This window comes from Paenibacillus qinlingensis (assembly GCF_031455095.1).
GTDB lineage: Bacteria > Bacillota > Bacilli > Paenibacillales > NBRC-103111 > Paenibacillus_E > Paenibacillus_E qinlingensis_A.
Map to the genome: position 1 here is coordinate 1 of NZ_JAVDSB010000027.1, position 56,335 is coordinate 56,335.

At 43.7% G+C, this 56,335-nt stretch carries 72 protein-coding genes, 1 rRNA gene and 1 other annotated feature (1 of these 74 cut by a window edge); of the genes, 3 read left to right on the forward strand and 70 right to left on the reverse strand.

All coding sequences use genetic code 11. The features are described 5' to 3' along the window. The 3 genes from J2736_RS32240 to J2736_RS32250 form a co-directional block, all read right to left on the reverse strand. Positions 1-59 (reverse strand): 16S ribosomal RNA (locus tag J2736_RS32240); the annotation flags it as partial. A gap of 294 nt (positions 60-353) precedes the next feature. Then, positions 354-584, reverse strand: coding sequence for a hypothetical protein (locus tag J2736_RS32245; RefSeq protein ID WP_056618222.1), 231 nt, complete (start codon positions 582-584; stop codon positions 354-356). 150 nt (positions 585-734) lie between these two features. Continuing rightward, positions 735-1,346: a stage II sporulation protein M gene (locus J2736_RS32250; protein WP_310502653.1), complete on the reverse strand. Its 612-nt coding sequence runs from the start codon at positions 1,344-1,346 to the stop codon at positions 735-737. 117 nt (positions 1,347-1,463) lie between these two features. On the opposite strand from J2736_RS32250, the gene pdaB reads away from it, so the two are divergent. Then, complete coding sequence (pdaB, locus tag J2736_RS32255) at positions 1,464-2,246, forward strand: polysaccharide deacetylase family sporulation protein PdaB (protein ID WP_310502654.1); 783 nt, start codon at positions 1,464-1,466, stop codon at positions 2,244-2,246. Between the two features lie 36 nt (positions 2,247-2,282). On the opposite strand, the gene J2736_RS32260 is transcribed toward pdaB, so the two are convergent. Beyond that, positions 2,283-2,879 carry a KinB-signaling pathway activation protein gene (locus J2736_RS32260; RefSeq protein ID WP_310502655.1) on the reverse strand — a complete coding sequence of 199 codons (597 nt, stop codon included), beginning with the start codon at positions 2,877-2,879 and terminating at the stop codon, positions 2,283-2,285. A gap of 139 nt (positions 2,880-3,018) precedes the next feature. Between J2736_RS32260 and gerD the strand changes: the two genes are divergently transcribed. Next, positions 3,019-3,801: a spore germination lipoprotein GerD gene (gene gerD, locus J2736_RS32265; RefSeq protein ID WP_310502656.1), complete on the forward strand. Its 783-nt coding sequence runs from the start codon at positions 3,019-3,021 to the stop codon at positions 3,799-3,801. 48 nt (positions 3,802-3,849) lie between these two features. Here the strand turns inward: gerD and J2736_RS32270 are convergent, their stop codons facing one another. The 62 genes from J2736_RS32270 to J2736_RS32575 all read right to left on the reverse strand — a co-directional run bounded on the left by J2736_RS32270 (position 3,850) and on the right by J2736_RS32575 (position 49,920). Continuing rightward, the gene (locus J2736_RS32270; RefSeq protein WP_310502657.1) at positions 3,850-4,938 is read right to left on the reverse strand and encodes a P-loop NTPase; all 1,089 of its coding nucleotides are present in this window, start codon (positions 4,936-4,938) and stop codon (positions 3,850-3,852) included. A 54-nt stretch (positions 4,939-4,992) separates the two neighbouring features. Further along, positions 4,993-5,754, reverse strand: a complete 762-nt coding sequence (cwlD, locus tag J2736_RS32275; protein WP_310502658.1) for an N-acetylmuramoyl-L-alanine amidase CwlD — start codon at positions 5,752-5,754, stop codon at positions 4,993-4,995. A 91-nt stretch (positions 5,755-5,845) separates the two neighbouring features. Further along, entirely contained in the window at positions 5,846-6,538 is a 693-nt protein-coding gene (locus J2736_RS32280) for a phosphoadenylyl-sulfate reductase (protein ID WP_310502659.1), read from the reverse strand. Positions 6,539-6,754: 216 nt separating this feature from the next. Next, complete coding sequence (gene rpsI, locus J2736_RS32285) at positions 6,755-7,147, reverse strand: 30S ribosomal protein S9 (RefSeq protein WP_057313444.1); 393 nt, start codon at positions 7,145-7,147, stop codon at positions 6,755-6,757. Positions 7,148-7,165: 18 nt separating this feature from the next. Continuing rightward, complete coding sequence (rplM, locus tag J2736_RS32290) at positions 7,166-7,603, reverse strand: 50S ribosomal protein L13 (protein ID WP_310502660.1); 438 nt, start codon at positions 7,601-7,603, stop codon at positions 7,166-7,168. 175 nt (positions 7,604-7,778) lie between these two features. Continuing rightward, positions 7,779-8,540 carry a tRNA pseudouridine(38-40) synthase TruA gene (truA, locus tag J2736_RS32295; protein ID WP_310502661.1) on the reverse strand — a complete coding sequence of 254 codons (762 nt, stop codon included), beginning with the start codon at positions 8,538-8,540 and terminating at the stop codon, positions 7,779-7,781. Between the two features lie 140 nt (positions 8,541-8,680). Then, positions 8,681-9,046, reverse strand: coding sequence for a 50S ribosomal protein L17 (gene rplQ, locus J2736_RS32300; protein ID WP_057304263.1), 366 nt, complete (start codon positions 9,044-9,046; stop codon positions 8,681-8,683). Between the two features lie 24 nt (positions 9,047-9,070). Continuing rightward, positions 9,071-10,015 (reverse strand): DNA-directed RNA polymerase subunit alpha, encoded by a 945-nt coding sequence (locus J2736_RS32305; RefSeq protein WP_056618255.1) that lies wholly within the window; start codon positions 10,013-10,015, stop codon positions 9,071-9,073. Between the two features lie 125 nt (positions 10,016-10,140). Next, the gene (gene rpsK / locus J2736_RS32310) at positions 10,141-10,536 is read right to left on the reverse strand and encodes a 30S ribosomal protein S11 (protein WP_028557470.1); all 396 of its coding nucleotides are present in this window, start codon (positions 10,534-10,536) and stop codon (positions 10,141-10,143) included. Between the two features lie 18 nt (positions 10,537-10,554). Beyond that, complete coding sequence (rpsM, locus tag J2736_RS32315) at positions 10,555-10,923, reverse strand: 30S ribosomal protein S13 (protein ID WP_028557471.1); 369 nt, start codon at positions 10,921-10,923, stop codon at positions 10,555-10,557. Positions 10,924-10,942: 19 nt separating this feature from the next. After that, positions 10,943-11,056, reverse strand: coding sequence for a 50S ribosomal protein L36 (gene rpmJ / locus J2736_RS32320; protein ID WP_171632730.1), 114 nt, complete (start codon positions 11,054-11,056; stop codon positions 10,943-10,945). 103 nt (positions 11,057-11,159) lie between these two features. After that, positions 11,160-11,378 carry a translation initiation factor IF-1 gene (gene infA, locus J2736_RS32325; protein ID WP_009676800.1) on the reverse strand — a complete coding sequence of 73 codons (219 nt, stop codon included), beginning with the start codon at positions 11,376-11,378 and terminating at the stop codon, positions 11,160-11,162. A gap of 2 nt (positions 11,379-11,380) precedes the next feature. Next, complete coding sequence (locus J2736_RS32330; protein ID WP_310502662.1) at positions 11,381-11,686, reverse strand: KOW domain-containing RNA-binding protein; 306 nt, start codon at positions 11,684-11,686, stop codon at positions 11,381-11,383. 9 nt (positions 11,687-11,695) lie between these two features. Further along, entirely contained in the window at positions 11,696-12,448 is a 753-nt protein-coding gene (gene map / locus J2736_RS32335; RefSeq protein ID WP_310502663.1) for a type I methionyl aminopeptidase, read from the reverse strand. Beyond that, the gene (locus J2736_RS32340; protein WP_310502664.1) at positions 12,448-13,098 is read right to left on the reverse strand and encodes an adenylate kinase; all 651 of its coding nucleotides are present in this window, start codon (positions 13,096-13,098) and stop codon (positions 12,448-12,450) included. The genes map and J2736_RS32340 overlap by 1 nt, the downstream gene beginning before the upstream one ends. Before the next feature lie 86 nt (positions 13,099-13,184). After that, positions 13,185-14,489: a preprotein translocase subunit SecY gene (gene secY / locus J2736_RS32345; RefSeq protein WP_310502665.1), complete on the reverse strand. Its 1,305-nt coding sequence runs from the start codon at positions 14,487-14,489 to the stop codon at positions 13,185-13,187. After that, positions 14,489-14,929 carry a 50S ribosomal protein L15 gene (rplO, locus tag J2736_RS32350; protein WP_310502666.1) on the reverse strand — a complete coding sequence of 147 codons (441 nt, stop codon included), beginning with the start codon at positions 14,927-14,929 and terminating at the stop codon, positions 14,489-14,491. The genes secY and rplO overlap by 1 nt, the downstream gene beginning before the upstream one ends. A 36-nt stretch (positions 14,930-14,965) precedes the next feature. Further along, positions 14,966-15,154, reverse strand: coding sequence for a 50S ribosomal protein L30 (gene rpmD, locus J2736_RS32355; RefSeq protein WP_310502667.1), 189 nt, complete (start codon positions 15,152-15,154; stop codon positions 14,966-14,968). 11 nt (positions 15,155-15,165) lie between these two features. Beyond that, complete coding sequence (rpsE, locus tag J2736_RS32360; RefSeq protein ID WP_056618277.1) at positions 15,166-15,663, reverse strand: 30S ribosomal protein S5; 498 nt, start codon at positions 15,661-15,663, stop codon at positions 15,166-15,168. A gap of 27 nt (positions 15,664-15,690) precedes the next feature. Then, on the reverse strand, positions 15,691-16,059 hold the full coding sequence (rplR, locus tag J2736_RS32365; protein ID WP_057313450.1) for a 50S ribosomal protein L18: 369 nt from the start codon (positions 16,057-16,059) through the stop codon (positions 15,691-15,693). 101 nt (positions 16,060-16,160) lie between these two features. Next, complete coding sequence (rplF, locus tag J2736_RS32370; protein ID WP_310502668.1) at positions 16,161-16,703, reverse strand: 50S ribosomal protein L6; 543 nt, start codon at positions 16,701-16,703, stop codon at positions 16,161-16,163. Between the two features lie 29 nt (positions 16,704-16,732). Beyond that, positions 16,733-17,131 (reverse strand): 30S ribosomal protein S8, encoded by a 399-nt coding sequence (gene rpsH, locus J2736_RS32375; RefSeq protein WP_028557481.1) that lies wholly within the window; start codon positions 17,129-17,131, stop codon positions 16,733-16,735. Between the two features lie 33 nt (positions 17,132-17,164). Then, positions 17,165-17,350: a type Z 30S ribosomal protein S14 gene (locus J2736_RS32380; RefSeq protein WP_028557482.1), complete on the reverse strand. Its 186-nt coding sequence runs from the start codon at positions 17,348-17,350 to the stop codon at positions 17,165-17,167. Between the two features lie 36 nt (positions 17,351-17,386). Then, positions 17,387-17,929 carry a 50S ribosomal protein L5 gene (rplE, locus tag J2736_RS32385; RefSeq protein ID WP_056618284.1) on the reverse strand — a complete coding sequence of 181 codons (543 nt, stop codon included), beginning with the start codon at positions 17,927-17,929 and terminating at the stop codon, positions 17,387-17,389. A 33-nt stretch (positions 17,930-17,962) separates the two neighbouring features. Next, complete coding sequence (gene rplX / locus J2736_RS32390; RefSeq protein WP_081787661.1) at positions 17,963-18,316, reverse strand: 50S ribosomal protein L24; 354 nt, start codon at positions 18,314-18,316, stop codon at positions 17,963-17,965. Positions 18,317-18,371: 55 nt separating this feature from the next. Further along, positions 18,372-18,740 carry a 50S ribosomal protein L14 gene (rplN, locus tag J2736_RS32395; RefSeq protein ID WP_028557485.1) on the reverse strand — a complete coding sequence of 123 codons (369 nt, stop codon included), beginning with the start codon at positions 18,738-18,740 and terminating at the stop codon, positions 18,372-18,374. A 35-nt stretch (positions 18,741-18,775) separates the two neighbouring features. Further along, entirely contained in the window at positions 18,776-19,039 is a 264-nt protein-coding gene (gene rpsQ / locus J2736_RS32400) for a 30S ribosomal protein S17 (RefSeq protein ID WP_028557486.1), read from the reverse strand. A gap of 27 nt (positions 19,040-19,066) precedes the next feature. Then, entirely contained in the window at positions 19,067-19,264 is a 198-nt protein-coding gene (gene rpmC, locus J2736_RS32405; protein WP_028557487.1) for a 50S ribosomal protein L29, read from the reverse strand. Next, positions 19,254-19,688, reverse strand: coding sequence for a 50S ribosomal protein L16 (gene rplP, locus J2736_RS32410; protein WP_028557488.1), 435 nt, complete (start codon positions 19,686-19,688; stop codon positions 19,254-19,256). The genes rpmC and rplP overlap by 11 nt, the downstream gene beginning before the upstream one ends. A gap of 3 nt (positions 19,689-19,691) precedes the next feature. Continuing rightward, complete coding sequence (rpsC, locus tag J2736_RS32415) at positions 19,692-20,354, reverse strand: 30S ribosomal protein S3 (protein ID WP_028557489.1); 663 nt, start codon at positions 20,352-20,354, stop codon at positions 19,692-19,694. A gap of 13 nt (positions 20,355-20,367) precedes the next feature. After that, positions 20,368-20,700 carry a 50S ribosomal protein L22 gene (gene rplV / locus J2736_RS32420; protein WP_028557490.1) on the reverse strand — a complete coding sequence of 111 codons (333 nt, stop codon included), beginning with the start codon at positions 20,698-20,700 and terminating at the stop codon, positions 20,368-20,370. 29 nt (positions 20,701-20,729) lie between these two features. Continuing rightward, positions 20,730-21,008: a 30S ribosomal protein S19 gene (gene rpsS, locus J2736_RS32425; RefSeq protein ID WP_068661880.1), complete on the reverse strand. Its 279-nt coding sequence runs from the start codon at positions 21,006-21,008 to the stop codon at positions 20,730-20,732. 48 nt (positions 21,009-21,056) lie between these two features. Beyond that, the gene (gene rplB / locus J2736_RS32430; RefSeq protein WP_068661879.1) at positions 21,057-21,887 is read right to left on the reverse strand and encodes a 50S ribosomal protein L2; all 831 of its coding nucleotides are present in this window, start codon (positions 21,885-21,887) and stop codon (positions 21,057-21,059) included. A gap of 29 nt (positions 21,888-21,916) precedes the next feature. Then, positions 21,917-22,207 carry a 50S ribosomal protein L23 gene (rplW, locus tag J2736_RS32435; protein WP_056618288.1) on the reverse strand — a complete coding sequence of 97 codons (291 nt, stop codon included), beginning with the start codon at positions 22,205-22,207 and terminating at the stop codon, positions 21,917-21,919. Next, the gene (gene rplD / locus J2736_RS32440; protein WP_028557494.1) at positions 22,204-22,830 is read right to left on the reverse strand and encodes a 50S ribosomal protein L4; all 627 of its coding nucleotides are present in this window, start codon (positions 22,828-22,830) and stop codon (positions 22,204-22,206) included. The genes rplW and rplD overlap by 4 nt, the downstream gene beginning before the upstream one ends. 16 nt (positions 22,831-22,846) lie before the next feature. Continuing rightward, the gene (gene rplC, locus J2736_RS32445; RefSeq protein ID WP_057313454.1) at positions 22,847-23,470 is read right to left on the reverse strand and encodes a 50S ribosomal protein L3; all 624 of its coding nucleotides are present in this window, start codon (positions 23,468-23,470) and stop codon (positions 22,847-22,849) included. Between the two features lie 42 nt (positions 23,471-23,512). Then, positions 23,513-23,821 (reverse strand): 30S ribosomal protein S10, encoded by a 309-nt coding sequence (rpsJ, locus tag J2736_RS32450; protein WP_028557496.1) that lies wholly within the window; start codon positions 23,819-23,821, stop codon positions 23,513-23,515. 410 nt (positions 23,822-24,231) lie between these two features. After that, positions 24,232-25,422: an elongation factor Tu gene (gene tuf, locus J2736_RS32455; RefSeq protein WP_310502669.1), complete on the reverse strand. Its 1,191-nt coding sequence runs from the start codon at positions 25,420-25,422 to the stop codon at positions 24,232-24,234. Between the two features lie 39 nt (positions 25,423-25,461). After that, entirely contained in the window at positions 25,462-27,537 is a 2,076-nt protein-coding gene (gene fusA / locus J2736_RS32460) for an elongation factor G (RefSeq protein ID WP_310502670.1), read from the reverse strand. Between the two features lie 39 nt (positions 27,538-27,576). Further along, a complete protein-coding gene (rpsG, locus tag J2736_RS32465) occupies positions 27,577-28,047 on the reverse strand; it encodes a 30S ribosomal protein S7 (protein ID WP_028557499.1) in 471 nt (156 codons plus the stop codon). Positions 28,048-28,091: 44 nt separating this feature from the next. Continuing rightward, complete coding sequence (gene rpsL / locus J2736_RS32470; RefSeq protein WP_189018538.1) at positions 28,092-28,511, reverse strand: 30S ribosomal protein S12; 420 nt, start codon at positions 28,509-28,511, stop codon at positions 28,092-28,094. 162 nt (positions 28,512-28,673) lie between these two features. Continuing rightward, positions 28,674-28,925, reverse strand: coding sequence for a ribosomal L7Ae/L30e/S12e/Gadd45 family protein (locus tag J2736_RS32475; RefSeq protein WP_310502671.1), 252 nt, complete (start codon positions 28,923-28,925; stop codon positions 28,674-28,676). A 180-nt stretch (positions 28,926-29,105) separates the two neighbouring features. Further along, positions 29,106-32,726: a DNA-directed RNA polymerase subunit beta' gene (rpoC, locus tag J2736_RS32480; RefSeq protein ID WP_310502672.1), complete on the reverse strand. Its 3,621-nt coding sequence runs from the start codon at positions 32,724-32,726 to the stop codon at positions 29,106-29,108. A gap of 69 nt (positions 32,727-32,795) precedes the next feature. Continuing rightward, on the reverse strand, positions 32,796-36,335 hold the full coding sequence (gene rpoB / locus J2736_RS32485) for a DNA-directed RNA polymerase subunit beta (protein ID WP_310502673.1): 3,540 nt from the start codon (positions 36,333-36,335) through the stop codon (positions 32,796-32,798). Positions 36,336-36,690: 355 nt separating this feature from the next. Beyond that, entirely contained in the window at positions 36,691-37,287 is a 597-nt protein-coding gene (locus J2736_RS32490; protein WP_310502674.1) for a class I SAM-dependent methyltransferase, read from the reverse strand. A 147-nt stretch (positions 37,288-37,434) separates the two neighbouring features. Continuing rightward, complete coding sequence (gene rplL, locus J2736_RS32495) at positions 37,435-37,800, reverse strand: 50S ribosomal protein L7/L12 (RefSeq protein ID WP_057313458.1); 366 nt, start codon at positions 37,798-37,800, stop codon at positions 37,435-37,437. A gap of 65 nt (positions 37,801-37,865) precedes the next feature. After that, a complete protein-coding gene (gene rplJ / locus J2736_RS32500; RefSeq protein WP_310502675.1) occupies positions 37,866-38,375 on the reverse strand; it encodes a 50S ribosomal protein L10 in 510 nt (169 codons plus the stop codon). Positions 38,376-38,443: 68 nt separating this feature from the next. Further along, positions 38,444-38,597 (reverse strand) — a sequence feature (ribosomal protein L10 leader region). A gap of 54 nt (positions 38,598-38,651) precedes the next feature. Then, complete coding sequence (gene rplA, locus J2736_RS32505; RefSeq protein WP_028557507.1) at positions 38,652-39,344, reverse strand: 50S ribosomal protein L1; 693 nt, start codon at positions 39,342-39,344, stop codon at positions 38,652-38,654. A 116-nt stretch (positions 39,345-39,460) separates the two neighbouring features. Then, positions 39,461-39,886, reverse strand: a complete 426-nt coding sequence (rplK, locus tag J2736_RS32510) for a 50S ribosomal protein L11 (protein ID WP_028557508.1) — start codon at positions 39,884-39,886, stop codon at positions 39,461-39,463. Positions 39,887-40,020: 134 nt separating this feature from the next. Further along, positions 40,021-40,554 carry a transcription termination/antitermination protein NusG gene (nusG, locus tag J2736_RS32515; RefSeq protein WP_028557509.1) on the reverse strand — a complete coding sequence of 178 codons (534 nt, stop codon included), beginning with the start codon at positions 40,552-40,554 and terminating at the stop codon, positions 40,021-40,023. Between the two features lie 24 nt (positions 40,555-40,578). Beyond that, positions 40,579-40,791, reverse strand: coding sequence for a preprotein translocase subunit SecE (gene secE, locus J2736_RS32520; protein WP_047683213.1), 213 nt, complete (start codon positions 40,789-40,791; stop codon positions 40,579-40,581). Between the two features lie 19 nt (positions 40,792-40,810). Further along, a complete protein-coding gene (rpmG, locus tag J2736_RS32525) occupies positions 40,811-40,960 on the reverse strand; it encodes a 50S ribosomal protein L33 (protein ID WP_079418041.1) in 150 nt (49 codons plus the stop codon). Positions 40,961-41,183: 223 nt separating this feature from the next. Beyond that, the gene (sigH, locus tag J2736_RS32530; RefSeq protein WP_028557511.1) at positions 41,184-41,828 is read right to left on the reverse strand and encodes an RNA polymerase sporulation sigma factor SigH; all 645 of its coding nucleotides are present in this window, start codon (positions 41,826-41,828) and stop codon (positions 41,184-41,186) included. 118 nt (positions 41,829-41,946) lie between these two features. Beyond that, on the reverse strand, positions 41,947-42,459 hold the full coding sequence (locus J2736_RS32535) for an NYN domain-containing protein (RefSeq protein ID WP_310502676.1): 513 nt from the start codon (positions 42,457-42,459) through the stop codon (positions 41,947-41,949). 5 nt (positions 42,460-42,464) lie between these two features. Next, positions 42,465-43,205, reverse strand: a complete 741-nt coding sequence (gene rlmB, locus J2736_RS32540; RefSeq protein ID WP_310502677.1) for a 23S rRNA (guanosine(2251)-2'-O)-methyltransferase RlmB — start codon at positions 43,203-43,205, stop codon at positions 42,465-42,467. A gap of 33 nt (positions 43,206-43,238) precedes the next feature. Further along, positions 43,239-43,673: a Mini-ribonuclease 3 gene (locus tag J2736_RS32545; RefSeq protein WP_310502678.1), complete on the reverse strand. Its 435-nt coding sequence runs from the start codon at positions 43,671-43,673 to the stop codon at positions 43,239-43,241. Beyond that, positions 43,670-45,070, reverse strand: a complete 1,401-nt coding sequence (cysS, locus tag J2736_RS32550; protein ID WP_310502679.1) for a cysteine--tRNA ligase — start codon at positions 45,068-45,070, stop codon at positions 43,670-43,672. Before cysS ends, J2736_RS32545 begins: the two co-directional genes overlap by 4 nt. Next, positions 45,067-45,723: a serine O-acetyltransferase gene (gene cysE, locus J2736_RS32555; RefSeq protein ID WP_310502680.1), complete on the reverse strand. Its 657-nt coding sequence runs from the start codon at positions 45,721-45,723 to the stop codon at positions 45,067-45,069. Before cysE ends, cysS begins: the two co-directional genes overlap by 4 nt. A 341-nt stretch (positions 45,724-46,064) precedes the next feature. After that, the gene (gltX, locus tag J2736_RS32560) at positions 46,065-47,522 is read right to left on the reverse strand and encodes a glutamate--tRNA ligase (RefSeq protein WP_310502681.1); all 1,458 of its coding nucleotides are present in this window, start codon (positions 47,520-47,522) and stop codon (positions 46,065-46,067) included. A 39-nt stretch (positions 47,523-47,561) separates the two neighbouring features. Next, positions 47,562-48,047, reverse strand: coding sequence for a 2-C-methyl-D-erythritol 2,4-cyclodiphosphate synthase (gene ispF, locus J2736_RS32565; RefSeq protein ID WP_310502682.1), 486 nt, complete (start codon positions 48,045-48,047; stop codon positions 47,562-47,564). Continuing rightward, positions 48,044-48,751, reverse strand: coding sequence for a 2-C-methyl-D-erythritol 4-phosphate cytidylyltransferase (gene ispD, locus J2736_RS32570; RefSeq protein ID WP_310502683.1), 708 nt, complete (start codon positions 48,749-48,751; stop codon positions 48,044-48,046). The genes ispF and ispD overlap by 4 nt, the downstream gene beginning before the upstream one ends. 101 nt (positions 48,752-48,852) lie before the next feature. Next, positions 48,853-49,920 carry a PIN/TRAM domain-containing protein gene (locus J2736_RS32575; RefSeq protein ID WP_397342145.1) on the reverse strand — a complete coding sequence of 356 codons (1,068 nt, stop codon included), beginning with the start codon at positions 49,918-49,920 and terminating at the stop codon, positions 48,853-48,855. A 153-nt stretch (positions 49,921-50,073) separates the two neighbouring features. Between J2736_RS32575 and J2736_RS32580 the strand changes: the two genes are divergently transcribed. Beyond that, positions 50,074-50,469 (forward strand): nucleoside triphosphate pyrophosphohydrolase family protein, encoded by a 396-nt coding sequence (locus J2736_RS32580; protein WP_065858819.1) that lies wholly within the window; start codon positions 50,074-50,076, stop codon positions 50,467-50,469. Between the two features lie 79 nt (positions 50,470-50,548). Here J2736_RS32580 and pssA read toward each other — a convergent pair whose 3' ends face one another. From pssA to clpC, 4 genes are all read right to left on the reverse strand, one after another. Beyond that, positions 50,549-51,307 carry a CDP-diacylglycerol--serine O-phosphatidyltransferase gene (pssA, locus tag J2736_RS32585; protein WP_310502685.1) on the reverse strand — a complete coding sequence of 253 codons (759 nt, stop codon included), beginning with the start codon at positions 51,305-51,307 and terminating at the stop codon, positions 50,549-50,551. An 85-nt stretch (positions 51,308-51,392) separates the two neighbouring features. After that, positions 51,393-52,472 carry a DNA integrity scanning diadenylate cyclase DisA gene (gene disA, locus J2736_RS32590; RefSeq protein ID WP_310502686.1) on the reverse strand — a complete coding sequence of 360 codons (1,080 nt, stop codon included), beginning with the start codon at positions 52,470-52,472 and terminating at the stop codon, positions 51,393-51,395. Positions 52,473-52,511: 39 nt separating this feature from the next. Continuing rightward, entirely contained in the window at positions 52,512-53,879 is a 1,368-nt protein-coding gene (gene radA, locus J2736_RS32595) for a DNA repair protein RadA (protein ID WP_310502687.1), read from the reverse strand. 214 nt (positions 53,880-54,093) lie between these two features. After that, on the reverse strand, positions 54,094-56,335 hold the 3' portion of the coding sequence (clpC, locus tag J2736_RS32600) for an ATP-dependent protease ATP-binding subunit ClpC (protein WP_310502688.1). Its footprint extends 203 nt past the window's final position; only the last 2,242 of its 2,445 coding nucleotides appear in the window; the start codon falls outside the window, past its right edge; the stop codon is at positions 54,094-54,096.

The following is a 56,335-nucleotide window of genomic DNA, read 5'->3' on the forward strand; positions in this document are numbered from 1 at the left end:
TGCATGTATTAGGCACGCCGCCAGCGTTCGTCCTGAGCCAGGATCAAACTCTCCATAATAGAAAGATGACTTGCTCATTTGAAGCTAGCGAGATTAATAATCTCATTTATAGTCGATTACTCGACTGTGCTTACTCACTCGTTGTTCAGTTTTCAAAGATCAATTTCTTTCATTTTTTCGTCATCCGTTTCAGCGGCGACTTTTTAAATATATCACAGTACCACCGATGATTGCAAGTCTTTTTTTCTTAAGATTTTTGAGAACATCTAACTAGATAAGACTCACTCGCTTCGTTTCGAAGTGACGAGTTATAAAATAACATAGATAGAGAGGGTAAGTCAAGCACTTACCCCCTATTTTTTTTGAGCTTGGTAATTACGGTTTCTGGCATACTTCGATATTTCCTTCGGAGTAGCTAAACGGGCATACATCCGAAAGATAACCTTATATCTAGATTCTATAGCTCCCTTTATCTCTTGATCAATTCTCTTGTCATTGAGATCGAATAGCATTTCGTCTAGTTCTTTACGTAATACATAATCTAATTCTCTGCATTCTCTCTCATTGAACAAAAATCCGAGCATACATCCATCCAAACCCCTCTCGACTGTAGAGATTCATGGCACTAACAGTTTGTTAGACAGATCAGGAAGGGCTTTCCTGCCCTTCTTCATTTCCGCCTTATTGTTATGCTCAGATTTTGCCAGTTTTATGACAATGAGATTGAAAATATTTTACAAATGCACCAACCAGTAGGTAAGCGTACTTTCAATAATAGCTGCAATAAACAACAAGACAACAATTCCAACGCTAAGCGGTTTGGTTAATTGGAGGACTCTCTTCATTTCAAGTCGAGCACTTCGTTTCTCTGCAGGCACAAGCAGTTGTACTCCCATTTTCCAAACTAACATTCCTAATTTCAATCCATATGCACAGGCAAGTAGTATAACAGGGATTTCAATGATACCGTGTGGCAGTATCCCCTTCACAACTATGGCTAATGTACTTTCATTCGTCTGCAAAGACAGTACATAACCTAGAATCATCCCATTTGCAATCAGCATAAAGAGAGGAAGTATACCTAGGAATAATCCACAAAAAACAATAAGTACGGATTTAATTGCGTTGTTTAAAAAGATAAAAATAAACAGCCAAACTTGCGGATTCTCTTTGCCGCTTATTGATTTAATCATGGGTTGGAGTCCTTCTAACTGCTTTTCCAAGAAGTGTGAAAACTGCTCAGAGTTTGCCCACCCCATATAGAAACTAAAACCAAACACAAGCACTACTACAATAAAATAATGGTTCATTTCTTTGAAATGTCTAAGCAAAACCTGAAAATTCATTCTCTAATTCCTCCAATTTCGGAAGCATAAGTACCCTGTGTACGAGCATACATTATTTACTAAAGGTAATACAAGCTCTCTAATAATTGCTTAACATAAAGGAGGTACAAGCTATTCATGAACTACTTTTTTGTAATCAACGCACGCAAATTCAAACAATACTTGTTCATCGCTCTTGCCATTATCTTCTCCGCGGCTATTATCTATTCCGAACAGAGTAATGTATCTGTCTTCATGAACTCTGAGCCTTCAGCCATTTACAGTGTACAAACCGAGAAGAAAGTTATCGCCCTTACTTTTGATATTTCCTGGGGGGACACACGCGCTGAACCCATCTTGAAAATCCTAAAAGACAACGGCATCAAAGATGCAACTTTCTTCTTATCTTCCCCTTGGAGCAAGAGCCATCCCGACATTGTTTCCCACATTAAGAGCTATGGATTTGAAATTGGCAGCCACGGGAATAAATTCGACAACTACAGCTCACTCAGTGACGAAGAAATCCGAAACGAGATCTCAACAGCACATGGCATTTTAACTGAATTAGTCGGAAAAGAACCGAATCTCATTCGTTTACCTAATGGTGATTTTGACAAACGTGTACTACGAATCGCTGATGATCTTGGCTACTCCGTTATTCAATGGGATACGGACTCACAGGATTGGCTCAATAAAGGTGTCGATACCATTGTGAACCGAGTTGTCAGCAAAGCGCACCCTGGAGATATCGTCCTCCTACATGCTAGTGACTCCTCTCAACAAACACATGAGGCTTTACCAATAATCATCCAGCAGCTTCGAGCAAAAGGCTATCAATTCGTGAGCGTTAGCGAACTTATTAAACAGACTCAAGTCGATACAACCCCCGTTGAGGATCAAGCCATGAAACAAATCCATTAAATATGACAAATAGACAAGAAAAAAGAGCTAATTTAATTAGCTCTTTTTGTTATCCAATATCTTATGTAGCGTCAGAATTTGCCATGCATTACAAACGAATAAAGGTGCCAACATAAATAGACTTGATGCTGCGTTATCCAGTTTTAAAGCGGGTACAGCCTCAAGAATAGTTACTGCAGTCATGAAAAATAAAGTAGGAATGAATGCATTCTTATTTGTCATTTTGACCTTCCAATAGCTAACTGCTAAAGAAATCGCAAGTACGCATACAGGCAAAATGAAGTATCCTAGTAATGATTCCGAGCTGTTAAAATTCGTCTTTCTCAAGTACACAAGGTCGAATAGTACTACGATGACAACGGTAAGCTGTATAAGATCCCAAACTGTTTTGGAACGTATAATACCTACAGCAATGAACCTAACAATTAAATAAGCGAAGAAGCCCATTTGACTTAACACGCTTATGGTAGCCCCACCAAGAATCATATTAACCAGGTTAAATCCAACGGCTGATAATCCCATGACAGAAAATTCTTTGTCTGAAAATTGAAGAATAAGTCCAATCACAGTGGATACAACCACACCTAATACTAGTGTTGTCCAAAACAAGTGAAACCATTTACGTAACGTCACGTTTAATTACCTCCACAAATCAACTCTAATTGTTAATTGTACCAACCTTTACGATAAAAAGCCAATAATGTCCCCTTATATTCTGACCCTAACCACACATACTAACACCATTAAAGTTAAGGGAAGGGAGCATGTAGTTATGTTAAAGACAAGACTTAGAAAGCTTCAGGTCCTACCGGTCATATCAATGGCTTTTCTCCTGGCTTCATGTGGCACCGATAATTCTTCACAAGGACAATCCCAAGCAAATACGTACAAAGAACAGAAGACAATGATACTAGATATCCTTAAATCAGACGATGGTAAAAAAGCCATCAGCGCCGCTAATCGAAGTATAATGAATGGTGATGTGGGGACGAATAGCATTGGGGGACAGTCCCAAATCAAACTCCTCTCTGCAAATGAATCACTCCAGCTGCAAATGGCTGTTAAGGATGTACTGACAGCAAAGGAAAATAATATGTTTTTGACTGACATGATGAAGGATCCTAAGTTCGCAGGCGACTTCGCTATGGCCATTCAAAAGGAAACGAAACAAATGTTCAAGGAATTACTGAAGGATCCTACTTACCAGAAATCATTAATTGATGTCATGAAAAATCCGGACTACGAAAAGATGGTTCTTGATGTCATGAAAACAGCACCGTACCGTCAGCAAATGATGACCGTCATGGAAGAATCCATTCAGAGTCCACTCTTCCGGGCACAATTGGTTGAATTACTCAAGTCTGCAATTGCCCAACAGAGCAAACCCGATCAAATGCCTTCAGCAAAAAGCACAGAGAAGAGTGAAGATAAATCGAAAGAAGAAGGGGATAAGAAGGAAGAAGGAGGAGATGAAAAGAAGAAGGATGACTCCTCTGGGGATTCCGAGAAGCAAGGTGAAGAGAAGAAAGATGGCGGATCCGATTCAGGTTCGTAAATTAAAAGGAAGAGGTTGCAGATTTCCTCTGCTTCCTCTTCCTTTTCACTATTTTTCTAGCTTTGTAATGATTCTATCTGCGACTTCCAAATAGATTTGTCCAGCTTTGGATTCTGCTTTATACACAGATGGCGAGTAATCAATTTCGGATATGTGGTTATCCGGAGCTCCTAATGGAATTTGCGCTAACAGCTCACTGTGTAGATCTTCTGCAAGCTTAGCTCCTCCACCTTTACCAAAAATGTAATCAACGCTGCCATCCTTACTTTCATAATAGGACATGTTTTCAACAATACCTAGAATTTCATGGTTTGTTTGAATAGCCATAGCACCTGCTCTAGCAGCTACAAATGCAGCTGTGGCATGCGGTGTCGTAACAATGACTTCTTTACTTTGTGGGATTAGCTGATGTACATCTAACGCAACATCCCCAGTACCCGGAGGAAGGTCTAGTAGGATGTACTCCACATCCCCCCAATTAACTTCATTGAAGAAATTGCGCAGCATTTTACCGAGCATTGGTCCACGCCATACAACAGGTGCATTATCTTGAACAAAGAACCCCATTGATATTACTTTTACCCCGAATTTCTCTACAGGAATAATCACATTCTCAACAAGTTGCGGCTGCTCTTCAATCCCCATCATATCCGGAATACTAAAGCCATAGATGTCAGCGTCGATAATCCCTACCTTTTTCCCCTTACGAGCTAAAGCAACTGCTAGATTCACCGTGACGGTTGATTTGCCGACGCCACCTTTACCGCTCGCAACTGCGATAAACTCAACCGTAGAGGATTGTGCAAGAATCGGTTGCTGGATTGGAGGTTGAACAGGCTTCGGCGGTGTTGCTTGACCCGAGTGTTCAGAACCTTCCAAACGACTCCGCTCATGGTCAGTCATTAGTCTAAACCTGATATGGACTTGTGGTACTCCTATATTAGCTAACGATTGTTGAATGAATGCTTTGGCATGCTCCTTAAACCCTTCGTCCTCTGTAACGACGATTAGACTTAAAGATACCGCATCTTCCTTCACCATTACATCACGAATCAAATTTAATTCTACTACACTCTTTTTGAACTGAGGTTCTATTAGCGTATTCAACGCTTCTAGGATTTGATCTTTATGTACCATAGCCACATCACACCTTTATTGGGACATTGTCTTCGCGGCTTTAATTATAACACACTATGAAGCAGAACCCACTTTTTCCCCCGCAAAATATCTCAAGATCCCTTGATACACGGATGCAGCCAGCATCTTTTGATAATTGTCATCTGCTAGTAGTTTGGCCTCTTCGGGGTTAGAAAGGAAACCAACCTCTACGAGTGCACTTGGGACTTTTAATGTTTTCAACAAATACACCGTCTTATCAGCTAACTTGGCAACACGATCGGTATTTTCTAGATTACGTCTAAGTTCCGCTTGAATTAATGCCGCTAAGTTCGGATTGTCTGGATTATTTAAATAATAGAACGTTTGTGCGCCTCTCCACTTTTCAGATGGTATACTGTTTAAATGAATGCTCAAAAACATATCAACATTATTGTTTTGGATCAAGTCAGCACGATTATGCAAATCTTGCGTCTTACGTTTGCTGTAGCCTTTTGTGCCCGACTCAGCGAGGTCAGTATCCGTTTCTCTCGTCAAAACAACGATGGCCCCAGCTTGTTGCAAATAATCACGCAACCGCAGGGTAATGGCCAAGTTGATATCCTTTTCAATGATACCATCCTTACTCTCAGCCCCGCCATCAGGCCCCCCATGACCAGCGTCTAGCGCAATTGTCTTACCCGATAAAGGGAGTGTCCAATCCGACCATGTTTTCGTTGCAGGGAGCTCGTACGCATAAATAAAGACAACCAATGCAACTAACATTGCAGAAAGCAATAGTTTCATACTACTGTGAAAGGTCAGCCATACCACTAACCTTTTCTTCCTTTTGCGCATAAAAAAACCACCTCTGTTCCCCTATAGACTCTGTAACATCTATATGGGACAGGGTGGACAAATATACCAGACTTACTACTTAACTCTCCACTTACTTATGAAGACCACATTCTGTTTTCTCACTACTTGCCCAACGTCCAGCACGTGGATCTTCACCTTCAGCAACTTGGCGCGTACAATGAGTGCACCCAATACTCGGATAGTTGCGATCATGAAGTGGGTTATAGATCACATCATTATCACGGATATATTGCCATACATCTTCCGATGTCCAGTTAGCTAGAGGATTAAATTTGATTAGACCAAATTTAACATCGTACTCCACTTTCTTAGCATTAGCACGCGTAGGTGCTTGATCGCGGCGAATTCCCGTAATCCAAGCATCATAGTTTCTAAGAATATCTGTTAAAGGATCAACTTTACGGATATTGCAGCATTTATTAGCATCACTCTTCCATAGTTCGTCACCATGTTCCGCCGCTTGCTCTTCAAGCGTAAGTTTCGGCAAAACTTGAACAAACTTCGTACCATAGTGCTTTTCAAGACGCTCTTTTGTCTCGTATGTTTCGTCGAAGTGAACGTTTGTATCTAAATAAAAAATATCAACGTTAGGGTTAATTTTTTGCAGCATATCGACAAGCACAACGTCTTCAGCGCCAAAACTACATGCTAATGTCAAACTTCCGAATGTATCTACTGCAAGTTTCAACAGCGCCTCAGGCGACTGATCTTCGAATTCTTCCGCTGCTTTCGTTACAAATGCTTCTTTTTCAAATAGATTCATTGTACGATTCCTCCAATAGTCGATAATCCCGACTGCTATTGTGTGATTTATCTTTAATTATATCCGACTTCTGTAAGTAGTCAATGACTTATTACCATTTTGGTATTAACTTTATTATTAGAGGACGAAATCGGGATATATGGAGGTATAAAAAAAGAAAAACCTTTCGCAGCATAAGCCGAAAAGGTTTTTCTTGCGTGCCAAAGGCACAAGATCTTAACGTTTGGAGAATTGAGGAGCACGACGTGCTGCTTTCAATCCGTATTTTTTACGCTCTTTCATACGGGAATCACGTGTTAAGAATCCTGCTTTTTTCAAGGATCCACGGTATTCAGGATCAGCTTTCAACAACGCACGGGAGATCCCGTGACGAATTGCGCCAGCTTGTCCGCTGATTCCGCCGCCATTTGCTAGAACTAGAACATCGTATTGACCGATTGTTTCAGTAAGAGCAAGTGGTTGTTTAACAATTAGTTTCAACGTTTCAAGACCAAAATACTCATCTAGATCACGTTTGTTGATAATGATGCGTCCTTCACCCGGTACTAAGCGCACGCGCGCTACCGAATGCTTACGACGACCCGTTCCATAATATTGAACTTGTGCCACGAAACGTTCCTCCTTATATTAACCGCGAAGATTCCAAACTTCTGGTTGTTGTGCTGTGTGCGGGTGCTCTGCTCCACCGTAGACTTTAAGCTTAGTTTTCAAGCTGTCGCCTAGACGGTTCTTAGGAAGCATACCATGAACTGCGAATTCGATCATACGATCAGGCTTAGTGTTAAGTAGATCCTGAGCGGAAGTCACTTTCAAACCACCTTGGTACATCGAGTGACGGTAGTACATTTTGTTTTGCATTTTCTTACCAGTAAGCTTAATTTGGGAAGCATTGATAACAACAACGAAATCACCAGTATCTACGTGTGGAGTGAACTCCGGTTTGTGCTTACCGCGGATAATGCTAGCAACTTCACTTGCAAGACGGCCAAGTGTTTGGCCTGCAGCGTCAACAATGTACCATTTACGCTCAACTTCATTTGGCTTAGCCATATATGTGGTGCGCATGCTTAATCCTCCTAAAAATATATCTGAAATACATAAGTTATAGTTGTGTTAATTAACATAAGCGATGGATTGTTATGGTCATTTGTGATCAGGGGCTGTGGGGTAGCCGATCACGAAACGCCAAGTTATATTCTACACGATAACGTCCTAAGAATCAAGTGCTGATGTCAACTTTTTAATAGTCAACTTTCCATAGGGTCAAACCCATAGCTTCGGCAGTAGGGCCCGCCTGAGAGCGATCTCTGGCCTCGAGAACACGTTGCATATCGCTAGATGGTCTCTTACCCTCACCGATCTGAATCAACGTCCCTACGATGATCCTCACCATGTTATAAAGAAAGCCGTTGCCTGTTATAATCAACCGAATACGATCTACTTTACCTGTCTCCACCAACTCGTCGGATTCCGTCACCATACGAACCTCATACAAGGTTCTCACTTTGATTTCCTTATCCGTTCTCACTGTGCAAAACGAAGTAAAATCATGCTCACCTAGCAGGCAAGGGAGCGCCTCTCTCATGGCTTCCACATTTAGATGTGTGGGGTGATGATACTCGAAGTTGCGGTGAAAGACATCAGGGAAGCGCGCCGAACGAATCGTATAACAATAGGTTTTACGTTTCGCGGCTTTGCGAGAGTGAAAAGTAGGGGGAACTTCTTCCGCTGTATGTGCGACGATGTCCCTGGGAAGTCTAGCATTTAGAGCTAAGCACCATCGTTGCACTGGAATCTTAGAACTCGTTGTAAAGTTAATAACTTGCGCTTTCGCATGAACACCGGCGTCTGTACGCCCTGATGAAATGACTTTCACCGTCTCACCTGTCAACAAGAAGACAGCCTGCTCTAACCGATATTGAATCGTGTCTGATTTCGGCTGTATCTGGAAGCCAGAATAAGATGTGCCATCGTAACTTATGGTAAAGCGTAGATTTCTCAAGGCTTGTTCCTCCATGAGACATCCTTTCTACCTAGTTCAAGTTGCTTCCGCAACTCTTTTCACTAGAATGCAATCCAAGACTGCAAAAAAAGGGCTTCACCAGAATCTAGTGATTCCGTCCACCCTTTCCCATCCGTCTTCTATGCGCGATCTACTAGCTCTAGGTAAACCATTGGTGCTGCGTCACCGCGGCGTGGTCCCAGTTTAAGGATACGTGTGTATCCGCCTGGACGCTCGGAGTAGCGAGTAGCCAAATCAGAGAATAGTTTTTGAATCGCATCTTGATTTTCGTTAGCAGCTTCTCTGCGAACAAAAGCAGCAACCTGACGGCGTGCGTGAAGATCTCCGCGTTTCGCAAGAGTAATTAACTTCTCAGCGATTGAACGAATTTCTTTAGCTTTTGCTTCTGTTGTTTGAATGCGCTCATGTATGAACAGATCCGTTACCAGATCACGAAATAATGCTTTACGATTACTGGAATCGCGGTTCAATTTTCTGTAGTTCATTGAGTTAACCTCCTTCTGACAAGACTATTCCTCAGTACGTAGACCCAAACCAAGCTCTTCGAGCTTCTCTTGAACTTCTTCAAGTGATTTGCGACCTAAGTTCCGAACTTTCATCATGTCTTCTTCTGTTTTGGTAATCAGCTCTTGTACGGTATTAATCCCTGCACGTTTGAGACAGTTGTAAGAGCGAACGGAAAGATCTAGTTCTTCGATCGTCATCTCAAGAACTTTTTCTTTCTTATCTTCTTCTTTTTCAACCATAATCTCAGCGTCTTTTGCTTCATCCGTCAAACCGACGAACAAGAGCAAATGTTCAGTTAAGATTTTCGCGCCCAAGCTTACTGCTTCTTCTGGTCGAATACTTCCATCGGTCCACACTTCGAGAGTCAACTTATCATAGTTAGTCACTTGACCGACGCGAGTATTCTCAATTGCGTAGTTTACCCGAGTAATAGGCGTGTAGATTGAATCAATTGGAATGACACCAATTGGTTGTTCTTCATGCTTATTTTTGTCTGACTGGACGTAACCGCGCCCTCTGCCCGCATGAATCCTCATGTGAAGACGTGCATCTGGAGACAAGGTAGCGATGTGAAGATCCGGATTAAGGATTTCCACGTCACTATCACCACGGATATCAGCCGCAGTAATGTTACCTTCTCCTTCTGCATCAATTTCTAGCACTTTCTCCTCATCGGAGTGAATCTTCAACGACAAGCCTTTGAGATTAAGGATAATTTCCGTAACATCCTCAAGCACGCCAGGAATCGTTGAAAATTCGTGCAAAACGCCATCGATTTGGACAGAGGTTACTGCTGCCCCCGGCAAGGAGGACAGTAAGATACGACGTAGTGAGTTTCCTAAGGTTGTACCGTAGCCACGCTCCAAAGGCTCAATGATAAATCTACCATAAGCGCCATCTTCACTTAATGCTACAGTTTCTATTTTTGGCTTTTCGATCTCGATCATGAAATGTACCCTCCATTCAATACGTCGGTTCCCTCTGGATACTTCGTTGATAATTTCATAGTACGCCTATCCTTCAATCCATTATTCACGGATTTGGAATAATTATACTACAAAGTGATCCTGAATTATACGCGACGACGTTTTGGAGGACGGCAGCCATTATGAGGAACCGGCGTCACGTCTTTAATCAGGTTTACTTCAAGACCAGCTGCTTGCAAAGAGCGGATTGCAGCTTCGCGGCCAGCGCCTGGACCTTTAACCATAACTTCAACAGTTTTCAAGCCGTGCTCCATTGCTGCTTTAGCTGCTTTTTCAGCTGCCATTTGTGCTGCGAAAGGAGTACTTTTACGGGAACCTTTGAATCCAAGGTTTCCTGAACTTGCCCAAGAAATTGCGTTACCATGCGGATCCGTGATCGTTACGATCGTGTTGTTAAATGTGGAACGGATGTGTGCAACACCGCTCTCAATATTTTTCCGGTCACGACGTTTCGTACGGACGACTTTTTTAGGTTTTGCCATTAGCTCTAACCCCCTTTATTATTTCTTCTTATTAGCTACTGTACGACGAGGACCTTTACGTGTACGAGCATTAGTTTTAGTACGTTGACCACGAACAGGAAGACCACGGCGGTGACGAAGACCACGGTAGGATCCGATTTCGATTAGACGTTTGATGTTAAGGGAAATTTCACGGCGAAGATCGCCTTCTACTTTAAGGGTTTTGTCAATTACATCACGGATTTTGCTCACTTCATCTTCAGTCAAGTCGCGAACGCGAGTACTCGCATCGATACCTGTGGAAGCAATGATTTTCTGAGCAGTTGTAGTGCCGATACCGAAAATGTAAGTCAACGCGATTACAACTCGTTTGTCACGAGGTAAGTCAACTCCAGCTAAACGTGCCATCTACAGAATGCACCTCCTTTTAACCTTGTTTTTGTTTGTGCTTAGGTGTTTCACAAATTACCATTACTTTGCCCTTACGGCGAATAACTTTACATTTCTCACAAATCGGTTTTACTGACGGTCTTACTTTCATTTTAAGCCCTCCTTTTCATCGTAAGCAACCATGTTGCGTTTTCGTTAGAAAACTTGCTTCGTAAGCATACGTCTTGAGAGAGTATTACTTCTAAGCCGAACATTTATTTGAAACGGTAGGTTATACGGCCTCTCGTCAAATCATAAGGCGATAATTCTACGGTAACCTTATCTCCAGGCAAAATGCGGATAAAGTGCATTCTGATCTTTCCTGAAACATGGGCTAGGATTTTATGACCATTTTCCAATTCAACTTTAAACATTGCATTCGGAAGAGGTTCAATCACTGTACCTTCTACTTCAATTACATCTTCTTTGGCCACAGTCATTCTCCTTTCTCTTGTGCTTCAACTTGCATAAGCTCAACGAATTTGGCGATTGCAAAGCGCAATTTTCCATTAGTCACACGACCTGTATCCCTAATGCTTGACGCTACTTCACTGCTAATCGTTTCTTGTAAATGAAGATGGTTCAGGTTCTTCTTCTTCGGTTGATCGAATTTGCGATTAACGCCGTCGGCAAGCCAGACAAAGCGATCATCAACAAGACCAATCACGACCGCATATTCTCCGGGATCTCTACCGCGAAGCACCTTTACGATTTGACCCACTTGCGGAATCTTACTATCCACTCAATTCACCTACGATCTAGGCAAAGTTAATATTTCATAACCAGCTGCCGTTATAGCAACCGTATGTTCGAAATGAGCACATAGGGTACGATCCGAAGTGACGACAGTCCAATCGTCTTCGAGTGTTTGGACAAATCTTTCGCCAACAACCACCATGGGTTCAATGGCTAGGACCATGCCTGGTTTGAGCCTGGGACCTTTGTCAGGAATACCATAGTTCGGAATTTGAGGTTCTTCGTGAAGATCCGTTCCAATACCATGACCGACATACTCTATAACCACGGAGAAGCCTGCGTCTTCAATACAAGTTTGGATTGCATGCGACAACGTGTAGAGTCTAGCATCCGGTTTAGCTTCTGCTATGCCACGATAGAGTGATTCTTCTGTTACTTTCAGCAAACGCTGAGCAGTTTCAGAAATTTCACCGACAGGATATGTCCAAGCAGAATCTCCATGATAACCTTTATATTGAGCACCAATATCAATACTGATAATGTCGCCCTCAACGAGCTTTCTTGGACCAGGAATACCATGAACTAATTCTTCGTTGACTGAAGCACATATGCTTCCAGGAAAACCATTGTAACCTTTGAAAGATGGAATTGCTCCCTGACTGCGAATGAATTCCTCTGCGATCTGATCAAGTTCTTTCGTTGTAATGTTCGGACTAATCGCCCTTGCCAATAAGCGGTGCGTTTCGGCTACGATACGACCAGCTTCTCGCATTAGGTCTAGTTCAACCTCGGACTTACAAATGATCATTACGCTAGACCTCGTAGCAGTGAGCTAATTTGTTCAGTTACCGCATGAATGTCTTGTTCCCCGTTAACCTCACGCAATAATTCCCTCTTTTGGTAGTAATCCAGAAGCGGAGCCGTTTTGTTGATATATTCATCCAAACGTGTTCCGACTTTCTCTTCCGTATCATCAGATCGTTGGTACAACTCACCGGAACATTTATCGCATACGCCTTCTTGCTGAGGTGGGTTGAAGATGACATGATACGTAGAACCACAGGATTTACAAATTCTTCGGCCAGTTAGTCGTGCTAACAGATAACTGCGATCAACAGCTAGATTGATAACAATCTCAATCTTCTTACCAAGCGAATCTACGATTTCAGACAATGCATCTGCTTGAGCTACCGTACGCGGAAACCCATCAAGCAAAAATCCTTTATCGCAATCCGGCTGAGCAATACGCTCTTTCACAATACCGTTCGTAATTTCATCAGGAACTAAAAGGCCCTTATCAACATATCCTTTTGCTTCGATACCCATTGGAGTACCTTGGCTCATAGCTGCGCGGAACGCGTCGCCTGTCGAAATATGTGGAATTTGAAACTCGGAAACGATTTTCTCTGCTTGCGTACCTTTGCCTGCACCAGGAGGCCCCATAAATATTACGTTCACAATTAAAACCTCCCCATCGCACTCGGCATTACGAACAGCACAATAGGTGCCGATGTCGCAGAACTTGCCCCATCAGAACCTATTAGCTATTTATTGATGAACCCTTTGTAATGACGCTTAATCAATTGGCTCTCGATTTGCTTCATTGTCTCAAGACCAACGCCTACTACGATAAGTAAAGATGTACCACCTATTTGAACCGAACTAGGCAATCCAGCAAGTCCTCCAAACAACATTGGAAGAATAGAAATTGCTGAGAGAAACAGAGCTCCAGAAAGAGTAATTCTAGTCATTACGCGTGTCAGATAAGTTGAAGTTGTTTTACCTGGTCTGATACCTGGTATGTAACCGCCATTCTTCTTCATCTGATCAGCCATTTGAACTGGATTAATTTGTACGAAGGTGTAGAAGTAGGTGAAACCAATAATCAGCAGTACATAAAGTACAATCGCTAATGGTGCAGTTTGGTTAATACTCAAGTTGTTAATAATCCATTCTGCAACTACATTTCCTCTCCAGTAACTTGCAATGGTTGGAGGAAACATCAATAGGGACAATGCGAAGATTACAGGGATAACACCAGCAGCATTCACTTTAAGTGGAATGTGTGTTGTTTGCCCACCATACATTTTACGGCCAACTACTCGCTTCGCATATTGTACAGGTATCTTGCGGACACCTTGTTGTACGAATATAACGCCAGCAATAATCAGGATAACAACTAATGCAATAATGATAAGTTTTACAATGTTCAGGAACAACGCTCCATCGGTTGCAAAGAGTGACTTGTAGATTTGTTGAATGCTTGTTGGAATCGCAGAGACGATCCCAGCAAAGATGATTATGGAAATACCGTTACCGATTCCGTACTCCGTGATTTGCTCACCTAGCCACATCAAGAAAGCTGTACCAGCGGTCAATACGATAGCGATTAAAGCGAAAGTTGTAAAGCCGGAATCAATTACTAAACCACTGTATAGGCGGTTAAAGCCGATTGATAAACCGAAAGCTTGAATCAACCCTAGAACAATCGTACCGTAACGAGTCACCTGCGTCATTTTCTTTCTTCCGACATCTCCTTCTTTCGCCCATTGCGCAAAACGCGGGATGACATCCATGGACAAAAGCTGAACAATGATCGAAGCCGTGATATAAGGCATAATTCCCATCGCGAAGATGGAGAATTGGAAGAGCGCGCCGCCGGAGAACGTGTTAAGCAAACCAAAGACATCGCTCTGATTCGCTTGATCTTGAAGTTTCAAAACATCTGTATTAATGTTTGGAACCGGGATAAACGCTCCCAAACGGTAGACGATTAGCAAGATAAGCGTGAAGAGAATCCTTCTGCGTAAATCTTCTACTTTGAAGATGTTGGCTATGGTATTGAACATTAAATCACCTCGGTTTGACCGCCGGCAGCTTGGATTTTCTCAATCGCTGATTGAGAGAACTTGTTCGCTTTAACGGTTAATTTTACTGTGATTTCACCGTTTCCTAAAATCTTAATACCGTCTTTAGGAGCTTTAACAATACCAGTCTCCATTAATACTTCTGGAGTTACTTCAGTACCAGCTGCGAAGTTGTTCAAATCTTCAAGATTAACGATCGCGTACTCCGTACGGAAACGGTTCGTGAATCCACGTTTAGGTAAACGACGGTACAATGGGTTTTGTCCACCTTCAAATCCAGGACGAACGCCTCCACCGGAACGTGCGTTTTGACCTTTATGTCCGCGAGATGATGTTTTACCCATACCACTACTTGTTCCACGTCCAACACGTTTAGGTGATTTACGAGCGCCAGTAGCAGAGCTTAGCTCATGTAACTTCATCGTTGCACACCTCCTCTAGATCTTAAATTCTTATTTCTATGCTTCGATTTCTTTAACTTCTACCAAATGGCTCACTTGATTAACCATACCTCTGATAGCTGCATTATCTTGGTGAAGAACAGTTTGGTTCAACTTACGAAGACCAAGCGTTTTCACAGTAATGCGTTGCGTTTCAGGGCGGCCGATCAAGCTGCGTTTTAGGGTAACTTGTAATTGTTTAGCCATGTTTACCCCTCCTAACCTAATAGCTCTTGAACAGTTTTACCGCGAAGCTTTGCAACTTCTTCCGCTTTTTTCAAGCGGCTCAAGCCTTCAAGCGTAGCGTTAACCATGTTCATGGAGTTCGATGAACCTAGGGATTTTGTCAAGATATCGCCTACACCAGCAAGTTCAAGTACTGCACGAACTGGTCCGCCTGCGATAACACCTGTACCTTGGGATGCTGGTTTCAATAGAACGCGTCCCGCGCCAAATTTACCAGTAACAAGGTGAGGAATCGAAGTGCCTACGATAGGAACATGGATCAAGTTCTTTTTCGCATCTTCAATGCCTTTACGGATTGCATCTGGAACTTCGGAAGCTTTACCGATTCCTGCACCAACCCAGCCATTGCCATCGCCAACGACAACAAGTGCGCTGAAGCTGAAACGACGTCCGCCTTTTACTACTTTAGCTACGCGATTAATATTTACGACTTTTTCTGTTAGCTCTAAAGTATTAGGATCTACACGCAAGTCTTTTACCTCCTTATTAATGTATTTCTAGAATTCAAGTCCAGCTTCACGAGCTGCATCAGCCAATGCTTGAACACGTCCATGATAAAGGTATCCACCGCGGTCGAAAACCACTTGAACTACACCTTTTTCTTTCGCACGTGCTGCAATCAATGCGCCAACTTTACGAGCAGCTTCAACGTTTCCACCGTTACCTACTTCACTTTTAAGCTCTTTATCTTGAGTTGATGCAGCAACGATAGTTGCACCTGTTGTATCGTCGATAAGTTGAGCATACATATGTTTGGAAGAACGGAAAATGTTCAAGCGTGGGCGAAGAGTTGTACCTTCAATTTTCTTACGAACACGAAGGTGTCTTTTCAGACGAGCTTTGTTTTTATCGCTTTTAGTAATCATCTATACTTACACTCCTTTCATCATCTTATGATGCGAGGCTTATGCTTTCGCAGAAAGTTTTCATTCGAAAACTCTTAGCTATTACCCGCGATCTTACGATCTTATTTCTTCTTACCAGCTTTACCTTCTTTACGAAGAATGCGTTCGCCTTCGTACTTGATACCTTTACCTTTATACGGCTCTGGTTCACGTACGGAACGAACTTTCGCTGCCATTGCGCCAACTAGCTCTTTATCAATACCTTTAACGATGATTTTCGTGTTCGTAGGAACATCGAACTCAATACCGTTCTCAGGATTGATCTCAACTGGATGGGAGTACCCAACGTTAAGAACTAATTTGTCACCGCTTTTGTTTGCACGGTAACCAACGCCTACTAGATCCAACGATTTCGTGAACCCTTCCGTAACACCACTTACCATGTTGGCAACAACACTACGTGTTGTACCATGCAGGGAACGGTGGAGTTTGTTATCGGAAGGACGCTCAACGGAAATCTCGTTATCTAGAACGTTAACTTTCATATCAGTATGAAGTACACGGGATAGGGAACCTTTAGGTCCGCTAATCGTGATTTGAGTATTGTCTAGTGTTACATTTACACCACTTGGAATGGTGATTGGCTTACGACCAATACGAGACATGTTTGCACCTCCATTCAATTACAATTGTATTACCAAACGTAGCAGATAACCTCTCCGCCAGCTTTGGATTGACGAGCATCTTTATCCGTCATAACTCCTTGAGACGTGGAGATGATGGCAATCCCTAATCCGCCCAGAACACGAGGGACTTCTTGTGATTTAGTGTAAACGCGTAGACCTGGTTTCGAAATTCTTTTCAAACCAGAGATAACACGCTCATTGTTTGAACCATATTTCAGGAACAAACGAATGATACCTTGTTTGCTATCTTGAACGTACTCAGCATCACGGATAAACCCTTCTTTTTTAAGGATTTCAGCGATTTCCCTCTTCACTTTTGAAGCTGGGATTTCAACTGTCTCATGACGTACGATGTTCGCATTACGAATGCGTGTTAGCATATCTGCAATTGGATCTGACATGACCATTTTGTGTAAACCTCCTTCCCGAAAATAGGGTGATTACCAGCTTGCTTTTTTCACGCCTGGAATCTGACCCAAGTGTGCTAATTCGCGGAAACAAATCCGACAAATTTTGAACTTGCGAAGCACTGAATGCGGACGACCGCAGCGCTCACAACGTGTGTATGCTTGCACTTTAAACTTCGGGGTACGTTGCTGTTTGACTTTCATCGAAGTTTTTGCCACTTAATATAACACCTCCTGATAGGTACAACTGGTAACCTATTTTACGAAAGGCGCCCCGAGTTGTGTTAAAAGCTCGCGAGCTTCCTCATCGGACTTAGCCGTCGTTACGATAACAATATCCATACCACGAACTTTATCGATTTTATCATACTCAATTTCAGGGAAAATGAGTTGTTCTTTCAAACCAAGTGTGTAGTTACCGCGACCATCAAATGCTTTGTTGGAAATACCGCGGAAGTCACGTACACGTGGAAGTGATACGTTAAATAATTTATCCAAGAAGTGGTACATACGCTCGCCACGAAGAGTTACTTTCGCACCAATCGGCATGTTTTCACGAAGTTTAAAACCCGCGATCGCTTTTTTGGATTTTGTTACAACTGGCTTCTGACCAGAGATTTTTTGAAGATCTTCAACTGCAGTATCAAGTACTTTGGAGTTCGAAACAGCTTCACCAACACCCATGTTGATGACAACTTTCTCGATTTTAGGCACTTGCATAACTGTTGTGTAGTTGAACTTTTGAATTAATGCTGGTGTAATTTCGTTCAAGTAACGATCTTTCAATCTTACTGCCATGATCTAGTTTCCTCCTTTCCATACATGTGTGTATTAGTCGATAACTTCGCCGGATTTTTTCGCGATACGAACTTTCGTTCCGTTATCCAATACTTTGTATCCTACGCGAGTAGGTTTGCCGCTCTTAGGATCAATCAGCATCACGTTAGAAACGTGGATCGCAGCTTCTTGATTCAAGATACCGCCTTGTGGGTTAAGTTGGGATGGTTTCGCATGTTTCTTAACCATGTTTACACCTTCAACAAGAACACGATTTTGACGTGGGTAAGCAGCGATAACGCGGCCTTTCTTACCTTTGTCTTTGCCAGTGATAACGAAAACAGTATCGTCTTTTTTCACGTGCAATTTATTGTTATGAGACTCAAGTCTCTTTTTAAGTCTTGGCATTAGCTTCTACACCTCCTGGGGTTCTCCGGTTCGGAAAACAACATCGTAACACGTCTTAGATAACTTCTGGAGCCAAGGATACGATCTTCATGAAGTCTCTATCGCGAAGTTCGCGAGCAACTGGTCCGAAGATACGAGTACCACGTGGGCTCTTGTCTTCCTTCACGATAACAGCTGCATTCTCATCAAATGAGATATATGAACCGTCTTTACGGCGAGCACCGCTCTTCGTACGAACGATAACTGCTTTAACAACGTCACCTTTTTTGACAACGCCACCTGGTGTTGCTTCTTTTACTGAACATACGATCAAATCACCAATGTGACCAACGCGACGACCAGTACCACCCAAAACGCGGATACACATTAATTGTTTCGCACCTGAGTTGTCAGCGACAGCCAAACGAGTAAATGGTTGAATCATCGTATTCCCTCCTTTCGGGGTTCATATCTAGAATATTAGATAACAACTGCCACTTCAAGAATTTCAACCAGTCTCCAGCTTTTATCTTTGGACAACGGTCTAGTTTCACTGATTTTCACAGTGTCACCAATCTTAGCTTGGTTGTTTTCATCATGTGCTTTGAATTTTTTTGTTGATTTAATTCTTTTGTGGTAGAGTTCATGTTTTTTGTAAGTTTCAACAGCAACAACAATGGTTTTATCCATTTTATCGCTGACAACTTTACCGATCAGAACTTTACGATCGTTACGTTCAGTCATCTAAGGAACACTCCCTTCTAGATTTGGTTACCCAATACCCAGTTCTCTTTCACGCAAAATAGTCTTGGCACGAGCGATCTCTTTACGCAAATCACGAATCTGAGTCGGGTTGTCCAATTGACCAGTAGCTAGTTGAAAACGGAGGTTAAAGAGTTCTTCTTTAAAACCATTAACTTTTTGCTCGATTTCAGCAGTGGTTAAGTTCCGGAATTCACTACCCTTCATTTGCTTCACCGCCTACTTCTTCTCTTTTCACGAACTTCGTTTTGATTGGAAGCTTGTGAGCCGCAAGACGCATTGCTTCACGAGCAACCTCTTCGCTTACACCTGCTAGTTCAAACAAAATTTTGCCCGGTTTTACAACAGCAACCCATTTTTCCACGCTACCTTTACCACTACCCATACGAACTTCAAGCGGCTTTTGTGTAACTGGTTTTGCTGGGAAAATTTTAATCCATACTTTACCGCCACGTTTGATGTAACGTGTCATGGCAATACGAGCTGCTTCGATTTGACGGTTGGAAACCCAAGCCGGTTCAACTGCTTGCAGACCATATTCGCCAAAAGCAACTTCCGTTCCGCCTTTAGCGCGACCTTTCATGTTACCGCGGTGTTCTTTACGGTGTTTTACACGTTTAGGTACTAACATGATTTAATTTCCTCCTTCCGGCTGAGCCTTTTTCTTAGCTGTCGGAAGCACTTCTCCACGATAAATCCATACTTTTACACCAATACGTCCATAAGTAGTAGCTGCTTCAGCTGTACCATAGTCAATATCCGCACGAAGTGTATGAAGTGGAACAGTTCCTTCGCTATATCCTTCCGTACGAGCAATCTCAGCACCGCCAAGACGTCCGCTAGTTGCAACTTTGATACCTTTTGCTCCGGATCTCATCGTTCTTTGCATAGCTTGCTTCATAGCACGACGGAATGAAACACGACGTTCCAATTGAAGTGCAACAGCTTCAGCTACTAGGATAGCGTCAAGATCTGGGTGTTTGATTTCAGAAATGTTGATATGAACTTTTTTGTTCGACATAGCTGCGATGTAGTTACGAATAACTTCAACTTCAGCTCCGCCTTTACCAATAACCATTCCTGGCTTAGCAGTATGAATCGTTACGTTAACACGGTTAGCCGCGCGCTCGATATCGATATGGGAAACTGCAGAATCTTTAAGTTTATTCTTTAAGTATTCGCGGATTTTGACGTCTTCAAGCAGCAGAGTTCCGAAATCTTTTTCTGCAAACCATTTGGACTCCCAATCACGAATGACACCAATTCTAAAACCTATCGGGTGTACTTTCTGACCCACACGTTACCCCTCCTTATTTTTCAGATACCACGATTGTGATGTGGCTGGTACGTTTTTTGATCGCGCTAGCGCGGCCCATTGCACGTTGTTGGAATCTTTTCATTGTTGGCCCTTGATTTACGAAAGTCTCGGAAACAACAAGTTTGTTCGGATCTAGTGAATAGTTATGCTCTGCATTGGCAATTGCGGAATTTAATAGTTTCTCCAGAATTGGAGAAGCTGCCTTTGGTGTATGACGCAAAATTGCGATCGCTTCACCTACCGCTTTTCCCCGAATCAAGTCAACAACTAGCTTTGCTTTACGAGGAGCAATCCGAGCGTGGTTCAATATTGCTTTAGCTTGCATGGTAGTACCTCCTCTCGGTTAAAAATGAATTAACGTTTTCCGGTTTTCTTATCGTCATCGTGACCTTTGTACGTACGTGTTGGAGCAAATTCACCAAGCTTATGCCCAACCATATCTTCCGTTACGTATACTGGCACGTGTTTTCTTCCGTCATATACTCCGAAAGTGTGACCAACGAATTGCGGGTAAATTGTAGAACGACGGGACCACGTTTTTACAACAACTTTCTTTTCCGCAGTATTCAAGTCTTCTACTTTTTTCAGTAAGTGTCCATCAATAAAAGGACCCTTCTTTAAGCTGCGACCCATGGGTGTTCCTCCCTTCCTTGAACCTCAAGAGAATTCATATATCCTAGATTACTTCGTACGACGACGTACAATGTATTTATCGGATGCTTTACCTTTTTTACGAGTTTTGAAACCAAGCGTCGGTTTACCCCATGGTGACATAGGTGATTTACGTCCGATTGGTGCGCGTCCTTCACCACCACCGTGTGGGTGATCATTCGGGTTCATAACAACCCCACGAACTTGTGGACGATTGCCTTTCCAACGATTACGTCCTGCTTTACCGATTTTCACTAGTTCGTGATCTTCGTTACCAACAGAACCGATTGTTGCGCGGCAAACTTTTAGAACTTTACGAACTTCACCAGAAGATAGGCGAATTGTTACATATGATTCTTCTTTACCAAGCAATTGAGCTTCTGTACCAGCAGCGCGCACTAATTGTGCACCTTTACCAGGTTTCAACTCAATGTTGTGGATAACTGTACCAACTGGAATGTTTTCCAATGGAAGTGCGTTACCTACTTTGATATCAGCTTGTGGTCCAGAAACGATACGATCATCCACTTTAAGACCTTTAGGAGCGATGATGTATGTTTTTTCGCCATCAGCATAATGAATCAATGCGATGTTCGCGGAACGGTTAGGATCGTACTCAACTGTAGCAACGCGTCCTGGTATTCCATCTTTAGTACGTTTGAAATCGATGATACGGTATTTACGTTTGTGTCCACCACCATGGTGACGAACCGTAATTTTACCTTGGTTATTACGACCAGCATGCTTGAACAAAGGAGCAAGCAATGATTTCTCGGGTGTTGATGTTGTGATTTCTTCAAAAGTAGAAACCGACATCGCACGACGAGCTGGTGAGGTTGGTTTGTATTTTTTAATTGGCACTCTGTTTCCTCCTTACTTTGAGAAGTGGATTATACTGTTTCAAAGAATTCCAATTCTTTGCTTTCTGCGCTCAAGGACACGATAGCTTTCTTCCAGATGGAAGTATAACCAGAGTGTTTGCCATAGCGTTTAGGCTTAGCTGGCATTCTCAATGTGTTTACATTTGTAACTTTTACTTTGAAAATAGCTTCGATAGCTTGTTTAATTTCTGTTTTGTTAGCGCGAAGATCCACTTCGAAAACATACTTTTTGTTAGCCATTAGGTCGCTTGTACGCTCAGTGATGATCGGGCGCTTGATAATGTCGCGTGGATTTTTCATTGTGCAAGCACCTCCTCAACTTTCTGTACAGCCTCTTGCGTTAAGATCAATTTGTCATAAAGCATGACATCAAGAACGTTAACTCCATCAGCAGCAACAAATTTCACACCTGGGATATTACGAGCAGATAAAGCTACATTGGAGTCGTTAGGAACGCCTACAACTAGTACTTTAGTATCTACTTTCAGGTTGTTCAGAATTGCAACGAATTCTTTCGTTTTCGGAGCATTCATTTGTAGTTGATCCAGAACGATCAAGTTGTTATCGATAAGTTTCGAGGACAAAGCGGATTTGATCGCTAAGCGACGAACTTTTCTTGGTAATTTGAAACCATAGCTACGAGGAGTTGGTCCGAATACGGTACCGCCGCCTTTCCACTGTGGAGCACGAATACTACCTTGACGAGCACGACCTGTTCCTTTTTGTTTCCAAGGTTTACGACCACCGCCGCGAACTTCTGAACGACCTTTTGTTTTGTGTGTTCCTTGACGCACAGCTGCTTGTTGCAAAAGAACAGCTTCGTGAATCGCATGAACGTGAGGTTCAATTCCGAAAACAACATCAGACAGTTCAACTTCTCCTACCTGAGCACCTGTTACATTATATAAAGCTACTTTTGGCATCTGTCTTCCTCCTTTCTTACTTTTTCACAGCAGACTTCACGCTAACATAGCTGTTTTTAGGACCCGGAATGGAACCTTTAACTAGCAATACGTTACGATCAGCATCTACTTTAATGATTTGAAGATTTTGAAGTGTTACCGTTTCATTACCCATATGTCCTGGCAATTTCTTACCTTTAGGAACACGGTTTGCTTGAATGGAACCCATGGAACCTGGTCCGCGGTGATAACGTGATCCGTGTGCCATTGGCCCAGTGGATTGGTTATGTCTTTTGATGTTACCTTGGAAACCTTTACCTTTGGAAGTACCCGTTACATCAACGAATTCGCCCTCTGTGAACAGATCTGCTTTCAGTTCTTGACCAACTTCATAGTCACCCAACTGAATGCCACGAATTTCTTTAACGTAGCGCTTAGGCGTTGCCCCTGCTTTTTTCGCATGGCCAAGCTCTGGTTTAATGATACGACTAGCTTTCACATCATCAAAACCGATTTGGATCGATTCATAACCATCGTTATCCACATCTTTCTTTTGCAGTACCACACATGGTCCTGCTTGAATGACAGTTACCGGAACAACATTACCCTCCGGAGTAAACAACTGTGTCATCCCAAGTTTTTTCCCTAAGATACCTTTCATCGTTGACACCTCATTTCCTTCCATTGTTAACTCTATAGTTGTTTACAGTTTGATCTCGATGTCAACGCCAGACGGTAAGTCTAGACGCATTAGAGCATCAACTGTTTGTGGTGTTGGATTCACAATATCGATTAGACGCTTATGCGTACGCATCTCGAATTGCTCACGCGAATCCTTGTACTTGTGCACCGCACGAAGAATCGTGATGATTTGCTTCTCTGTCGGAAGCGGAATCGGACCGGATACACCTGCACCGGAACGCTTGGCAGTTTCCACGATTTTCTCAGCTGATTGATCAATAATTCTGTGATCATAAGCCTTCAAACGGATACGAATTTTTTGCTTTGCCATTTAAAAGTCCCTCCTTCTATCGCCCAATTTATTATCGGACATACTCCGCGAAAATTCTCCAACAGCCATCCCCATGGCAAAGGGGCCTGGTGTGTCGGCAACCTTTCGCATCATCGCAACGTCACAGACCAACGTTTAATATTATATAAAATTATAAAACGAAAAGCAAGTGAAATTTTAGGCATATACACAAATTTATTTACACGCGATTTTCTCTTCTATATAAGTAACCATCCGTTGTCGTTTTCTGAATCCGTTTCTACATTATAATAAAAGATTATTATTAAAACCACTGCATTCTGTTTCCAATCGAAGTTAGCCGTATAGCTGTACAAACTTAGCAGCGGATATTAATAAAACAAAAAACATCCACCGATAAATCGGTGGATGTTCGATCTCTCAAAGAGAGATTACTTTTGAATTGTAGCAACCGCGCCCGCACCAACTGTACGTCCGCCTTCACGAATCGCGAAGCGTGTTCCTTCTTCGATTGCGATTGGGTTGATAAGTTCTACAGTAACTGTGATGTTATCACCTGGCATAACCATCTCAGTACCTTCTGGAAGGGAGATGATACCCGTTACGTCAGTTGTACGGAAGTAGAACTGTGGACGGTAACCAGTGAAGAAAGGCTTATGACGGCCACCCTCTTCTTTAGTTAGAACGTAGATTTGAGCTGTAAAGTTCGTGTGTGGTTTAACTGAACCCGGTTTCGCAAGAACTTGTCCACGCTCGATATCTTTACGATCAACACCACGAAGCAATGCTCCGATGTTATCGCCAGCTTGAGCGGAATCAAGCAATTTACGGAACATCTCTACGCCTGTTACAACGCATTTACGAGTTTCTTCCGCGATACCAACGATTTCAACTTCTTCTTGAACTTTAACAGTTCCACGCTCTACACGGCCAGTAGCAACTGTTCCACGACCAGTGATTGAGAATACATCCTCAACTGGCATAAGGAAAGGCTTATCTGTTTGACGCTCAGGTTGTGGGATGTAAGTATCAACTTGCTCGAATAGCTCGATGATTTTGTCAGCCCAAGGACCATCTGGGTTTTGAAGAGCTTCACGAGCTGCTCCACGGATGATTGGAGTATCATCGCCTGGGAACTCATATTCGTTAAGAAGGTCGCGAACTTCCATCTCAACCAATTCAAGCAACTCTTCGTCTTCAACCATGTCACATTTGTTAAGGAATACCACGATGTAAGGTACGCCTACTTGACGGGAAAGAAGAATGTGCTCACGCGTTTGTGGCATAGGGCCATCAGCTGCGGATACAACTAGGATAGCGCCGTCCATTTGAGCAGCACCTGTGATCATGTTTTTAACATAGTCAGCATGTCCTGGGCAATCTACGTGTGCGTAGTGACGGTTAGGAGTTTCGTACTCAACGTGAGCTGTGGAAATTGTGATACCGCGCTCGCGCTCTTCTGGTGCTTTATCGATTTGGTCGAATGCTACTGCAGCTCCACCGTATCTTTTGGACAATACTGTTGTGATAGCAGCTGTCAAAGTTGTTTTACCATGATCGACGTGACCAATAGTTCCGATGTTAACATGCGGTTTGTTACGTTCAAATTTAGCCTTTGCCATTTTAAACGATTCCTCCTTAGAATAACTAATATTTTTATATTAAGCGCCTTTGCCTTTTGCAATAATTTCTTCTGCAATGGACTTAGGTACTTCTTCATAATGCGAAAGTTCCATAGAGTAAACACCACGGCCTTGTGTTCTTGAACGAAGTGTTGTGGAATATCCAAACATCTCGGACAAAGGCACTTTAGCACGGATGACTTGTGCTCCATGACGGCTATCCATACCTTCGATACGTCCACGACGGGAGTTAAGGTCACCCATAACATCGCCCATGTACTCTTCTGGTACAGTAACTTCAACCTTCATGATTGGCTCAAGAAGAACCGGTTTACATTTTTCCTTAGCTGCTTTAAGTGCCATGGAACCCGCGATTTTGAACGCCATTTCATTGGAGTCAACATCATGGTACGATCCATCAACAACTGTAGCTTTGATATCCACAAGCGGGAATCCTGCGATTACACCATTCTTCATGGACTCTTCGATACCAGCTTGAATAGGTGCGATATATTCTCTTGGAATAGATCCGCCCACAACTTTGTTTTCGAAGACAAAACCTACGCCAGCTTCTTGCGGTTCGAACTCAACCCAACAATGACCGTATTGACCACGACCACCGGATTGACGAACGAATTTACCTTCAACTTTAGCTGCTGCACGGAATGTTTCACGGTAAGCAACCTGTGGTTTACCAACATTGGTTTCTACTTTGAACTCACGAAGCATACGGTCAACGAGGATCTCAAGGTGAAGCTCACCCATACCTGCGATGATCGTTTGTCCTGTTTCTTCGTCTGTGGAAGCACGGAAAGTCGGATCTTCTTCTGCAAGTTTTTGCAATGCGATACCCATTTTATCTTGGTCGGCTTTCGTCTTCGGTTCAACAGCAAGCTGGATAACCGGTTCAGGGAAGACCATTTTCTCAAGAATAACTGGGTGTTTCTCATCACAAAGTGTATCACCAGTTGTTGTATCTTTCAATCCAACAGCCGCGGCGATGTCACCAGCGTATACAATGCTGATCTCTTGACGGCTGTTCGCATGCATTTGCAGGATACGACCAACACGCTCACGTTTTCCTTTTGTCGCATTAGAGACATAGGAACCGGAGTTCAAGGTACCAGAGTAAACACGGAAGAAAGTAAGACGACCAACGAAAGGATCTGTCATGATTTTGAACGCAAGTGCTGAGAACGGTTGATCGTCAGCAGACTTACGAATCACTTCAGTACCATCGTCAAGTACACCTTTAATATCAGGTACATCAAGTGGTGAAGGAAGGTAGTTAATAACCGCATCCAACATCAATTGTACACCTTTGTTTCTGTAAGAAGACCCTACGATAACTGGGAAGATTTTCACTTCACAGACACCTTTACGTAGAGCTGCTTTGATCTCATCAACAGTTAGTTCTTCACCCTCGAGGTACTTCATTGTAAGCTCTTCATCAAGCTCAGCAACTTTCTCGATTAGTTCTAAACGCAGTTCTGCAACTTGATCTTTGAACTCAGCAGGAATTTCAACTTTCTCGATATCCTTACCAAGATCGTCTTTGTACATATATGCAACTTCATCAACTAAATCGATGATACCTTTGAAATCATTCTCAGCACCGATCGGAAGTTGAATAGCAACTGCATTTGCACCAAGTTTTTGACGCATGGATTCAACTACTTGCAGGAAGTCTGCACCGATGATATCCATTTTGTTTACGTAAGCAATACGTGGAACATTGTATTTATCAGCTTGTCTCCAAACTGTTTCGGATTGAGGCTCAACGCCCTCTTTCGCACTAAATACACCAACTGCTCCATCTAACACACGAAGGGAACGCTCTACCTCAACGGTAAAGTCAACGTGCCCTGGGGTATCAATAATATTGATGCGGTGACCTTCCCATTGCGCAGTTGTAGCGGCGGAAGTAATCGTGATTCCGCGCTCTTGTTCCTGCTCCATCCAGTCCATCGTAGCTGCACCTTCGTGCACCTCTCCGATTTTATGAACTTTACCAGTGTAGTACAAAATACGCTCTGTTGTTGTCGTTTTACCAGCATCGATATGAGCCATGATCCCGATATTACGTGTGTTCTTTAAGGAGAACTCTCTAGCCATAGGTCGTTATGTCTCCTTTCTCTTAATTATATTTGAATTCTACCAACGGTAGTGAGCGAAAGCTTTGTTAGCTTCAGCCATTTTGTGTGTATCTTCACGTTTCTTAACGGAAGAACCCGTGCTATTGCTAGCATCAATAATTTCATAAGCCAATCTTTCTTCCATCGTCTTCTCACCGCGAAGACGGGAATAGTTAACCAACCAACGCAAACCTAATGTCGAACGACGGTCAGGTCTAACTTCGATAGGCACTTGATAGTTTGCTCCACCAACACGGCGAGCTTTAACTTCTAGTACTGGCATAATGTTTTTGATAGCAGCTTCAAACACTTCCATCGGCTCTTTACCTGTACGATCTTTCACGAGGTTAAAAGCGTTGTATAGAATCGTTTGTGCTACCCCTCTTTTTCCATCAACCATAATGCGGTTAATAAGACGAGTAACTAGTTTGCTATTATAAATAGGATCTGGCAATACGTCTCTGCGAGTAACTGGACCTTTACGAGGCATAGTTATCCCCCTTTCTTATAAGAATCATTCCTGATTATTATCTCTTATTTTTTAACTTTCGGACGTTTCGTACCGTATTTGGAACGGGATTGCTTACGGTTGTTAACACCGGAAGTATCAAGAGCTCCACGTACGATGTGATAACGTACCCCTGGAAGATCTTTAATTCTACCACCACGGATCAATACAACGCTGTGTTCTTGCAGGTTGTGACCGATACCTGGGATGTAAGCTGTCACCTCTACGCGGTTCGTTAAACGAACACGTGCGTATTTACGAAGTGCGGAGTTAGGCTTCTTAGGAGTCATAGTACCTACACGCGTGCAGACACCACGTTTTTGAGGAGCGCTCAAATCCGTTGCTTCTCTTTTCAAAGCGTTAAAACCTTTTTGCAAAGCTGGTGATTTGGACTTCTCCACCTTCGCTTGACGACCTTTACGTACTAGTTGGTTAATTGTTGGCATATCGCCACCTCCTCCCTACATTCATAACATGATGTGCTTCTTGCAAGCCCACAGATCCAGGCGAGTCATAAATGAGCAAAGAGAAAGTCTTTGTTATGGATAGCTGTCAAAGTCACTAGTACTTACGCTAGCTTGTTCCACCAACAAAAACGTCTTTAGCACTTATTCATTTACAACAGCTGCTACCGCAGCTCCAACTTCAATTCCACATGCTTTACCTAGCATCTTCATAGAATCTACGTAGGTTACAGGCACACCCTTCTGCGTACAGAGAGCTACCAGATTTATCGTCAATCGCGGATCTGCATCTTTAGAAACAAAAACTTCTATCGCCTTACCTTGCTCGACTGTTTTTGTAACTTTCTTCGTGCCTACACATCTATTCTTGGCCTGTTTGACTATTTCATAAGACATTAGGCACCCCCTTCAAAGAAAGGAAAGAATATCGACTTAGGCACACTTCGATATATTAGCATTTTGATCAGCTAGTGTCAAGGGTTAGTTTGACTTGTTCCTCAAAAACATTTGCCCTTAACCATTAAAAAGAGGCAGCCACCTCCATAAACACGTGGCTACCTCTTTTAGTATATAGAATTACTCTACAGCAACTGTTTCTTTTTCCAAATCTTCATCTAGAACAACAACTTCGTTAGGGTTTGTGATTCGAATATTACGGTATCTCGGCATTCCTGTTCCTGCAGGGATCAGCTTACCGATGATAACATTCTCTTTCAAACCTAGCAATTGGTCGACTTTCCCCTTGATTGCTGCATCTGTCAAGACACGTGTAGTCTCTTGGAAAGAAGCCGCAGACAAGAAGGAATCTGTTTCTAGGGAAGCTTTCGTGATACCGAGCAAGATTGGACGAGCAACTGCAGGCTCATTTCCAGCGAACAAAGCAACTTTATTCGCAGCTTCGTACTCGTGAATATCAACAAATGAACCAGGTAGAAGCGTCGTATCACCAGCATCTACGATGCGGATTTTACGTAACATTTGACGAACCATAACTTCAATATGTTTATCGTTAATTTCTACCCCTTGGTTACGATATACACGTTGTACTTCTTGAAGAATATAGTTCTGAACGCCGCGGATACCTTTGATGCGAAGCATTTCTTTCGGATCGATAGATCCGTCCGTCAACTCGTCACCAGCTTCAACTTGTTGATTCAACGAAACACGTACGCGGGAACCGTAAGGAACTGCATACACTTTGGATTCCGCTTCACCTTGAACTTCGATTTCACGACGATCCTTAGCTTCACGAATTTCCTTCACGACACCGTCGATTTCAGAAATGATCGCTTGACCTTTCGGATTACGTGCTTCAAAGAGCTCTTGAATACGCGGCAAACCTTGAGTGATATCGTCTCCGGCAACACCACCGGTATGGAACGTACGCATCGTCAACTGTGTTCCTGGCTCACCAATGGATTGCGCGGCGATAATACCAACTGCCTCACCAACCTCAACGAATTGACCAGTAGCCAAGTTACGACCATAACATTTTTTACAAACACCATGATTGGTGCGGCAGCTAAGTACAGAACGAATTTGAAGTTTCTCGATACCTGCTTCAATAATACGATCTGCAATACCTGATTCGATAAGCTCATTACGTTGTACGATAACTTCACCAGTTTGTGGATGACGAAGCGTTTCGTAAGCGTAGCGTCCTTCAATACGATCGTAAAGATCCTCAATGACCTCTTTACCGTCTTGAATTTTGCTAACCATGAAGCCCTTATCTGTTCCACAATCGTCTTCACGAACGATAACGTCTTGTGCAACGTCAACGAGACGACGAGTCAAGTAACCGGAATCCGCTGTACGAAGTGCTGTATCGGCAAGACCTTTACGCGCTCCGTGCGTGGAAATAAAGTATTCCAAGATTGTCAGACCTTCACGGAAGTTCGATTTAATCGGCAACTCCATAATTTTACCGGATGGATTCGCCATCAAACCACGCATACCGCCAAGCTGTGTAATCTGAGATTTGTTACCCCGTGCTTTGGATTCAACCATCATGGAAATAGAGTTGTATTTATCTAGGGATTTCATCAAAATTTCAGTGATTTCGTCCTTAGCTTTACTCCAGATCGCAATAACGCGGTCGTAACGCTCTTCATCCGTAATCAAACCACGACGGTATTGGTTCGTAACTACGCGTACTTTCTCTTCACATTCCTTAAGGATTGCTACTTTTTCAGTTGGAACAACAACGTCAGAGACTGCTACGGTAATACCAGCTTTCGTAGAATACGTGAATCCAAGCTCTTTAATTTTATCAAGAATCATCGACGTTTGCGTCGTGTGGTACTTACGGAAGCACTCGGCAATAATTGACCCTAAATATTCTTTACCTACCGCTTTGTTCTCATCGCGTTCCAACATGATAGCTTTCAGATCTGCACCTTTTTCAAAAACGAAATGCGCATCTGGAATACCATTCAAGAGGTTCGTTTTGGTCGGCTCATTGATGAATGGGAAATCAGCTGGATAGATTTCGTTCATAATGATTTTACCGATTGTCGTGATCAACATAGCGTTTTGTTGTTTCTCAGTGAAACTTGTTTTATTCAATGCTCTAGCAGGGATCGCAACACGAGCGTGTAGTGCCATTTTGCCCGATTGGTAGGAAGAAACTGCTTCATGAACGGTTCTAATGATAGAACCAGCACCTTTAGCGAATTTGTTGTCCGTTGTTAAGTAGAAACTCCCCAGAACCATATCCTGTGAAGGTGTAACAACCGGCTTACCGTCTTTCGGATTCAAAATGTTACCTGATGCTAGCATGAGCAAACGAGCTTCAGCTTGTGCTTCTGAGGACAATGGAACGTGAACGGCCATTTGGTCACCATCGAAGTCAGCGTTGTAAGCTGTACATACGAGCGGATGAAGTTTAATAGCGCGACCTTCAACCAGAATCGGTTCAAAAGCTTGAATACCCAATCTATGCAGCGTAGGTGCACGGTTCAGAAGTACCGGGTGCTCCTTAATAACTTCTTCTAGTACATCCCATACATCAGGACTTACGCGCTCAACTTTACGTTTCGCACTCTTGATGTTGTGAGCCAAACCTTTATTTACAAGCTCTTTCATTACGAAAGGCTTGAACAGTTCAAGCGCCATTTCCTTCGGAAGACCACATTGGTACATCTTCAGGTTAGGTCCTACTACGATAACGGAACGACCAGAGTAGTCTACACGTTTACCTAGTAAGTTTTGACGGAAACGACCTTGTTTACCTTTCAGCATATGGCTGAGGGATTTCAAAGGACGGTTACCCGGACCAGTTACTGGACGGCCGCGACGACCGTTATCGATCAAGGCATCAACCGCTTCTTGAAGCATCCGTTTTTCATTTTGAACAATGATATCCGGTGCGCCTAGGTCGAGCAATCTCTTAAGACGGTTGTTACGGTTGATAACGCGGCGATAGAGGTCATTCAAATCGGATGTCGCAAAACGACCACCATCAAGCTGTACCATCGGGCGAAGCTCAGGCGGGATAACTGGCAGTACATCCAGTACCATCCAACCAGGCAAGTTCTTCGAGTTACGGAATGCTTCCATAACTTCCAAACGCTTAATCGCACGGTTACGGCGTTGACCTTGTGCTGTTTTGAGTTCTTCTTTGAGTGTATCCACTTCACGTTCGATATCAATATCGATGAGAAGCTTTTTGACAGCTTCCGCACCCATGCCTGCTTGGAAAGCATAACCGTACTTCTCGCGATAGCTACGGTATTCTTTCTCAGACAAGAGTTGTTTCTTCTCAAGAGGTGTATCACCTGGATCCGTTACTACGTAGGATGCGAAGTAGATAATCTCTTCCAAAGATCTTGGAGACATATCTAGTGCAAGACCCATACGGCTAGGAATCCCTTTAAAGTACCAGATGTGTGAAACAGGAGCAGCAAGTTCAATGTGCCCCATGCGTTCACGACGTACTTTTTGACGGGTTACTTCAACGCCACAGCGGTCACAAACAACGCCTTTATAACGAACGCGTTTGTACTTACCGCAATGACATTCCCAATCTTTCGTAGGTCCGAAGATCTTTTCACAGAAAAGACCTTCTTTCTCAGGTTTTAAGGTTCTGTAGTTAATCGTTTCCGGCTTCTTTACTTCCCCACGGGACCAAGAGCGAATTTTATCGGGTGATGCCAAGCCGATTTTCATAAACTCGAAGTTGTTAACGTCCATCAAGGAGCAACCCTCCTTTAAGAAATTTAAACCCACTTTACAGTGAATCGTTCTCGTTCTAAAGCTATGTTACTATTCGTTGACCCCAAGCTCGGTGCCCTCGATGTTTAGGTTTAATTTATCGCTTGTCACTTCGTCGTCGTCGTCAGCTTCACGCATTTCAATCTCTTCTTCGTCGCCAGATAGGATTTTAACATCCATACCTAAACTTTGAAGCTCTTTGATCAAAACTTTGAAGGATTCCGGAACGCCAGGTTCTGGAACGTTCTCGCCTTTGACAATGGATTCGTATGTTTTCACACGGCCCACAACGTCATCTGACTTAACGGTAAGAATTTCTTGCAATGTATAAGCAGCCCCATAAGCCTCGAGTGCCCATACCTCCATCTCCCCGAAACGTTGTCCACCGAACTGCGCTTTACCACCCAGCGGCTGCTGAGTAACTAGAGAGTAAGGTCCTGTGGAACGGGCATGGATTTTATCGTCAACCATGTGTGCTAGTTTAATCATGTACATAACGCCAACGGTTACTTCACGCTCGAAGGACTCTCCTGTACGACCATCGTACAGAATTGTTTTACCGCTACGTTGCATACCTGCTTCTTCCATCGCATCAAATACGTCATACTCACGTGCTCCGTCAAATACCGGTGTTGCAGCGTGGATACCGAGATACTTGGAAGCCATACCCAAGTGAACTTCAAGCACTTGACCGATGTTCATACGGGATGGAACCCCTAGTGGGTTAAGAACGACTTCAACCGGCGTACCATCTGGAAGGAAAGGCATATCTTCTTCAGGGAGAATACGTGCTACTACCCCTTTGTTACCGTGACGTCCCGCCATTTTGTCACCCTCGGAAATTTTCCGTTTTTGAGCGATATAGACACGAACGAGTTGGTTCACACCAGGAGGCAGCTCATCGCCGTTCTCACGCGTAAATACTTTCACATCAACAACGATACCATCTGTACCATGCGGTACGCGCAGGGACGTGTCACGAACCTCACGAGCCTTCTCACCGAAGATGGCGTGCAGCAATCTTTCTTCCGCTGTCAATTCTGTTACACCTTTCGGTGTTACTTTACCAACAAGGATGTCGCCAGCGCCGATTTCAGCACCAACACGGATGATTCCGCGCTCATCAAGATTCTTAAGTGCGTCTTCCCCTACGTTCGGGATGTCGCGAGTAATTTCTTCTGGTCCAAGCTTCGTATCACGAGCCTCGGACTCGTATTCCTCGATATGGATTGAAGTGTACACATCTTCTTTAACTAGCTTTTGGGATAACAAGATCGCATCCTCATAGTTGTAACCTTCCCAAGTCATGAAAGCTACGACTACGTTGCGCCCAAGCGCCAATTCGCCTTGTTCTGTTGATGGTCCATCTGCAAGAATATCGCCTGCTTTAATCAATTGACCCTTTTTAACAATCGGACGTTGATTAATACAAGTACCTTGGTTAGAACGCATAAATTTGTGAAGCTTATATTTAACGATGTTGCCGCTAACTAGTTTGCCATCCACCATTTCTTGGCGGCGCAACCAAATTTCGTTCGCAGCAGCCTTCTCAATAATTCCATCAAATTTGGAGACAATACATACTCCTGAGTCCTTAGCAACCTTGTGCTCCATTCCCGTACCTACAAGCGGAGCTTTAGGGATAAGAAGTGGAACAGCTTGACGCTGCATGTTGGAACCCATCAATGCACGGTTGGAGTCATCATTTTCAAGGAACGGGATCAACGCTGTCGCAACAGAAACAACTTGTTTCGGAGAAACGTCCATGTAATCGACACGTTCAACCGGAAGTGTTAAGTTGTCATCTTTGTAACGAACGATAATCGCATCTTCGACGAATTTGTTCTCTTCCGTCAACTTCGCATTCGCTTGTGCGATAACATAGTTATCTTCTTCATCCGCTGTCAGGTACGCGATTTGATCTGTAACCAAACCTGTCTTTGGATCTACCCAACGGTAAGGTGCTTCAATGAAGCCGTACTCGTTAATACGGGCAAACGTGGACAAGGAGTTGATCAAACCAATGTTCGGTCCCTCAGGGGTCTCAATAGGACACATACGGCCATAGTGAGAGTGATGCACGTCACGAACTTCCATCCCTGCGCGCTCTCTCGTCAAACCGCCGGGCCCGAGTGCAGATAGACGTCTCTTATGCGTCAACTCAGCAAGCGGATTCGTTTGGTCCATAAATTGAGATAGCTGGGAGCTACCAAAGAACTCTTTGATCGACGCGATAACAGGACGAATATTGATCAATGCTTGCGGCGTGATCACGTTAGCGTCTTGAATCGACATACGTTCACGAACAACACGTTCCATACGGGAAAGACCGATACGGAATTGGTTTTGAAGCAATTCACCTACAGAACGAAGTCTACGGTTACCAAGATGGTCGATATCATCCGTATTTCCAATACCATGCAGTAAGTTAATAAAGTAGTTAATGGAGGAAATGATATCGGCAGGCGTGATGTTCTTGACAGCTTTATCAATAACACCGTTAGAAATAACCTTAACTACCTTGCCTTCTTCTGTTGGTGAGTAAACGTTAATGCACTGAACAGGAATTGTATCCGCGCCAGTAACACCCTTTGGAATCGTAAACTCTTTATATCCCGCACCTTTTTCAATAAAAGGAAGGATTTCATCAAGCACACGACGATCCAACAATTGCCCAGCTTCAGCAATGATTTCTCCCGTTTCGGAATCTACCAAAGTTTCAGCCAAACGTTGATTGAACAAGCGGTTTTTGATGTGTAATTTTTTATTAATTTTGTAGCGACCTACGTTAGCTAAATCGTAACGCTTCGGATCAAAGAAACGAGCAACGATCAAGCTTCTTGCATTATCAAGTGTAGGCGGCTCACCTGGACGAAGACGCTCATAGATTTCAATTAACGCTTTTTCCGTAGAATCCGTGTTATCTTTATCTAGCGTGTTACGAATATATTCGTTATCGCCAAGTAGATCTAGAATCTCAGCATCCGTACCAAAACCTAATGAACGAAGCAATACAGTAACCGGAATTTTACGTGTACGATCAATACGAACGTAGATGATATCTTTCGCATCTGTCTCAAGTTCCAGCCATGCTCCACGGTTCGGAATCACTGTTGCCGTGTAAGTTTTTTTGCCGTTTTTATCCACTTTCGTGCTATAATAAACACTGGGAGAACGAACGAGCTGGGAGACGATTACACGCTCCGCACCGTTAATAATGAACGTTCCCGTATCAGTCATAATAGGGAAATCCCCCATGAACACTTCTTGTTCCTTGACCTCACCGGTTTCCTTATTAATCAAACGGACTTTGACTCTTAACGGCGCCGCATATGTTACGTCGCGTTCTTTGGATTCATCAACCGAATACTTAGGATCGCCTAAGCTATAGTCAATAAACTCCAGTACTAGGTTCCCTGTAAAATCCTGAATCGGGGAGATATCCTGAAACATCTCACGAAGTCCCTCTTCCAAAAACCACTCATACGATTTTTGCTGGATTTCAATCAGGTTTGGAATGCCCAGAACCTCATTAATTCGTGCATAAGTCCTGCGTTTACGTCGTCCAAATTGAACAAGATGTCCCGCCAACTTTCATTCACCCCTCAACTCTACTCAATAAATAAAAAGAAAGAAGAAAAACTTCGACCGACGTACACTCAGGACGCCTCCGTTAGTGGAGCCCGTCCGAATTAAGCGACTGTATGGATGAAGGTTTTTTTCTGTATTCAATAAGACTTTATCAAGAATTTCTTCCCATCCTGTTAGAATTTCCCAAAATTCAAACATTATACGTTACTCGTTCGAATTTTATTCATATTGGCCGAAAAAAAGACTTGACATTTTTACCAACTAAAGACATGTGTCCCATCTTAATACTGACATTTTTTAATAATATCACATTTGAAATGTCAAGTCAAACAAATTCCCACGTATATTCCCAAACTTATTTCGTTGCCTTGAGAATTCGGTAACCTTTATCCTTCGAGACCTCGACCACTTCGTTATACATGGACTCCAGTTTCTTCACGGCTGATGGCGATCCTTGCTTCTTCTGTATAACAACCCACAGGGAGCCTCCGTCTTTCAAACAATCGTGCGCCTGTTCGAAAATCCGATGAACCGTTTCTTTCCCAGCGCGAATCGGCGGATTAGTTAACACAGCGTCGAACTTTTGATCTTTTACACGTTCCAACAAATCGCTTTGTAGAATCGTGACATTCGTAATGCCGTTTCGCCGCGCATTTTCTGCCGAAAGTTCAAGGGCTCTTTCATTAATGTCGACCATTGTCACATGACCTTTCGGGCACATCACCGCTGCACTTAACCCCATTGGTCCGTAGCCACAGCCAACATCTAGAACACTCGCATCATCCGATAACACCATTGTTTCTATTAAATGCTTACTCCCGTAATCAACACCTTTTTTCGAAAACACACCCGCATCCGTTAAAAACGTATATGTCTTACCGCGAAGTATTTCCTTCGTTGTATGAACATCACTTTTTACGGTTGGTCGTTGTGTGTAATAATGCTCTGACACGATTGAATTCCCTCCTTTTTTACCTATAGGAAAATCCAATAACCACGTGCGTTCCTAAGGCTTTCCTAAGGGTAAAAACTTAGGTACTATAATGTTGAAAAAAACCTCTTGAAGTCAAGCTTCAAGAGGTTTCCTAAGAAAAAAAAATTACTTAACTTCTACGGAAGCGCCAGCTTCAGTAAGCTTAGCTTTAACAGCGTCTGCTTCTTCTTGGCTAACTTTTTCTTTAACTGCTTTTGGAGCTCCATCAACAAGGTCTTTCGCTTCTTTCAGGCCAAGACCTGTGATTTCGCGAACTACTTTAATTACGTTGATTTTGGATGCGCCAGCGCTTGTCAAGATTACGTCAAACTCAGTTTGAGCTTCTTCAACTGCTACTGCTGCGCCACCGCCAGCTGCTACTGGAGCTGCTGCTGTTACGCCAAACTCTTCTTCAATTGCTTTAACCAGGTCGTTCAATTCCAAGATTGTCATGCCTTTGATTGCTTCTAGGATCGTTGCATTTGTGCTCATGGTTAAACCTCCATTATCATTAATAAATTAGTTTTTTTGTTTGTAAAACGTTTCGTACTTGAAAATTAAGCTTGACCTTCAGCTTCTTTTTTCTCTGCAACTGCTTTAACAGCAAGAGCAAAGTTACGAACTGGAGCTTGAAGAACGCTAAGCAACATGGAGAGAAGACCATCTCTGGATGGAAGTTCTGCAAGTGCTTTGATTTGATCGTATCCAACTACGCGGCCTTCGACCACGCCACCTTTTACGCTCAATTTATCATTCTTTTTCGCAAATTCAGTCAAGATTTTCGCTGGAGCAACTAGATCGTCTTTGCTGAAAGCAATAGCAGTTGGACCTGTTAGGTACTCATCCAATGCGCTTAGTTCAGCATTCGCCGATGCGCGTCTAGCCAACGAGTTCTTGAGAACTACGAATTCAATACCAGCTTCGCGCAGGCTTTTACGTAGCTGTGTTACTTGAGCTACGTTCAAACCGCGGTAGTCCGCTATGATTGTAGAAGCACTAGCTTTAAACTTCTCAGTCACTTCAGCTACTGCTAGTTCTTTCTCTGCAAGAATTTTCGCGTTTGCCATAGTACACCTCACTTCTTATGCATTTATCTTTCAAGATCGCAAACAGTAGGAGCAATAGCATTTCTTATCTATGAATAAGAAATGCCTTCGTAGACGCTACGAAGGCATGATGTGTTCACTTTTTCCCTGATGTACAAAGAAATCGTTATATATATCATAACACCTCGGTAGGAAATTAAGCTTTGAAGCACCTACTGTCTACGGTTTGCATATTCATTTTTAGGACCTTTGATAGAGTATCACGCCCAGCAACCGAAGTCAACTGGTAGCTTTTACTTATCTGAAGGATGACAGGTTCACACGTACGCTTGGACCCATTGTGGAAGATACAGCAATGTTCTTAAGGTAAACACCTTTAGCCGCTGCTGGTTTCGCACGAACAAGTGCATCAACCAATGCTTTGAAGTTTTCGTTCAACTTGTCTGCATCGAAAGATACTTTACCAAGTGGAGCATGGATTTGACCCGCTTTATCAAGACGGTATTCGATTTTACCAGCTTTGATCTCTTGAACAGCTTTGGTAACGTCGAAAGTAACTGTTCCTGCTTTAGGGTTTGGCATTAAACCTTTACCCCCGAGGATACGACCCAGTTTACCAACTTCGCTCATCATGTCCGGAGTAGCTACGCAAACATCGAACTCGAACCAACCTTGTTGAATTTTGTTGATCATGTCTGCATCACCAACAAAATCTGCACCAGCTGCTTCAGCCTCTTTTGCTTTCTCGCCTTTTGCAAATACGAGAACGCGTTTTGTTTTACCAGTACCGTGTGGAAGTACAACGACACCACGAACAGCCTGATCTTGTTTTCTTGGGTCTACACCCAGACGAACTGCAACATCTACAGTTTCATCAAATTTAGCAGGAGCTGTTTTCTTAACAAGCTCGATTGCTTCTGACGGATCATACAAAGTTTCAGCATTTACAAGCTGAGCTACTTCGCGGTATTTTTTACCGTGTTTAGGCATAATATTTATCCTCCTTAGTGGTATTAGCGGATAATCCTCCCACCGAGCGACCTCCATGTTTTCGTAGAAAACACTTCTGTAGGCTTCGAGCTTACACAGTCGCATTCCTTGCGGAATTAATCTTCGATGACGATTCCCATGCTGCGAGCAGTACCCTCAACCATACGCATTGCAGCCTCAACGGATGCAGCATTTAGGTCAGGCATTTTTTGTTCAGCGATTTCGCGAACTTTAGCGCGTTTCACAGTTGCAACTTTCTTCTTGTTCGGTTCGCCTGATCCTTTTTCGATACCAGCAACGACGCGAAGTAGAACTGCAGCCGGAGGCGTTTTAGTGATAAATGTAAAGGAACGGTCCTCGAATACTGTGATTTCAACCGGAATGATTAGACCAACTTGATCAGCAGTACGAGCGTTAAACTCTTTACAGAAAGCCATGATGTTCACACCTGCTTGACCCAATGCTGGACCGATCGGTGGTGCTGGATTTGCTTTCGCAGCTTGAACTTGAAGCTTCACGATTTTAATAACCTTTTTTGCCATGATAGACACCTCCTTGCAGTAATATAGGAGTCTTCGACGAATCAAAGCCTCGCTATTCAAAGATCTAAGCGATCCCACTAACGTAGGTCTATCCCAAGGAATAGACCTGGTAGAGCCTTTTGGTTGTCACGTTCTTAGAGTTTCTCAACTTGGTCGAAATCGAGCTCAAGCGGTGTTTCTCTTCCGAACATGTTGACATGCACCTTCAGTTTCCCCTTATCGGCAATAATCTCTTCGACAGAGCCAACAAAGTTTGCAAATGGACCAACCTTAACGCGTACAGTCTCTTTGAGTTCGAAGTCAATAACTTCCTTCGGCTCTTCCATTCCCATATGCTTAAGAATTGATTCAACTTCTTCAGGTAACAATGCAGTTGGTTTAGAGCCGGATCCTGTAGAACCTACGAATCCAGTCACTCCTGGCGTATTACGTACTACGTACCAAGAGTCGTCCGTTTGAATCATTTCCACAAGAACATACCCTGGATAAACTTTACGCATGACAACTTTCTTCTTGCCATCCTTGTTCACCAGTTCTTCTTCCATAGGCACAAGCACACGGAAGATCTTGTCCGTCATTTCCATAGACTCAACGCGCTTCTCTAAGTTGGCTTTCACTTTGTTCTCATACCCTGAATAGGTATGTACGACGTACCATCTTTTTTCCATGAATAAATTCACCTATAGTCCTGTTTATTTAAAAACAAGGCGCAGCAACTCAGAAATTCCTAGATCCAGCACAAAAAAATAAATAGCAACAAAAGTTACTGTACCTATAACGACAAGCGTATAAGTAGTCATCTCTTTGCGACTTGGCCACTTGACCTTTTTGAGTTCTGACCAACTGTCGGTGAAGAAGGAAAAAGTGGATCCGAAGCTTTGTCTCATTCTAGCCAAGAACGCCACAAACTACACCTCCAAAGAACTACCTAGTCTCGCGATGAGCAGTATGTTCATTGCAAAATTTGCAATATTTCTTCAACTCAATACGGTCGGGATTGTTGCGCTTATTTTTAGTGGATGCATAGTTTCTTTGTTTGCAATTTGTGCACGCTAATGTGATGATGACCCGCATGATGTACACCTCCTACAGACACTTTCTAATTAAAGCCCTTCTAAGCGCATCAAAAAGAAAGCGACTTTTAGGGCTACCTGAAGTACTTTATCACAACTGTCCCCCGAGTGTCAAGGTAGAAGTCTCACAAATGCAAGAGTATCACCAGTATAGGCTGTCCCGCGGGTTACTAAACATGTGCAGAAAGAAAAACACCCGTACAGCACTCGCGGCACGGGCATTTCTATAAATCTCTAACTTCTAAATACCGCTCAAGCTTGCGCTTAACACGTTGGAGAGCATTGTCAATTGACTTCACATGGCGATCGAGATCTACGGCAATTTCTTGGTAGGATCTGCCATCGAGATAGAGCATAAGAACTCTACGCTCTAAGTCGCTTAAAATTTCTCCCATTTTATCTTCAAGTCCCGTAAACTCTTCTTGATTAATAACCAGTTCCTCGGGATCTGTTACCCGGGATCCGCTAATCACATCGAGCAGCGTACGATCAGAATCTTCATCATAGATGGGCTTATCCAAGGACACGTAGGAATTAAGAGGAATGTGCTTTTGACGAGTTGCTGTCTTAATCGCCGTGATGATCTGTCGTGTAATGCACAGTTCAGCAAAGGCTTTAAATGAAGCAAGCTTGTCTCCTCGGAAGTCACGAATAGATTTATATAAACCTATCATTCCCTCCTGCACAATATCTTCTCGGTCTGCACCTATCAAGAAATAAGATCGCGCTTTCGCACGAACAAAATTCTTATATTTATTGATAAGATATTCCAAAGCTTCGCTACTGCCTTCACGGACTGCTTCGACAATGTCTTCATCTGGCTTGAGGTCATAATCATACATTCTCAGTTCTTTGAGGTCGACACTCACCAACAATCCCTCCGGCCTGCAAGACTACCCAGATTTCACTATAAAAGTTAGGTTAAGTATACATGATGAAAACTCACACCGTCAACGGGGAACCCCACCATTTCTAGCATTTGGAGGATTACTCGCCTCTTCGCATCCGTTCAAACTGCGCTTTCATTTCGTCGCTCAGCTTGCCATTGAATGGATTGCGTTTGGTTGTTGTCTCTGGCACAATGCGTTCACGGACCTCTTTACGGTTCTGTTTGATTTTCACTAGCAATTCCTTCGCCGGCATCCGGAGAGCCCCTTTGCCAAATATGACATGCTGCTCTATCATATCTGATGTCGCTACGAATATTTCCTTGCGCCGCCCCATTAGATTCGTAACCAAGCGTTCAATTCGCTCATCAGCGGTTTCCTTCTCTTTGGTGTAGAGCACGGCCAGTTTATTCTGCACATATTTCTTTCCCAGACCAGGTACCATGTAAGCATCAAAAACCAAGTAGACTTTCATTCCTGAAAAGGATTGAAACTCTGCAAGCATATGGATCAGACCGTCACGCGCACCCTCAAGATCGGTATCCTTTAACTTACTTAACTCAGGCCAGGCTCCGATAATGTTGTAGCCATCTACAATTAGGATCTGTTCCATCCCAATTAGCTCTTATTGCGCTGTCTTACCACTTCATACATCAATACACCCGCGGCAACGGAGGCATTCAACGAATTAACATGTCCGGCCATTGGCAGCTTAACTAAGAAGTCGCATCTTTCTTTAATGAGTCGCCCAACACCTTTACCCTCGTTCCCAATAACTAAGGCAATCGGAATTGTAAAATTAGCTTTATACACATCCTGAGCAGCCGAAACATCCGTTCCTGCAACCCACACGCCTTGTTCTTTCAGTTGTTCTATCGTTTGAGCGATGTTCGTTACACGGGCAACAGGTACATATTCAACGGCACCAGCCGAGGTTTTGGAAACCGTCGCTGTCAAGCCTACGGAGCGGCGCTTCGGAATAATCACACCATGAACCCCCGTACAATCTGCTGTTCGCAGAATGGACCCTAGGTTATGAGGATCTTCGATTTCATCTAGAATCAAAATGAATGGCTCTTGGCCAAGGGCTTTTGCTTTGGCTAAAATATCTTCAACCTCCACATACGCATACGCTGCAACTTGTGCAACGACACCTTGATGTTGGAGCCCCTCTGCCATTTGATCCAGCTTACGCTTGTCTGTAAACTGCACGATAATGCCTAGATTTTTGGCTTCTGCCACAATCGGTCCTGCGAATTGCTTCTGAGCACCCTCGGCAATCCATATTTTATTAATCGTCCTTCCAGCACGAAGCGCCTCCAATACGGAGTGCTTCCCGCCGATAATGTCTTCATCCATTCTAATTCCTCCTAAAGGTACACACATGCTTGTCTATTTCTGTTTGGGGTCATGCGAGATCGCGAAGTCTAATATCTCTTTCAATCGCTCATAAGATTGTTTGTAATATAAATATCCGATTAAGCACTCAAACGCGGTGCTGTGCCGGTATTCCAGCACATCCGCGTTTTTCGCTGTTGTTCCTGACTTGGCATTTCGTCCCCGCTTCACGATATCTACTTCTTCTTCAGTTAGTGTTGGCATCAACGCAGTCAATAATTTAGATTGCGCTTTAGCTGAGACAAATCCCGTAGAAGCCTTATGCAAATGGTTCGGGCGATGGTTAGCCCCAGAGATGACATATTGCCGGATGTAGACTTCATACACAGCATCCCCAATATACGCCAACACAAGCGGATTTAATAAATTCGGACTTTTGGAAGGCGGGAAAGCAAATAGGTTAGCTAAATCTTGATTCTGTTCACTCATTTGCGGCGCCAGCGTATACCTTGTGGTGTATCTTCAAGGAATATCCCCTTCTCTGTTAGCAAATCACGAATTTCATCCGCGCGAGCCCAATTCTTCGTTTTGCGCGATTCCGTGCGTTCGACGATCAACTGTTCAATCTCTTCATCCAGCAATTCATCTGCTTGCTGCGTAAGAATGCCCAGCGTTGCATCGAATGCCTCTAACTGCGCCATGTATAACTTTAATGCATCTGCATTGACCCGCTCCTGTTGCAGATACAAGTTCGCTTCCGCAACGAGATCGAATACAGCGGTAATGGCATCCGGCGTATTAAAGTCATCATTCATTTTCTCCACGAATTGATTCGAAATCGCCTGTAATTTATCTGTCATTCCCGCTTCAACTTCGCCTGTGGCAGACGCAGTAGCAAGGCGGTGCTTCATATTATCGTACGCATTCTGAATCCGCTCCAGCGCATTCGCTGCTTGCTTCAAGCTTTCATCGCTAAAATTAAGCGGATTCCGGTAGTGCGCAGATAACATAAAGAAGCGGAATACTTGCGGTTTAATTTGTTTAACGAGATCTCGGATTAATATACCGTTTCCGAGTGATTTCGACATTTTCTCATTATCGATATTCAGAAAAGCATTATGCAACCAATAATTGGCCATGGGATGACCGGTTACCGCCTCGGTTTGCGCAATTTCACATTCATGATGAGGGAACGTTAAATCTTGCCCGCCGCCATGAATATCAATCGTTTCACCCAAATATTTGCGCACCATCGCTGAGCACTCAATATGCCAGCCTGGGCGACCTTGGCCCCAAGGACTATCCCAATAAATCTCACCTGGCTTCGCCGCTTTCCATAGGACAAAGTCCTGCGGATTCTCTTTGCGCTCATCCACCTCAACACGAATGCCGTGCTGAAGTTCCTCCAGATTTTGCTTAGAGAGCTTGCCGTAATCCGCGAATTTCAACGTTCTATAATACACATCGCCACCCGCTTCGTATGCGAACTCCTTCTCCACAAGCGCAGCAATGAAATCGATAATCTCTTGAATATTATCCGTTACACGCGGATTCAGCGTGGCATCATGAACACCTAATGTTTGGATATCTTCCAAGAAAGCCGCGATGAACGTTTCGGCAAGATCTGGCACGGAAACCGCCATCTCTTCGGCTTTCCGAATCATTTTATCATCCACATCCGTAAAGTTTGTGATATACGTGACTTCATACTGCTGCGACTCCAAATAACGACGAACAACGTCGAAAAATATAACAGGCCGGCCGTTACCAATATGAATGTAGTTATACACGGTTGGACCACATACGTACATCTTCACTTTTCCAGGCTCAATGGGAACAAACTCTTCCTTCTTGCGAGTTAACGTATTATATACTTTGAGTGTCATGTTCTCCTCAATTCTCCATTCTTCTTCCGTTCTTCTTCAAGCTGGTATTTCAAATCATTGATTTGACTCTGTAATTCTTGGAAAATATCGACGATCGGATCGGGCAAATTACCATGATCCAATCTATTCACACGGACGCCGTCCCGCTTCACAATCTTGGCAGGAACGGTTACAACCGTACTATTGGAAGGAACCTCGCGAATAACAACTGCATTAGGACCAATACGGGCATTTTCACCTACAAGGAAGGATCCTAGAACTTTGGCGCCAGACCCAATAACTACATTATTTCCAATTGTTGGGTGTCTCTTACCTATTTCTTTTCCTGTTCCCCCTAAAGTAACTCCTTGATAAAGGATGACATCATCCCCGATCTCACAGGTTTCCCCGATAACAACACCCATTCCATGATCAATAAACAACCTTTTGCCGATCGTTGCTCCTGGATGAATTTCGATCCCTGTCATGAACCGGCTAATTTGTGAAACGATACGTGCCAGGGTATACATCCTTCTTTTGTAAAACCAATGCCCAATCCGATGCGCCCAGATCGCATGAAGGCCCGAATACGTAAATACAACCTCAAACCAACTGCGTGCGGCAGGGTCGTTATCGAATACGGCGGATATATCAGATTTGATCGTTGACCACATATGCTCACCTACTTGCCTAGAATAATGGGATAAAATAAAAAAAGCCCCTGCAGCCCTAAGGCTGCAGAGGCGTGGTTATCGCGGTTCCACTCTGCTTGGTGACTCGGAAGTCTCCCAACTCAAACCCGTAACGTGGGTGTTCCGGCTGCACCTACCCTACTCATGGTGAGTATTCGGCGCGGCTGCTCCCAGGTGCATTTCTGATTACAAGGATTGGATAACTCACAGCCAAAGCCTTACGGCCTTGATTATCCTCTCTGATAAATCCTCACTTAACCATACTCTCCTGCTCATCGCATTTCGTATTTCATTGAGTTAAGTATAGCGAAAAGAAACCAGCTTTACAATAAGCTCTGTAGACGTGAAACGACTTTTTCTTTTCCAAGCAAGAAAAGAGACACATTCAAATCCGGTCCATGGACTTGACCTGTCAACGCGGAACGAACAGACATGAACAGCTGCTTCCCTTTGAAGCCTGTTTCCTTCTGTACCGCCTTAAGCAGTGCTGGCATCGCTTCAACAGTAAAAACTTCTGCTTGCTCGACTTGAGCTAAGAAGCTCGTCAGCACAACAGGGACATGCTCTTCTTTCAACACAGCAGCAGCTTCCTCATCAATAATCAGCTCTTCCTTGAAGAAGATCGCGGACAAATCCACGATTTCCGCCGCGTAACGCATTCTTTCTTGATTGAGGCCAACCAACGCCTCTACCCATGCCCCAGTAGTCGCGTCCAAGTCGCCCTGTTGCAGGTAGCCAGCTTTACGCAAATGAGGCAGACAAAGGTCTACGATGCGGGACAGCGGTGCCTTTTTCAAATAAGCATTATTCATCCAGTTCAATTTATCCATATCAAACACAGCCGGACTCTTAGATACACGATCCAGATCAAATTGTGCGATCAATTCTTCCTTCGTGAACATCTCTTCTTCGCCGCCAGGTGACCACCCCAGCAACGCAATAAAGTTCAGTACAGCTTCCGGTAAGTAGCCCAGCTCTTTGTACTGTTCGATAAACTGGATGATCGACTCATCCCGTTTGCTCATCTTTTTACGATCCGTATTCAAAATCAAAGATAAATGCGCGAAATCTGGAATAGGCATATCCAGTGCTTCGTACATTAAGATTTGTCGAGGTGTATTGGAGAGATGCTCTTCCCCGCGAATAACCAAATCGATTTTCATCAAATGATCGTCTACGATAACAGCAAAATTATACGTTGGGATCCCATCTGGACGCGCAATGATAAAATCGCCAATCCCATTGGAATCGAATTCCACATGCTCGCGAACCTTATCTTCAATGGCAATGATACGATCCGATGGCACACGGAAACGCGTTGAAGGCACACGGCCTTCCGCTTGATACGCTGCGACTTGCTCAGCCGTCAGATGACGACATTTGCCAGAGTATCCGCCCATTTCACCACTTGCTTCTTGCTCAGCACGCTCTTGCTCCAGATCCAATTCCGAGCAATAGCAGCCGTAGGCGTGACCGCTTGCCAACAACTTATCTTGATAAGTTTTGTAAATATCTAGTCTCTCCATTTGACGGTAAGGACCGTAAGGGCCGCCGATATCTAAGCTCTCATCCCACTCTAGACCAAGCCATCTCAAACCATTCAACTGGTCTTGGATACCAGACTCCTTATGACGGGTTTGATCTGTATCCTCAAAGCGCACAACAAAGGCGCCACCTGTCTTACGAGCTAATAGATAATCAAACAGCGCTGTACGGGCACCGCCAATATGTAAATGCCCAGTCGGACTAGGTGCATAACGCACGCGTAAAGGCTGACTCATTGTTATATCCCCTTTTCTTCTTCCATGCATGAATACCTGCTATTTTATCACATCACGAATTAAACAAACAACCGATTGTGCGGCAATTCCCTCACCACGGCCCGTAAATCCAAGCCATTCTGTCGTCGTCGCTTTGACATTGACTTGGTCGATCTCAGCTTCTAGCGCCGCTGCGATAATTTCAGCCATTTGCGGGATGTAAGGCAGCATCTTCGGTTTCTGAGCGATAATCGTAGAATCTGCGTTCCCTAATTTATAGCCTCTCTCTTTCGCCAATTGCCATACGCGCTTCAATAAGACTACGCTATCTGCATCTTTGTACTCGGCAGCTGTATCCGGGAAATGCTTCCCGATATCACCAAGACCTAGTGCGCCCAAGATTGCGTCACTAATCGCGTGCAGCAGCACATCCGCATCGGAATGCCCCAGCAACCCTTTTTCATAAGGAATCGTTACGCCTCCAATAATGCATTTACGCCCCTCTACCAATTGATGAACATCAAATCCATTCCCTACACGTATCATATCTGTTCCTCTCCCCTTACGTTCTGTAAAATCCATTCTGCCCATGGTAAATCTTCAGGTGTCGTTATTTTAATATTATAGTAGTCCCCTTCTACCACATGCACGGCAGCGCCCAAACGCTCCACTAAACTCGCATCATCTGTACCCATGAACTTATCCAGCTGTGCTTGCTCATGTGCTTCCTGAAGGAGTGAAAGACGAAAAGCCTGCGGCGTTTGGATCGCCCACAAGCTTCGTCTATCCGGTGTCGATTGAATGCGCTTATCTGCTGCATCCACAACCTTAATTGTATCCTTAACGGGGACGGCTAGGACAGCTGCCCCTACGTCCTGTGCTTTTTTCAGACACTCGAACATATGTTCTTTCTTTGCGAAAGGGCGAACACCGTCATGAACAAGCACCCATTCTGTATCCTCTTGCAAGGCATGGAGACCTCGTCTAACGGAATCTTGACGCTCCGCGCCTCCTGCTAGTACACACGTTACTTTCGTAAGTGCATAGCTCATGACATAGCCGTTGCAGCGACTCACATCATCTGCACCAACAACGAGAATAATTTCATCCACTTCATGTATGTTTTGAAATAATTGCAAGGTATGTACCAGAATTGGCTTCTGTCCCAGTTGCAGGTATTGTTTGCTTTCTGCTGTACCCATGCGCGAACCCTTGCCCGCTGCAACGATAATAACTCCTAGCTTCCCCATAAGTCCTCCAACTTGGCGCTTTCAGAGCGAAAGCTTTCTTCGTAATCATAGGCCCAAGTTAACTTGAAAGAGCTATGTTACATCTCCTTATCATACTGGTTTTACTGTGCTTTTTCCAATAGTTTTGGTTTCGCAAAAATCATTCGACCCGCTGAAGTTTGCAACACGCTCGTTACCATGACTTCCAGCGTCATCCCGATGAAATCACGCCCACCTTCGACAACGATCATTGTTCCATCATCCAGATACGCTACACCTTGTCCATGTTCCTTGCCGTCTTTAATGACTTGAACAATAATTTCTTCTCCCGGTAGGACAACTGGCTTCACTGCATTCGCAAGATCATTGATATTGAGCACCGATACACCTTGTAGTTCACACACTTTATTCAGGTTAAAATCGTTTGTAATCACTTTCCCTTGAAGCACTTTCGCTAAGCGCACCAACTTGCTGTCCACTTCAGCAATTTCTTCAAAATCCCCTTCATAAATGAGGACTTTCACTTCAAGTTCTTTTTGGATTTTGTTCAAAATGTCCAGTCCGCGACGACCACGGTTTCGCTTCAGTAAATCTGATGAGTCTGCAATATGCTGCAGCTCCTCCAATACGAACTCAGGAATCACTAGGGTCCCCTCGATAAAGCCCGTCTTGCAAATGTCGGCGATCCGGCCATCGATGATGACACTCGTATCCAAAATCTTGTGCTCTTCGTAGGGGCGATGTGTCTGCTTCTCAGGCCCTCCTGAACGACTCTTCGCAATTGCCTGCACGAGCTCTTCCCGCTTGCTGTAGCCGATACGGAAGCCCATAACACCCAATACGGCTGAAACGAGGAATGGCAAGAATGGCCCCGCCCACTTGGCTTGCTCTAGCACAGGGAAAAGCATAACGGAAACAAGCAATCCAATCACAAGACCAAGGGTACCGGAAAGCAAATCGGACACGGGAATATCCGTGACATTGCGTTCTCCTCTCATCAGTAAATTTATACCGATATTAGCTACCCACGCGGAAATCAGAAACATCCCTACTGCACATAAACTATTAATCCAAAATACTTGTCCTGCTGAACTTACGACATCCGTAGTAGAAAGGAACGCATCGCTCCACCTATAACCTAAACTGCCACCCATGATCGCCAAAATGATTTGTACCCACTTCTTCATCACAGATTCACCTCCTGCATCAACTTTTTTTGAGCCTTATTACAATTATGTTCCAATTTATGCAACATTAATCACTTCTTTAGTCGGAAAATTGAAATATTAGAAGGCATCCATTATAATGAAATGGAAGTTACCAACCAACCAGAGGTGGATGGAATGAGCTCCTTGACTTTAAAGCAGTTCCAAGATCAAGTATCCGAATTGTTACTCCGTCACCGTAGTCTGCTTGATGTCTTATCCAAATTTCAACAGTCAGGCGCAGCTGCCAACCGTTCCGTGGTGAAATCCATTACCGAATGTGGATGTATTCAGGTTCATGCAGCTAAGCAAGAGTATCATCCAGAGATGACTTTGGATGAGGCTAAGGATGTTCTTCGCACCCACGTATCTGGTCACTTATGTGAGCAATGCATTGAGGTCGTAAGTAGCGAGCTAGGCAGGAATCTCTTCTACATGTCTGCGCTTAGCAACATTCTTGATATTAATTTGGAGCAAGTCGTTGAAAACGAATCAAAAAAATGCACAACACTGGGCCTATTCAACATGTCATGATGATCAAAACAAAAAAGCATTTATTTTCTTCCTGAAGGTTCAGGGGAAAATAAATGCTTTTTATTTTCGAACACCGGGCTTACACGTCAGATTTCACTGAATTGTTGTCGTCTACGCCGCGTCTTTTGTTTTTTCTGCGAAGATTACGGAGACGGATAAAGTATCCATCAACGTTTTTTTTTAGGCCGTAAAGAGCGTACATCAGAAGCGGTACGAAAATCATTTTGGAAATGGATTCTGGCCATTTGATCGCAATCAAGATTGCTGCTGCCACGATAATCGGAGTGATCCAAATCGCTGCTTTAGGAATACCCGCTTTTTTGAAGTTTGGATATTTCACTGTGCTGACCATTAAGTATGACAATAGAATTGTACTTACAAGAAGTACATAAACGTTAATATCGTTCACGAATAGAGCTAATGTACAAAGAACACCGCCTGCGGCTGGAATCGGTAAACCGATGAAATAGCCAGGCGTACCGGCAACAACATTGAATCTGGCTAACCGCAGCGCTCCACAGATCGGGAAGATCGCTGTAACAATCCATGCAAAAGCTGGACTAATGACGGTAGGGTCGTTAAACGCAACTACGTACATGATGAAAGCAGGAGCGACACCGAAAGAAATAACATCGGATAAGGAGTCTAATTCTTTACCGAACTCACTTTGAGCGTTCAACGCTCTCGCAACACGTCCATCGAGTCCATCCAATAGCATAGCGACAATGACAAGCACAGCAGCGATGCCGTGTTCTCCACTGAAGGCTAGGATAATCGATAGTACGCCTAGGAATAAGTTCCCTACTGTAAAGAGACTGGGAATTGATTTCGTTAACATATGTTTTTGTCCACCTCTGGATTTACTATACCCTAAACTTGACTTCATGAAACCTCAACAATGATACTTTATGATTGTATCCACTTTAAATATGTCTGTCAATGAACACTTGTTCCTGAATTCTTTTGAGACCTTCCTTTATGGCGCGGGCTCTCACTTCTCCGATTCCGTCAACTTCATCCAATTCCTCGATCGTCGCCATCATCATGTGTGGCAAGTAGCCAAACTTCTCCACTAGATTACCAATAATGATCGAAGGTAACCGCGGAATTTTGCCTAAAATGCGGAAACCACGTGGGGAAACCGGCTCTTCTGCAATCGAATTGGTATGAGAATACCCAAGCAATCGAATGATTTGCTGGGGCTCGAGCAGCTCGTCAGAAGACAGGCGCTTCAAACCAGCCTGCATCTCCTTGACTCTTTCCTCTGATAATTCTCTTACATAATCTTTTACGAGTAAACGCGCTTCAAGTTCCGCATTCCCAACAAGTTCTTCTAATTGCATACTAATAAGGCGTCCTTCGTTGCCAAGTTCGTTAATATAACGATTAATTTCCGCTTTAATACGTAATACCATCTCGAATCTGGCAATGACATTCGTAATATCATGAAGGGTAACTAACTCTTCAAATTCGGATGCACTCAGGTTCGTTAAGGACTGATCTAGAACAACCTTGTATCTCTCCAGCGTCTGGATTGCTTGATTTGCTTTGGTCAGGATGACACCAATATCTTTCAGTGCATATCTTAAATTACCTTGATACAGCGTAATGACATTCCGTCTTTGGGAAATGGAAACGACCAATTTATTCGTCTGCTTCGCCACACGTTCCGCGGTTCGATGTCTAATCCCCGTTTCCGAAGAAGAAATCGATGAGTCCGGGATTAGCTGTGTGTTCGCATATAGGATTCGCTTGATGTCCTCGCTAAGGATGATCGCACCGTCCATTTTGGCAAGCTCATATAAATAGTTAGGTGAAAAATCGCAATTTATGGAGAACCCGCCATCCACAATTTCAGTTACCTCTGAACTGAAGCCTACAACGATCAGTCCACCCGTTTTGGCGCGTAAGACATTCTCCAATCCATCACGAAATGGCGTACCAGGTGCTACCAATTGGAGCAATTGGCTCATCACATCTCGTTTCGTCTCTTCTTTACTCATCTTTTTCCTCCTGAAGGCTTATAGCTTGCAGAACTCACGTTAACCTAGAGCTGCTTTCAACGCCTCTGCCACCGTGTTTACCCCAATAATCTCCATCCCTTTCGGATGTGTCCACCCCTTCAAACTTTTCTCAGGCATAATCACTCTGCGGAAACCAAGCTTCTCTGCTTCCTTCACACGTTGATCAATCCGAGATACACCGCGGACCTCTCCAGTTAAGCCGATTTCTCCGAACACAACATCAAAAGGCTGTGTCGATTGATCTCGGAAACTAGATGCGATACTAATGGCAATTGCCAAGTCCACGGCTGGTTCATCTAGTTTGATTCCGCCTGCCACGTTGAGATAAGCATCCTGATTTTGCAAAAACATGCCCATTCGCTTCTCTAAAACGGCAATAATTAGCGAGAGGCGGTTATGATCAACACCTGTCGCCATCCTCCTAGGAGAAGGGAAATTTGTCGAAGAGACGAGCGCTTGAATTTCCACCAAGACGGGACGTGTCCCTTCCATACTAGCTACAACGGCAGAACCAGCTACACCAAGCGGTCTTTCCGAAAGAAACAGCTCAGATGGATTGTTGACCTCTACGAGACCAACCTCTTGCATTTCAAAGATACCGATTTCATTTGTTGAGCCAAAACGGTTCTTCACCGCTCTTAACACACGATAAGAATGATGCCGCTCCCCTTCAAAGTAGAGCACACAATCGACCATATGCTCCAGCATTCTAGGCCCTGCTATTGCCCCTTCCTTCGTCACATGCCCGACTAGGACCGTTGCAATTCCCTTACCCTTAGCTATTCTCATAAAATGGCCTGTGCATTCTCGAACCTGTGATACGGTTCCAGGTGCCGAAGTAATTGCTGGGTGGAACACCGTTTGGATCGAATCGATCACCAGAAAATCGGGGTTCGTTTCTTGTATAGCTTCCTCGATAAGCTCGAGATTCGTCTCACATAATACGTATAGCAGCGGAGAGGTGGCATTTAAACGATCTGCGCGGAGCTTCGTCTGCTTAATTGATTCTTCTCCTGATATATAGAGGACTTTTTGGTGAGCTTGTGTGAGTTCGAAGGACGTTTGTAGAAGCAAGGTTGATTTTCCGATACCCGGATCTCCACCAACGAGGATAAGTGACCCAGGGACAATGCCTCCGCCTAGGACACGATTTAATTCTTTGTTGCTTGTAACAACCCTTGGTTCAGAGCTGCTTTCTATATGTATGATGGGGATCGCTTTTTCTTTCGTTTTGGGGATCGAAGATGTCATACCCTGCGTACGAACGACAGTTTCAATTTCTTCCACCATCGTATTCCAAGACTGACACCCTGGGCATTTGCCCATCCATTTCGGTGATTCATAGCCACATTCTTGACAGCTAAATTTGGTTTTTTGTTTACTCATTGAACAAATTGCTCCTTACTATGGGGATATCCTTTTTGGCTATCCTTACCAATAAAGTTTACCATTTTTATGTTTCTCATGAAAGTGCCGAAAGAAACAAAATAAAGGGCTACTCCATCTTTCGTGGACAGGATTCGTCATATATTTCCCTTAATTTAAAAAAGCATCTCACTCCACCCTCATCGGATGAAGTGAAATGCTTCTTCACTTACTTTTATTTCGTCAATGAGACGCCTTCGCCCTTCAGGACAACCAGTTCGCCTTCGTTCTCATCAATGGTCAGTGAATCGCCTTTGGCAATATTGCCTCTGAGCAATTCTTCCGATAAGCGATCTTCGATATGTTTCTGAATCGCTCTGCGCAATGGACGCGCACCATAGGTTGGATCAAATCCTTCCTTGGCCAGGAACATTTTCGCCTTGTCCGTTAACAAGAAATCAACTTCTTGCTCTTTTAGACGCTTGCGCAGATCATCAGCCATTAGGCTAACGATTTGTGCAATATGTGCTTCATCCAAAGAGTGGAATACGATGATTTCATCGATCCGGTTAAGGAACTCAGGACGGAAGCTTTTCTTCAACTCGCCCATCACTTTGTCTTTCATGTTGCTATAGTCTTTACCAGCATCAAGCGCAGCAGTGAAACCCAGTGAAGAATTTTTCTTAATCATGTCCGCGCCGACGTTGGAAGTCATAATAATGAGTGTGTTGCGGAAATCAACGGTACGACCTTTGGAATCCGTTAAACGACCATCTTCCAACACTTGTAGCAGGATGTTGAACACTTCAGGGTGTGCTTTCTCGATTTCATCGAGTAGGACAACGGAATATGGCTTACGGCGAACTTTCTCAGTCAGTTGACCGCCTTCTTCATATCCTACATATCCTGGAGGCGCCCCTACTAAACGGGAAGTTGAATGCTTCTCCATATACTCGGACATGTCAATCCGAACAACGGCGTTATCATCTCCGAAGAGGGACTCTGCTAGCGCACGTGCAAGCTCTGTTTTACCAACACCCGTTGGTCCTAAGAAAATAAAGGAGCCCATCGGACGCTTCGGATCTTTCAAACCAGCTCTTGCGCGGCGAATCGCACGACTCACAGCTTTAACGGCTTCTTCTTGTCCAATGACACGCTCATGAAGGATATCTTCCATTTTGAGTAAACGGTCGGTTTCTTCTTCAGCAAGCTTACTTACCGGGATTCCCGTCCAGCTCGCTACGATTTGCGCGATATCATCTGGCGTCACTTCTGTGTCCAGACGGCCTTGCTTCTCTTTCCACTCGTTCTTCGTGGAATCTAGCTCTTCGCGAAGCTTTTGTTCCGTATCACGAAGTCCTGCTGCTTTCTCGAACTCTTGGCTCTGAACCGCAGCGTCTTTCTCTTTACGAATATTCTCCAGCTTGCTTTCAAGCTGCTTCAATGATGGTGGCGTTGTGTACGAACGCAATCTCACCTTGGAACTCGCTTCATCAATCAAGTCAATCGCTTTATCTGGCAAGAAACGGTCTGTGATGTAACGATCAGATAGCTTGACAGCTTCTTGAATCGCAGCATCTGTAATTTTCACACGGTGATGTGCTTCGTAACGGTCACGCAAACCATACAAGATTTGAACGGCTTCTTCCGGAGATGGTTGGTCTACCGTAATCGGTTGGAAACGACGCTCCAGCGCAGCATCTTTTTCAATATATTTGCGGTACTCATCGAGTGTTGTAGCACCGATACATTGCAGCTCGCCTCTGGCAAGAGCCGGCTTAAGGATGTTGGAAGCATCAATTGCACCTTCCGCTCCACCAGCACCAATTAACGTATGAAGCTCATCAATGAACAATACGATATTACCGGCTTGACGAATTTCGTCCATGATTTTTTTGAGGCGATCCTCGAATTCACCGCGGTACTTCGTTCCTGCTACTACAGAACCCATATCCAGCGTCATAACTCGTTTATCTTTCAACGTTTCCGGAATTTCATTGTTAATGATTTTTTGAGCAAGACCTTCAGCAATCGCCGTTTTACCAACTCCTGGTTCACCAATCAGGACCGGGTTGTTCTTCGTTCTACGACTTAGCACCTGAATGACACGCTCAATTTCTTTGCTGCGTCCAATAACTGGATCCAGATGACCCTCTTTGGCATAGGCAGTCAAATCTCTTGCTAACCCGTCTAATGTAGGCGTGTTCACGTTGGGATTCGTACCATGGCTAGGTGACACTGTTTCACTACTGCCTAGCAATTGCAGAACTTGCTGACGCGCTTTGTTCAGGGAAACGCCAAGATTATTAAGCACTCTTGCAGCTACGCCCTCACCTTCGCGGATCAGTCCGAGCAAAATATGTTCAGTCCCCACATATGTGTGACCTAATTTTCTCGCTTCATCCATCGAAAGTTCAATCACTTTCTTAGCTCTAGGCGTATACGCGATGTTAGTCGGTTGCTCTTGCCCTCTGCCA

Bases quoted from the DNA above. Each gene is read 5' to 3' on its own strand.
- nusG (WP_028557509.1), bottom strand. From the start codon at position 40,554: ATGGAAAAAAGATGGTACGTCGTACATACCTATTCAGGGTATGAGAAC.
- rplW (WP_056618288.1), bottom strand. From the start codon at position 22,207: ATGAAAAATCCACGCGACATTATCAAGCGCCCGATCATCACTGAGCGT.
- J2736_RS32475 (WP_310502671.1), bottom strand. From the start codon at position 28,925: ATGTCTTATGAAATAGTCAAACAGGCCAAGAATAGATGTGTAGGCACG.
- rpmJ (WP_171632730.1), bottom strand. From the start codon at position 11,056: ATGAAAGTAAGACCGTCAGTAAAACCGATTTGTGAGAAATGTAAAGTT.
- rplP (WP_028557488.1), bottom strand. From the start codon at position 19,688: ATGTTAGTACCTAAACGTGTAAAACACCGTAAAGAACACCGCGGTAAC.
- rpsG (WP_028557499.1), bottom strand. From the start codon at position 28,047: ATGCCTCGTAAAGGTCCAGTTACTCGCAGAGACGTATTGCCAGATCCT.
- rplE (WP_056618284.1), bottom strand. From the start codon at position 17,929: ATGGCAGTAAGATTGAAAGATCGTTACTTGAACGAAATTACACCAGCA.
- cwlD (WP_310502658.1), bottom strand. From the start codon at position 5,754: ATGCGCAAAAGGAAGAAAAGGTTAGTGGTATGGCTGACCTTTCACAGT.
- rplC (WP_057313454.1), bottom strand. From the start codon at position 23,470: ATGAAAGGTATCTTAGGGAAAAAACTTGGGATGACACAGTTGTTTACT.
- rplV (WP_028557490.1), bottom strand. From the start codon at position 20,700: ATGCAAGCTAAAGCAATATTGAACCACGCTCGGATTGCTCCTCGTAAA.
- disA (WP_310502686.1), bottom strand. From the start codon at position 52,472: ATGAGTAAAGAAGAGACGAAACGAGATGTGATGAGCCAATTGCTCCAA.
- rpmG (WP_079418041.1), bottom strand. From the start codon at position 40,960: ATGCGGGTCATCATCACATTAGCGTGCACAAATTGCAAACAAAGAAAC.
- rplJ (WP_310502675.1), bottom strand. From the start codon at position 38,375: ATGGCAAACGCGAAAATTCTTGCAGAGAAAGAACTAGCAGTAGCTGAA.
- rplX (WP_081787661.1), bottom strand. From the start codon at position 18,316: ATGCCAAGACTTAAAAAGAGACTTGAGTCTCATAACAATAAATTGCAC.
- rpsQ (WP_028557486.1), bottom strand. From the start codon at position 19,039: ATGACTGAACGTAACGATCGTAAAGTTCTGATCGGTAAAGTTGTCAGC.
- rpsS (WP_068661880.1), bottom strand. From the start codon at position 21,008: ATGGGTCGCAGCTTAAAGAAGGGTCCTTTTATTGATGGACACTTACTG.
- rlmB (WP_310502677.1), bottom strand. From the start codon at position 43,205: ATGGATGAAGACATTATCGGCGGGAAGCACTCCGTATTGGAGGCGCTT.
- rpsJ (WP_028557496.1), bottom strand. From the start codon at position 23,821: ATGGCAAAGCAAAAAATTCGTATCCGTTTGAAGGCTTATGATCACAGA.
- J2736_RS32270 (WP_310502657.1), bottom strand. From the start codon at position 4,938: ATGGTACATAAAGATCAAATCCTAGAAGCGTTGAATACGCTAATAGAA.
- rplK (WP_028557508.1), bottom strand. From the start codon at position 39,886: ATGGCAAAAAAGGTTATTAAAATCGTGAAGCTTCAAGTTCAAGCTGCG.
- rpsL (WP_189018538.1), bottom strand. From the start codon at position 28,511: ATGCCAACAATTAACCAACTAGTACGTAAAGGTCGTCAAGCGAAGGTG.
- rplF (WP_310502668.1), bottom strand. From the start codon at position 16,703: ATGTCTCGTATTGGTCGTAAGCCAATCACCATTCCAAGTGGTGTAAAT.
- rpmC (WP_028557487.1), bottom strand. From the start codon at position 19,264: ATGAAGGGTAGTGAATTCCGGAACTTAACCACTGCTGAAATCGAGCAA.
- secY (WP_310502665.1), bottom strand. From the start codon at position 14,489: ATGTTCAATACCATAGCCAACATCTTCAAAGTAGAAGATTTACGCAGA.
- tuf (WP_310502669.1), bottom strand. From the start codon at position 25,422: ATGGCAAAGGCTAAATTTGAACGTAACAAACCGCATGTTAACATCGGA.
- J2736_RS32305 (WP_056618255.1), bottom strand. From the start codon at position 10,015: ATGATCGAGATCGAAAAGCCAAAAATAGAAACTGTAGCATTAAGTGAA.
- rplN (WP_028557485.1), bottom strand. From the start codon at position 18,740: ATGATTCAACCATTTACTCGTTTGGCTGTCGCTGACAACTCAGGTGCG.
- ispF (WP_310502682.1), bottom strand. From the start codon at position 48,047: ATGATACGTGTAGGGAATGGATTTGATGTTCATCAATTGGTAGAGGGG.
- rplR (WP_057313450.1), bottom strand. From the start codon at position 16,059: ATGATTACTAAAAGCGATAAAAACAAAGCTCGTCTGAAAAGACACCTT.
- rpmD (WP_310502667.1), bottom strand. From the start codon at position 15,154: ATGGCTAAACAATTACAAGTTACCCTAAAACGCAGCTTGATCGGCCGC.
- ispD (WP_310502683.1), bottom strand. From the start codon at position 48,751: ATGGGGAAGCTAGGAGTTATTATCGTTGCAGCGGGCAAGGGTTCGCGC.
- cysS (WP_310502679.1), bottom strand. From the start codon at position 45,070: ATGACACTCAAAGTATATAATACGTTAACTCGCAAGAAGGAAGAGTTT.
- J2736_RS32280 (WP_310502659.1), bottom strand. From the start codon at position 6,538: ATGAATCTATTTGAAAAAGAAGCATTTGTAACGAAAGCAGCGGAAGAA.
- rpsK (WP_028557470.1), bottom strand. From the start codon at position 10,536: ATGGCAAAACCTAAAAAAGTCGTCCGTACGAAACGTCGTGACCGGAAA.
- J2736_RS32545 (WP_310502678.1), bottom strand. From the start codon at position 43,673: ATGAGTGAACAGAATCAAGATTTAGCTAACCTATTTGCTTTCCCGCCT.
- cysE (WP_310502680.1), bottom strand. From the start codon at position 45,723: ATGTGGTCAACGATCAAATCTGATATATCCGCCGTATTCGATAACGAC.
- rplO (WP_310502666.1), bottom strand. From the start codon at position 14,929: ATGAAGTTACATGAGCTAAGCTCTGCTACTGGCGCTCGTAAATCACCT.
- J2736_RS32535 (WP_310502676.1), bottom strand. From the start codon at position 42,459: ATGGAACAGATCCTAATTGTAGATGGCTACAACATTATCGGAGCCTGG.
- rplL (WP_057313458.1), bottom strand. From the start codon at position 37,800: ATGAGCACAAATGCAACGATCCTAGAAGCAATCAAAGGCATGACAATC.
- pdaB (WP_310502654.1), top strand. From the start codon at position 1,464: ATGAACTACTTTTTTGTAATCAACGCACGCAAATTCAAACAATACTTG.
- J2736_RS32580 (WP_065858819.1), top strand. From the start codon at position 50,074: ATGAGCTCCTTGACTTTAAAGCAGTTCCAAGATCAAGTATCCGAATTG.
- J2736_RS32250 (WP_310502653.1), bottom strand. From the start codon at position 1,346: ATGAATTTTCAGGTTTTGCTTAGACATTTCAAAGAAATGAACCATTAT.
- gltX (WP_310502681.1), bottom strand. From the start codon at position 47,522: ATGAGTCAGCCTTTACGCGTGCGTTATGCACCTAGTCCGACTGGGCAT.
- rplM (WP_310502660.1), bottom strand. From the start codon at position 7,603: ATGCGCACCACATATATGGCTAAGCCAAATGAAGTTGAGCGTAAATGG.
- fusA (WP_310502670.1), bottom strand. From the start codon at position 27,537: ATGGCTAGAGAGTTCTCCTTAAAGAACACACGTAATATCGGGATCATG.
- radA (WP_310502687.1), bottom strand. From the start codon at position 53,879: ATGAGTAAACAAAAAACCAAATTTAGCTGTCAAGAATGTGGCTATGAA.
- pssA (WP_310502685.1), bottom strand. From the start codon at position 51,307: ATGTTAACGAAATCAATTCCCAGTCTCTTTACAGTAGGGAACTTATTC.
- J2736_RS32245 (WP_056618222.1), bottom strand. From the start codon at position 584: ATGCTCGGATTTTTGTTCAATGAGAGAGAATGCAGAGAATTAGATTAT.
- rplD (WP_028557494.1), bottom strand. From the start codon at position 22,830: ATGCCAAAAGTAGCTTTATATAATGTAACAGGTGCTCAGGTAGGAGAA.
- rplQ (WP_057304263.1), bottom strand. From the start codon at position 9,046: ATGAACTACAGAAAATTGAACCGCGATTCCAGTAATCGTAAAGCATTA.
- rplA (WP_028557507.1), bottom strand. From the start codon at position 39,344: ATGCCTAAACACGGTAAAAAATACCGCGAAGTAGCTCAGCTTGTAAAT.
- rpsM (WP_028557471.1), bottom strand. From the start codon at position 10,923: ATGGCACGTTTAGCTGGAGTTGACTTACCTCGTGACAAACGAGTTGTA.
- map (WP_310502663.1), bottom strand. From the start codon at position 12,448: ATGATCATTTGTAAGTCCGAGGTTGAACTAGACCTAATGCGAGAAGCT.
- rpsH (WP_028557481.1), bottom strand. From the start codon at position 17,131: ATGGTCATGTCAGATCCAATTGCAGATATGCTAACACGCATTCGTAAT.
- gerD (WP_310502656.1), top strand. From the start codon at position 3,019: ATGTTAAAGACAAGACTTAGAAAGCTTCAGGTCCTACCGGTCATATCA.